The organism is Arenibacter echinorum (assembly GCF_003259375.1).
Lineage (GTDB): Bacteria > Bacteroidota > Bacteroidia > Flavobacteriales > Flavobacteriaceae > Arenibacter > Arenibacter echinorum.
This window is the reverse complement of record NZ_QLLN01000010.1, coordinates 57,672-115,342: the sequence shown is the minus strand read 5'-3', so window position 1 is coordinate 115,342 and position 57,671 is coordinate 57,672. Positions and strand designations below refer to the sequence as shown.

Annotated in this window: 52 protein-coding genes and 5 tRNA genes (2 of these 57 cut by a window edge); 21 read left to right on the top strand and 36 right to left on the bottom strand. The window is 39.3% G+C overall.

All coding sequences use genetic code 11. The features are described from left to right. The 4 genes from LV92_RS20480 to LV92_RS20465 all read right to left on the bottom strand — a co-directional run. Positions 1-316: the 5' end (the start) of an immunoglobulin domain-containing protein gene (locus LV92_RS20480; RefSeq protein ID WP_146613563.1), read on the bottom strand. The gene continues 1,331 nt to the left of window position 1, outside the view; only the first 316 of its 1,647 coding nucleotides appear in the window; the start codon lies at positions 314-316; its stop codon lies off the left edge, out of view. A gap of 339 nt (positions 317-655) precedes the next feature. Next, a complete protein-coding gene (locus LV92_RS20475; protein WP_111625456.1) occupies positions 656-2,593 on the bottom strand; it encodes an OmpA family protein in 1,938 nt (645 codons plus the stop codon). Between the two features lie 10 nt (positions 2,594-2,603). Then, entirely contained in the window at positions 2,604-3,557 is a 954-nt protein-coding gene (locus LV92_RS20470; protein WP_111625455.1) for a PorP/SprF family type IX secretion system membrane protein, read from the bottom strand. A 15-nt stretch (positions 3,558-3,572) separates the two neighbouring features. Continuing rightward, positions 3,573-7,580, bottom strand: coding sequence for a T9SS type B sorting domain-containing protein (locus LV92_RS20465; protein ID WP_111625454.1), 4,008 nt, complete (start codon positions 7,578-7,580; stop codon positions 3,573-3,575). A gap of 614 nt (positions 7,581-8,194) precedes the next feature. Between LV92_RS20465 and LV92_RS20460 the strand changes: the two genes are divergently transcribed. Continuing rightward, the gene (locus LV92_RS20460; RefSeq protein ID WP_111625453.1) at positions 8,195-9,784 is read left to right on the top strand and encodes a peptide chain release factor 3; all 1,590 of its coding nucleotides are present in this window, start codon (positions 8,195-8,197) and stop codon (positions 9,782-9,784) included. 62 nt (positions 9,785-9,846) lie between these two features. Here LV92_RS20460 and LV92_RS20455 read toward each other — a convergent pair whose 3' ends face one another. The 25 genes from LV92_RS20455 to LV92_RS20335 all read right to left on the bottom strand — a co-directional run bounded on the left by LV92_RS20455 (position 9,847) and on the right by LV92_RS20335 (position 33,029). Next, positions 9,847-10,158 carry a DUF3467 domain-containing protein gene (locus LV92_RS20455; RefSeq protein ID WP_072863284.1) on the bottom strand — a complete coding sequence of 104 codons (312 nt, stop codon included), beginning with the start codon at positions 10,156-10,158 and terminating at the stop codon, positions 9,847-9,849. Positions 10,159-10,271: 113 nt separating this feature from the next. Then, positions 10,272-14,570: a DNA-directed RNA polymerase subunit beta' gene (rpoC, locus tag LV92_RS20450; protein ID WP_111625452.1), complete on the bottom strand. Its 4,299-nt coding sequence runs from the start codon at positions 14,568-14,570 to the stop codon at positions 10,272-10,274. A 62-nt stretch (positions 14,571-14,632) separates the two neighbouring features. Next, complete coding sequence (gene rpoB / locus LV92_RS20445) at positions 14,633-18,442, bottom strand: DNA-directed RNA polymerase subunit beta (RefSeq protein ID WP_111625451.1); 3,810 nt, start codon at positions 18,440-18,442, stop codon at positions 14,633-14,635. A gap of 136 nt (positions 18,443-18,578) precedes the next feature. Beyond that, positions 18,579-18,959, bottom strand: coding sequence for a 50S ribosomal protein L7/L12 (rplL, locus tag LV92_RS20440; RefSeq protein ID WP_111625450.1), 381 nt, complete (start codon positions 18,957-18,959; stop codon positions 18,579-18,581). Between the two features lie 53 nt (positions 18,960-19,012). Then, on the bottom strand, positions 19,013-19,528 hold the full coding sequence (rplJ, locus tag LV92_RS20435; RefSeq protein ID WP_111625449.1) for a 50S ribosomal protein L10: 516 nt from the start codon (positions 19,526-19,528) through the stop codon (positions 19,013-19,015). 22 nt (positions 19,529-19,550) lie between these two features. Further along, positions 19,551-20,240 carry a 50S ribosomal protein L1 gene (gene rplA / locus LV92_RS20430; protein ID WP_111625448.1) on the bottom strand — a complete coding sequence of 230 codons (690 nt, stop codon included), beginning with the start codon at positions 20,238-20,240 and terminating at the stop codon, positions 19,551-19,553. A 20-nt stretch (positions 20,241-20,260) separates the two neighbouring features. After that, complete coding sequence (gene rplK, locus LV92_RS20425) at positions 20,261-20,698, bottom strand: 50S ribosomal protein L11 (protein WP_031444830.1); 438 nt, start codon at positions 20,696-20,698, stop codon at positions 20,261-20,263. Between the two features lie 69 nt (positions 20,699-20,767). After that, a complete protein-coding gene (nusG, locus tag LV92_RS20420; protein ID WP_031444831.1) occupies positions 20,768-21,319 on the bottom strand; it encodes a transcription termination/antitermination protein NusG in 552 nt (183 codons plus the stop codon). Positions 21,320-21,329: 10 nt separating this feature from the next. Next, positions 21,330-21,518 carry a preprotein translocase subunit SecE gene (gene secE / locus LV92_RS20415; protein ID WP_111625447.1) on the bottom strand — a complete coding sequence of 63 codons (189 nt, stop codon included), beginning with the start codon at positions 21,516-21,518 and terminating at the stop codon, positions 21,330-21,332. Between the two features lie 94 nt (positions 21,519-21,612). Further along, positions 21,613-21,685: transfer RNA gene (locus tag LV92_RS20410), tRNA-Trp, on the bottom strand. Between the two features lie 117 nt (positions 21,686-21,802). Beyond that, entirely contained in the window at positions 21,803-22,990 is a 1,188-nt protein-coding gene (tuf, locus tag LV92_RS20405) for an elongation factor Tu (RefSeq protein WP_031444833.1), read from the bottom strand. Positions 22,991-23,044: 54 nt separating this feature from the next. Further along, positions 23,045-23,116 (bottom strand) — tRNA-Thr (locus LV92_RS20400). A 178-nt stretch (positions 23,117-23,294) separates the two neighbouring features. Next, positions 23,295-23,367 (bottom strand) — tRNA-Gly (locus LV92_RS20395). A 92-nt stretch (positions 23,368-23,459) separates the two neighbouring features. Further along, a tRNA-Tyr gene (locus LV92_RS20390) sits at positions 23,460-23,541 on the bottom strand. Between the two features lie 160 nt (positions 23,542-23,701). Beyond that, positions 23,702-23,775 (bottom strand) — tRNA-Thr (locus LV92_RS20385). 98 nt (positions 23,776-23,873) lie between these two features. Continuing rightward, positions 23,874-24,176 (bottom strand): ribosome hibernation-promoting factor, HPF/YfiA family, encoded by a 303-nt coding sequence (hpf, locus tag LV92_RS20380; RefSeq protein ID WP_031444834.1) that lies wholly within the window; start codon positions 24,174-24,176, stop codon positions 23,874-23,876. Between the two features lie 48 nt (positions 24,177-24,224). After that, complete coding sequence (locus LV92_RS20375) at positions 24,225-25,115, bottom strand: tyrosine-type recombinase/integrase (protein ID WP_111625446.1); 891 nt, start codon at positions 25,113-25,115, stop codon at positions 24,225-24,227. 100 nt (positions 25,116-25,215) lie between these two features. Further along, a complete protein-coding gene (rpsU, locus tag LV92_RS20370) occupies positions 25,216-25,410 on the bottom strand; it encodes a 30S ribosomal protein S21 (protein WP_031444836.1) in 195 nt (64 codons plus the stop codon). A 68-nt stretch (positions 25,411-25,478) separates the two neighbouring features. Further along, positions 25,479-26,618 (bottom strand): acyl-CoA dehydrogenase family protein, encoded by a 1,140-nt coding sequence (locus tag LV92_RS20365; protein WP_111625464.1) that lies wholly within the window; start codon positions 26,616-26,618, stop codon positions 25,479-25,481. A 39-nt stretch (positions 26,619-26,657) separates the two neighbouring features. Beyond that, positions 26,658-27,566, bottom strand: coding sequence for a ComEA family DNA-binding protein (locus tag LV92_RS20360; protein ID WP_111625445.1), 909 nt, complete (start codon positions 27,564-27,566; stop codon positions 26,658-26,660). A gap of 345 nt (positions 27,567-27,911) precedes the next feature. After that, positions 27,912-29,978, bottom strand: a complete 2,067-nt coding sequence (locus tag LV92_RS20355) for an amino acid carrier protein (protein WP_111625444.1) — start codon at positions 29,976-29,978, stop codon at positions 27,912-27,914. A 97-nt stretch (positions 29,979-30,075) separates the two neighbouring features. Further along, entirely contained in the window at positions 30,076-31,083 is a 1,008-nt protein-coding gene (locus LV92_RS20350; protein WP_111625443.1) for a potassium channel family protein, read from the bottom strand. Between the two features lie 2 nt (positions 31,084-31,085). Beyond that, complete coding sequence (locus tag LV92_RS20345) at positions 31,086-31,313, bottom strand: PspC domain-containing protein (protein ID WP_031444841.1); 228 nt, start codon at positions 31,311-31,313, stop codon at positions 31,086-31,088. A 9-nt stretch (positions 31,314-31,322) separates the two neighbouring features. Beyond that, positions 31,323-32,606, bottom strand: a complete 1,284-nt coding sequence (locus tag LV92_RS20340; RefSeq protein ID WP_111625442.1) for a DUF2851 family protein — start codon at positions 32,604-32,606, stop codon at positions 31,323-31,325. A gap of 111 nt (positions 32,607-32,717) precedes the next feature. Continuing rightward, positions 32,718-33,029, bottom strand: a complete 312-nt coding sequence (locus LV92_RS20335; protein WP_111625441.1) for a rhodanese-like domain-containing protein — start codon at positions 33,027-33,029, stop codon at positions 32,718-32,720. A gap of 214 nt (positions 33,030-33,243) precedes the next feature. Here LV92_RS20335 and LV92_RS20330 point away from each other — a divergent pair, with 214 nt between their 5' ends. From LV92_RS20330 to LV92_RS21845, 13 genes are all read left to right on the top strand, one after another. Next, positions 33,244-33,690: a MarR family winged helix-turn-helix transcriptional regulator gene (locus LV92_RS20330; protein WP_111625440.1), complete on the top strand. Its 447-nt coding sequence runs from the start codon at positions 33,244-33,246 to the stop codon at positions 33,688-33,690. A gap of 41 nt (positions 33,691-33,731) precedes the next feature. Next, the gene (locus LV92_RS20325; RefSeq protein ID WP_111625439.1) at positions 33,732-34,364 is read left to right on the top strand and encodes an NAD(P)H-dependent oxidoreductase; all 633 of its coding nucleotides are present in this window, start codon (positions 33,732-33,734) and stop codon (positions 34,362-34,364) included. A 38-nt stretch (positions 34,365-34,402) separates the two neighbouring features. Continuing rightward, positions 34,403-34,981: a YceI family protein gene (locus LV92_RS20320; RefSeq protein ID WP_111625438.1), complete on the top strand. Its 579-nt coding sequence runs from the start codon at positions 34,403-34,405 to the stop codon at positions 34,979-34,981. A gap of 280 nt (positions 34,982-35,261) precedes the next feature. After that, the gene (locus LV92_RS20315) at positions 35,262-36,659 is read left to right on the top strand and encodes an anthranilate synthase component I family protein (RefSeq protein WP_111625437.1); all 1,398 of its coding nucleotides are present in this window, start codon (positions 35,262-35,264) and stop codon (positions 36,657-36,659) included. Between the two features lie 84 nt (positions 36,660-36,743). Beyond that, positions 36,744-37,373 carry an anthranilate synthase component II gene (locus LV92_RS20310; RefSeq protein WP_394336287.1) on the top strand — a complete coding sequence of 210 codons (630 nt, stop codon included), beginning with the start codon at positions 36,744-36,746 and terminating at the stop codon, positions 37,371-37,373. 86 nt (positions 37,374-37,459) lie between these two features. Further along, a complete protein-coding gene (gene trpD, locus LV92_RS20305; protein ID WP_111625436.1) occupies positions 37,460-38,452 on the top strand; it encodes an anthranilate phosphoribosyltransferase in 993 nt (330 codons plus the stop codon). Between the two features lie 36 nt (positions 38,453-38,488). After that, positions 38,489-39,271 (top strand): indole-3-glycerol phosphate synthase TrpC, encoded by a 783-nt coding sequence (trpC, locus tag LV92_RS20300; RefSeq protein ID WP_111625435.1) that lies wholly within the window; start codon positions 38,489-38,491, stop codon positions 39,269-39,271. 10 nt (positions 39,272-39,281) lie between these two features. After that, positions 39,282-39,932 (top strand): phosphoribosylanthranilate isomerase, encoded by a 651-nt coding sequence (locus LV92_RS20295; protein ID WP_111625434.1) that lies wholly within the window; start codon positions 39,282-39,284, stop codon positions 39,930-39,932. A 56-nt stretch (positions 39,933-39,988) separates the two neighbouring features. Next, the gene (gene trpB / locus LV92_RS20290; protein ID WP_111625433.1) at positions 39,989-41,170 is read left to right on the top strand and encodes a tryptophan synthase subunit beta; all 1,182 of its coding nucleotides are present in this window, start codon (positions 39,989-39,991) and stop codon (positions 41,168-41,170) included. Between the two features lie 55 nt (positions 41,171-41,225). After that, positions 41,226-41,990, top strand: coding sequence for a tryptophan synthase subunit alpha (trpA, locus tag LV92_RS20285; RefSeq protein WP_111625432.1), 765 nt, complete (start codon positions 41,226-41,228; stop codon positions 41,988-41,990). A gap of 9 nt (positions 41,991-41,999) precedes the next feature. Next, entirely contained in the window at positions 42,000-42,215 is a 216-nt protein-coding gene (locus tag LV92_RS20280) for a hypothetical protein (protein WP_111625431.1), read from the top strand. A gap of 496 nt (positions 42,216-42,711) precedes the next feature. Continuing rightward, positions 42,712-43,113: a hypothetical protein gene (locus tag LV92_RS20275; protein ID WP_111625430.1), complete on the top strand. Its 402-nt coding sequence runs from the start codon at positions 42,712-42,714 to the stop codon at positions 43,111-43,113. Between the two features lie 95 nt (positions 43,114-43,208). Further along, a complete protein-coding gene (locus LV92_RS21845) occupies positions 43,209-43,352 on the top strand; it encodes a hypothetical protein (RefSeq protein WP_170126368.1) in 144 nt (47 codons plus the stop codon). Positions 43,353-43,396: 44 nt separating this feature from the next. Here the strand turns inward: LV92_RS21845 and LV92_RS20270 are convergent, their stop codons facing one another. Together LV92_RS20270 and LV92_RS20265 are read right to left on the bottom strand one after the other, a co-directional pair. After that, positions 43,397-44,104: a uracil-DNA glycosylase family protein gene (locus tag LV92_RS20270; RefSeq protein ID WP_111625462.1), complete on the bottom strand. Its 708-nt coding sequence runs from the start codon at positions 44,102-44,104 to the stop codon at positions 43,397-43,399. Between the two features lie 128 nt (positions 44,105-44,232). Continuing rightward, positions 44,233-47,685 (bottom strand): pyruvate carboxylase, encoded by a 3,453-nt coding sequence (locus LV92_RS20265; protein ID WP_111625429.1) that lies wholly within the window; start codon positions 47,683-47,685, stop codon positions 44,233-44,235. A gap of 207 nt (positions 47,686-47,892) precedes the next feature. Here LV92_RS20265 and LV92_RS20260 point away from each other — a divergent pair, with 207 nt between their 5' ends. Next, positions 47,893-48,021 carry a 30S ribosomal protein THX gene (locus LV92_RS20260; protein WP_111625428.1) on the top strand — a complete coding sequence of 43 codons (129 nt, stop codon included), beginning with the start codon at positions 47,893-47,895 and terminating at the stop codon, positions 48,019-48,021. Between the two features lie 19 nt (positions 48,022-48,040). Here LV92_RS20260 and LV92_RS20255 read toward each other — a convergent pair whose 3' ends face one another. The 4 genes from LV92_RS20255 to LV92_RS20240 form a co-directional block, all read right to left on the bottom strand. Next, on the bottom strand, positions 48,041-48,403 hold the full coding sequence (locus LV92_RS20255) for a hypothetical protein (RefSeq protein ID WP_111625427.1): 363 nt from the start codon (positions 48,401-48,403) through the stop codon (positions 48,041-48,043). Between the two features lie 60 nt (positions 48,404-48,463). After that, positions 48,464-49,225 carry a peroxide stress protein YaaA gene (yaaA, locus tag LV92_RS20250; protein WP_111625426.1) on the bottom strand — a complete coding sequence of 254 codons (762 nt, stop codon included), beginning with the start codon at positions 49,223-49,225 and terminating at the stop codon, positions 48,464-48,466. Positions 49,226-49,326: 101 nt separating this feature from the next. Beyond that, on the bottom strand, positions 49,327-50,358 hold the full coding sequence (locus tag LV92_RS20245; RefSeq protein ID WP_111625425.1) for an RluA family pseudouridine synthase: 1,032 nt from the start codon (positions 50,356-50,358) through the stop codon (positions 49,327-49,329). Positions 50,359-50,360: 2 nt separating this feature from the next. Next, positions 50,361-50,948, bottom strand: coding sequence for a PASTA domain-containing protein (locus LV92_RS20240; protein ID WP_111625424.1), 588 nt, complete (start codon positions 50,946-50,948; stop codon positions 50,361-50,363). 196 nt (positions 50,949-51,144) lie between these two features. Here LV92_RS20240 and LV92_RS20235 point away from each other — a divergent pair, with 196 nt between their 5' ends. The 5 genes from LV92_RS20235 to LV92_RS20215 all read left to right on the top strand — a co-directional run bounded on the left by LV92_RS20235 (position 51,145) and on the right by LV92_RS20215 (position 57,055). Next, positions 51,145-52,128 carry a D-alanine--D-alanine ligase gene (locus LV92_RS20235; RefSeq protein WP_111625423.1) on the top strand — a complete coding sequence of 328 codons (984 nt, stop codon included), beginning with the start codon at positions 51,145-51,147 and terminating at the stop codon, positions 52,126-52,128. A gap of 103 nt (positions 52,129-52,231) precedes the next feature. Continuing rightward, positions 52,232-52,693, top strand: a complete 462-nt coding sequence (gene coaD, locus LV92_RS20230) for a pantetheine-phosphate adenylyltransferase (protein WP_072863735.1) — start codon at positions 52,232-52,234, stop codon at positions 52,691-52,693. A 227-nt stretch (positions 52,694-52,920) separates the two neighbouring features. Next, positions 52,921-54,771: a PAS domain-containing sensor histidine kinase gene (locus LV92_RS20225; RefSeq protein ID WP_111625422.1), complete on the top strand. Its 1,851-nt coding sequence runs from the start codon at positions 52,921-52,923 to the stop codon at positions 54,769-54,771. Continuing rightward, positions 54,758-55,168 (top strand): response regulator transcription factor, encoded by a 411-nt coding sequence (locus LV92_RS20220; RefSeq protein ID WP_111625421.1) that lies wholly within the window; start codon positions 54,758-54,760, stop codon positions 55,166-55,168. Before LV92_RS20225 ends, LV92_RS20220 begins: the two co-directional genes overlap by 14 nt. Before the next feature lie 141 nt (positions 55,169-55,309). Then, positions 55,310-57,055: a M14 family metallopeptidase gene (locus LV92_RS20215; protein ID WP_111625420.1), complete on the top strand. Its 1,746-nt coding sequence runs from the start codon at positions 55,310-55,312 to the stop codon at positions 57,053-57,055. Between the two features lie 4 nt (positions 57,056-57,059). Here the strand turns inward: LV92_RS20215 and LV92_RS20210 are convergent, their stop codons facing one another. Next, the gene (locus LV92_RS20210) at positions 57,060-57,647 is read right to left on the bottom strand and encodes an NUDIX hydrolase (protein WP_111625461.1); all 588 of its coding nucleotides are present in this window, start codon (positions 57,645-57,647) and stop codon (positions 57,060-57,062) included. A gap of 7 nt (positions 57,648-57,654) precedes the next feature. Between LV92_RS20210 and pyrE the strand changes: the two genes are divergently transcribed. Next, positions 57,655-57,671, top strand: partial view of an orotate phosphoribosyltransferase gene (pyrE, locus tag LV92_RS20205; RefSeq protein WP_111625419.1) — the 5' portion only. Its footprint extends 625 nt past the window's final position; the window shows 17 of its 642 coding nt (coding positions 1-17); the start codon lies at positions 57,655-57,657; its stop codon lies beyond the right edge, outside the window.

Below are 57,671 nucleotides of genomic sequence, written 5' to 3'. Positions count from 1 at the left end.
TATTTGGTAGCGAAAGGGTGTCATCAGCACCGGATTCGTTTCCAATAATAAGCTTGTCTATGGTATAGGAAGTTATGTTTACATTTAGCGTTACAGTATTACCACTACCTATGGTTACCGTACCCACATTACTATTTTGACCTGGATATGATGTGGCATTTACCCATGCAATACCATTATAAATTTGCCATGTGCTTGCACTACCCCAATTTCCTGTAGCCTTCGACCTATAATCTCCAGTAACCTGAGCAAATACAGGGATACTAAAAACTACAAACAAAACTATTAAAACAGTTTGTTTTAATTTCTGACTCAAAAATTTGGATCCAAAAGACATCTATTATTCCCAATTACGACTGGCAAATATTTATATAAATAATGCAGCCAAGCCTTTATTTAACATTACCGAAACCATGGATTCCAGAATCAAGTGGTGAAAATATTAAAAAATAAAAGTGCACGGAACAATATGTTGTGAAGTACCAAAATACTGTGGTAAGGAGGTCCCTTAAGAGGATTTGCGGACCAAAGGATCAGCAAACATCAATAAAGTCAAAGGACTTATAATACTATTACCATGTATTAAACCTTGACAATTGTGCATAAAAAAGCAGCTGTGAAAACAGCTGCTTTTTATTTTATTTTGAGAGAAAATCTATTCCAAAATCAGGAATTCGGACCTTCTGTTCAGTTGATGTTCAGCTTTAGAGCATCTTACACCATTGACACACCTATTCACTAAACGGGTCTCTCCAAAGCCTTCACCCTGCAAACGTTCCTTAGCAATTCCTTTTGAAACCATATACGCTACGGTAGATTCAGCTCTTTTTTGTGATAACCAAAGATTATAGGCATCAACCCCTTGACTATCCGTATGGGAAGTAACCTTGAGTTTTAAACTAGGATACTTTTCCATGGCTGCAATTACCTTTTGAATTTCAATTTCAGCGTCCGGCCTAACATTATATCTATCAAAATCAAAATAAATGGTACTTAGCTGCAATAATTTGGCCAAATCGTCCCCATAGCCCGCTGTTACGGTATCTCTTTCCAAATAGAAATCTACGATCAATGGCTTGCTATCGGATATATTCAGGTACTCTTCGGAAGGTACATATCCTTGCATGGTAGCCCTGACAAAGTTACCTTTATTACAGTCTATGGTAATACTATAGTTACCATTTGAATCCGTAATTGCCGATGCCAATTCCTCATTGTTTTCATCTATAACCTTTACCGTTGCCCCAACCAAGACTTCATTGGATATTTTATCCCTTACGGTACCCGTAATTGGTTTTATACAATCGAATTCCAATTTTTTAGTCTCTACAAAACTATAGATATCGTCCTCACCCACTCCATTCTCCCGGTTCGAAGCAAAATAGCCGTTTCTGGTTTCTTCATTTATAATGAAGGTAAAATCATCCAACTCACTGTTTACGGGCTTTCCTACATTTAATACGGTCCCTATATACTGACTGTTGGAAATTTTCGTAGCAAATATGTCCAAGCCACCCAATCCGGGATGACCATCGGAAGAAAAATATAGTACATTTTCACTGGTAACATAAGGGAAGGTTTCCCTAGCTTCAGTATTGATAATATTTCCCAAATTTACTGGAGTCCCATAAGTACCATCACTATTAATGGCGACTTTAAAAATATCCGACTCCCCATAGGTACCTGGCATATCGGAGGCAAAATATAATATTTTTTCGTCTGGACTAAGGGTAGGGTGTGCTATGGAATAGGATTCACTATTAAATGGAAGCTCCTCAATCTGGGTCCATATTCCGTTTTCTTTAACTGCTTTGAAGATCTTTAGGCGTACAACTCCCTTCTCATCTTTTACTGTTTTGCCATCAAATAGATTATTTCTCGTAAAATAAAGGGTGTTACCATCCTTTGTAAAAACCGAAGTAGATTCGTGATATCTGGTATTTATATTGTCACCAAATTTAACCACCTTGTTTTCAGAGACACTATCTGCATTTACCTTGTACAGATCCAAGAAATCTTTGGAATTCCAAGTATGTCTATATCGAGCCAAATTACCGGTATCCCTATCTGAGGAGAATATCAGCCCTTGCCCATAAAAGGAAGGGGCAAAATCCGAATACCTGGAATTGAAGGCAAATTTGCCTATTTCATATCTCCCTGAATTTTTCTCAATTTCTGCCAAGTAGTCCCTTTCGGCCATATAAAGGTTGGCCCTAACATCTGCTGAAGTTATTTGGGAAAACTCTGCCATTACATCCTTGGACAAATCATATTCCCCCAATGATCTCAACGTCTGGGCATATCTAAAATAATACTCCGGTCCAATTCCCTCTTTGTATTCACTTAGGAGTCTTTTGTAAATTTCTGATGCCTCTTTGTATTCCGCATTAAAATAATAAGAATTTCCTAGTTTCATTAACAAATCCGCTGACGTATATCCCTTGTCCAATACACGTTTATAGATATCAATGGCCGGACTAAAGGAATAGTCACTATATTTTTCATCTGCCTTATTTATCAATCTATCCTGGGCAATGAGAACGTTACCAAGGACAGAAAATAATACTGTCAGCAAAAAAATTCTTTTTATCATTTTATTTTTTTTAAAAGAAACGCGGAGATACCATTCTTCGGAACGATTTAACCAGTTCAAATCTTAAAAACACTTCAAAGGACCCGTCATTAAATTGGGTGCCTCCCAACTCGGTAGTTTCCCTATCATAAGCCAGACCAATCATAAACTGATCGCTCAGCTGAAAGCCGAGAAGACCACTCAATGCCGCATCCCATCTATAGGCTGCACCAAAACTAAACTTGTCATTGAACAAGAAACTGGCGGATAAATCTATTTGCAAGGGTGCCCCGCCCACTACTTTGGTCAAAACGGCAGGTTTGAACTTAAAATTATTATTAAGATCAAAGACGTAACCAGTAATTAAATAAAAATTCATTCTTTCCTTGGAAAGGAACTGCACTGAATTGGCATCTCGTTGGGAATTATCAAAATATTCGGTTTCCACCATATTTGGGGCGGAAAGTCCGGCATAAAACTTATCTGTATGATAATACACACCTACTCCAAAATTAGGGGAAAACTTATTGTCGATGTTCTCGCCTTGAATATTTTCAGAATCAAAATTGTTCAATCCATTAAAATCCAGACTCAACATATTCCCCCCTACTTTCAATCCAAAGGATAATTTGGCATCCAAAGAAACATCAACGGTATATGACAATACGGCATCGAACTGGGTTTCCTGAACCACACCATCCCCAATATTATCATTGATTACGGAAATACCGTAACCCAATCTGCTATTCCTTATTGGCGAATGCAGGTTTAAAGTCTGTGTTTTTGGTGCTCCTTCCAGGCCAACCCACTGGGACCGGTAAAGCGCCGCTGCACTTAATTGCCCCCTAGAACCCGCATACGCCGGGTTTACACTCATGGTATTGTACATATACTGGGTATACTGTGCATCTTGCTGGGCGTAAAGACCTGCAAAAAGGGAAAACAACATTAAAACGGTAACGAGGAGACTCTTTTTATATATCATCTACTATAAAATATTTTATTTACTCACATAAATATAACCACTATCTGTAATATTCTGCTGTTTATTTTCATATTGAAAAATATAATAATAAACTCCTGCGGGCAAATAATTGTTTCCAGTCACAGTAGATCTTGCCTTGGATCTACCGTCAAATACATTATTTTGATTATTATACCCTTTTCCCTCATAAACAGAAACACCCCATCTATTGAAGATTTTCAAGGTATTGTTATTGGCGTTTCTAACCCCTCTAATAAATAGGAAGTCGTTTTTACCATCCGAATTAGGGGTCACGAGTTGATTTACTTCAATTTTTTCATCCTCATCCCCTTCTTCTACAGTCACCGTTACCGTGCCAGTATCACAGTTTTCAGCATTGGCAGCCTCACAGATCATATACTCTATTGTGTAAGTGCCATCGGCAGTACCCGGGGCCACACTTACACTTCCATCCTCATTGATCGTAAGAACAGCCGTTGGCGTAGAAGTAAGCACCACATCTGTAGCAGCTACCGGATCGCCATTAAGGGTATCGTTGTCCAGCACGTTGCTGTCCAGGATCAGTCCAGTGTTATCCGTATCTGTTATATAGGCATCGTCCACCGCAATAATTACATTGTCCATATCAGGACCTACCTGAACGGTTACCGTCCCAGTATCGCAATTGTCCGTATTGGCCACTTCACATATGGTATATTCTATGGTGTAGATGCCATCGGCAGTACCAGGGGCAATGCTAACGCTGCCATCCTCGTTTATGGTAAGTTCGTCCGTTGCCGTAGAGGTAAGCACTACCTCCTCAGCGGCTACCACCTCGCCGTTGATGGTATCGTTCCCCAGCACATTGCTATCGGGTATAACACCACTAACTCCGGTTTCCACGCCATAAGTGTCATCCACCGCATCGATCACATTGTCCATATCAGGACCTACCTGAACGGTTACCGTAGCTGTATCACAATTGTCCGTATTGGAAACTTCACAGATTGTATATGCTATAGTGTAAGTGCCATCGGCAGTACCGGGGGCCACGCTAACACTACCATCCTCGTTTATGGTAAGTTCGTCCGTTGCCGTAGAGGTAAGCACTACGTCCGCAGCGGCTACCACCTCCCCGTTTATGGTGTCATTGCCCAGCACGTTGCTATCGGGTATAACACCACTAACTCCAGTTTCCACGCCATAAGTGTCATCTACCGCATCGATCACATTGTCCATATCAGGGCCTACCTGAACGGTTACCGTAGCTGTATCACAATTTTCCGTATTGGCCACTTCACAGATAGTATATTCAATAGTGTAGGTGCCATCGGCAGTACCGGGAGCCACACTTACACTGCCATCCTCGTTTATAGTAAGTTCGTCCGTTGGCGTAGAGGTAAGCACTACGTCCGCAGCGGCTACCACCTCCCCGTTTATGGTGTCGTTGCCGAGCACGTTGCTGTCTGGTATTACTCCACTTACATCGGTATCCACGCTATAACTGTCGTCCACCGCATCGATTGTGTTATCCATATCAGGACCTACCTGAACAGTGACAGTACCCGTATCGCAATTGTCCGTATTCGCCACTTCACATATAGTATATTCAATAGTATAGATGCCATCGGCAGTGCCGGGGGCCACGCTAACACTGCCATCCTCGTTTATGGTAAGTTCGTCCGTTGGCGTAGAAGTAAGCACTACGTCCGCGGCGGCTACCACCTCCCCGTTTATGGTGTCGTTGCCGAGCACGTTGCTGTCTGGTACTACCCCATTTACATCGGTATCCACGCTATAACTGTCGTCTACAGCATCGATTGTGTTATCCATATCAGGACCTACCTGAACAGTGACAGTACCCGTATCGCAATTGTCCGTATTGGCCACTTCACATATAGTATATTCAATAGTATAGGTGCCATCGGCAGTACCGGGGGCCACACTAACACTGCCATCCTCGTTTATGGTAAGTGCATCCGTTGGCGTAGAGGTAAGCACTACGTCCGTGGCGGCCACTACCTCGCCGTTTATGGTGTCGTTGCCCAGCACGTTGCTGTCTGGTATTACTCCATTTACATCGGTATCCACGCTATAACTGTCGTCCACCGCATCGATTGTGTTGTCCATATCAGGACCTACCTCAATAGTTACCGTGGCCGATGCACAAACACTGGGATCAGGAATAACGTTACATACCTGATAAATTAAAGTAACGGTTGTGTTGGATTCGGATTCGACAGGAGTGTAGCTCATGAAGCCAGTTTCCTCATTAAAAGAAACAGTCCCTAAAGCGCTGCCTCCAATCATGGATAAAGCCGTAATACCCAAATTGTTAGGGTCATTATTAGGCAAGTAATCATCATTCTCCAAAATATTGATCGCCACTTCTGTCAGTGCAGGGGTAGAACCGGAGTCATCCCTCGCCGTTGCCACAAGAGGATCCGGATCAGTTCCATTTGGATTTCCGTCATTGTCACAATCTAGAACCTCCCATTCAACTGTAGGGGTTAACGTAACGCTTTCTGGATTATAATCGCATGGATCCAGTGGATCGGTCCCGTCTGTTTTCTCGTCCTCATTGGTTACCCCATCCCCGTCACAGTCCTCGTCGTTCCAAGTGTTGGAAGGAGCTACAGTCTGGTGGGCCAATACAAAATCGCAGGAATCCAACGGATCTGTACCGTCTTCTTTCTCGTCCTCATTGGTCACTCCATCCCCGTCACAATCAACAGTTAAATAGTCGCCACTCTGGGGCAAAGTTATATGTTCAGGGTTATAATCGCAGGGGTCCAATGGATCTGTACCATCGGTTTTCTCATCTTCATTGGTCACCCCGTCCCCATCGCAATCCTCATCGTTCCATGTGCTGGAAGGAGCTACGGTCTGGTGGGCCAAAACGAAATCGCAGGAATCCAACGGATCTGTACCGTCTTCTTTCTCGTCCTCGTTGGTCACTCCATCCCCGTCACAATCAGCTTCCAAATAGTCGCCGCTCTGGGTCAAGGTAATATGTTCAGGATTATAATCACAGGGATCCAAAGGATCCGTGCCATCCGTTTTCTCATCCTCGTTAGTTACACCATCACCATCACAATCGGCATTTTTCCATTCCGTTGATGGAGAACAGTTTTGGTGGGCCAAAATAAAATCGCAGGAGTCCAAAGGATCAGTACCGTCCTCCTTTTCCTTTTCATTGGTAACACCATCGCCGTCACAGTCCGCATTCTTCCAATCGGTGGATGGGCTACAGTTTTGGTGCGCCAAAATAAAATCACAGGGATTCAAAGGATCTGTACCGTCCTCTTTTTCCTTTTCATTCGTAACGCCATCTCCGTCACAGTCTGCAGTCTTCCATTCATTGGAAGGACTACAATTTTGATGTGCCAAGATAAAATCGCAGGGATCCAAGGGATCTGTACCATCTGCCTTTTCTTTTGTGTTCGTCACCCCGTCACCGTCACAGTCCGCATTCTTCCATGCAGTTGAAGGGCTACAGTTTTGGTGCCCTAAAACAAAATCACAGGAATCCAAAGGATCTGTACCATCGGTCTTTTCTTTAATATTCGTAACTCCATCCCCATCACAATCCGCATTCTTCCAAGCCGTTGTAGGCGCACAATTCTGGTGTGCCAAAACAAAATCGCAGGAATTGTTCGGATCCGTACCGTCCTCATTTTCTTTATCATTGGTCACTCCGTCCCCATCAGAATCTATTGATGTAGCCGAGGATGAAACTAATAACGTTAAGGGAATAGCACTAATCTGATCAGCAGAGCTTGAAGTAAATACTGCTGAATAATCTATAGCACTTCTATATAAATCAAGATTGCCTATAGAAAAAAGATCCCAAAATCTATTTGAAGAATTCTCCTTTATATCTGATTTACCGTTAACATTAACTTCATTTAATATTTTTTCCCCATGATAATACACATAGGTATTACTATAGGAGGATGAACTTCCAAAAACAAAAACAACAGCGATAAGTGAAAAATAACGAGCTAGAGTGCTCCTATGTTTCACAAAAGTAATATTCTCCATAAATGATAGTTTTATATCAACTGATCACCATGGCATATAGGTAAAAAATAAATGTAAGAAGTTGGGGCCAACTCCAATATTACATGCAAGATATATCTAAAAAATCAATACTCATAAGGTTTTCGAGCTATAAATTATATAAAATCTGCCAATAACCGTATTACTCGACAAAGTGTTAAATAATCACAAAAACGACCTTGAACATATGCAGTAAATCACGTAAAAATCGTTCGTAAAACAGCACTATATTGTAGGTCTTTTCCTAGACAAAAAGTAAACAAAGGACTTATTATAAAGCAATAACAAACTAATATTTCATCCATAATGACTAAAATTACCCTGCCTTAAAACCGGAAAAAAGTTTACTTGAATTTTGGATTATCCTAAAAAAACAAATAACAATTCCCCAACCACAAAAAGTATAAGACAACCAAGGCAAACGCCAACAAACCTCAAAAGAAAAATCCTAATAAGTCGGCCAGAACCTAAGAAATAATATAATACCCCCGTCTAATCCGGAATATCCACCAATTAATATTTCTTTACAGTATTTACCGGCATATGCTGGTTGAAAAAAAATAATTTGACTTATTTTTGCCGAAATCAAATAATCAATGAGTTTTAGGGAACAAATTGAAAGAAGAAGGACTTTCGGTATCATATCACATCCCGATGCGGGAAAAACAACACTAACAGAAAAACTACTGCTTTTCGGGGGCGCCATACAGGAAGCGGGAGCCGTGAAAAACAATAAGATAAAGAAAACTGCTACCAGTGACTTTATGGAAATTGAAAAACAGAGAGGTATTTCGGTAGCCACCTCTGTTCTTGCCTTTCTATACAAAGACAAAAAAATAAATATCCTGGATACCCCAGGGCACAAGGATTTTGCAGAAGATACCTTTAGAACACTTACTGCTGTTGATAGCGTAATTGTTGTTGTTGATGTTGCAAAAGGTGTGGAGGAGCAAACTGAGAAATTGGTAGAAGTTTGTAGAATGCGCAGCATCCCGATGATCGTATTCATCAACAAATTGGACCGGGAAGGGAAGGATGCATTTGATTTATTGGACGAAGTAGAACAAAAATTGGGCCTTTCCGTAACTCCTTTAAGTTTCCCTATTGGCATGGGTTATGATTTTAAGGGAATCTATAATATTTACGAAAAAAACATTAATCTTTTTAGCGGGGACAGTAAAAAGAATATTGAAGATACTATTGCTTTCGACGATATAAACAACCCACAGCTTGAAAAAATCATCGGCACAAAAGCAGCCACGGAACTTAGGGACAATTTAGAATTGGTGCACGGAGTATACCCCCCATTTGACAAGGAAAGCTATCTTAAGGGAACACAGCAGCCGGTATTTTTTGGTTCTGCCCTGAATAATTTTGGGGTGCGGGAACTGTTGGACTGCTTTATAGATATTGCTCCCTCGCCAAGGGCCAAAATGGCCGAAGAGCGCTTGGTCCAAGCCAATGAAAAGGAATTAACGGGTTTTGTATTTAAGATACACGCCAATATGGACCCCAAGCATAGGGATCGTCTAGCATTCATAAAAATAGTTTCCGGTACCTTTGAAAGAAACAAACCCTATTTGCACGTACGTCAAAACAAAAATTTAAAATTCTCCAGTCCCAATGCATTTTTCGCCGAGAAAAAAGAAATTGTGGATATTTCCTATCCAGGGGATATCGTTGGATTGCATGATACTGGTAATTTCAAAATTGGAGACACCTTAACAGAGGGTGAAATACTGCATTACAAAGGCATACCAAGTTTTTCTCCGGAACATTTTAGATATATTAACAATGCCGATCCCATGAAAGCCAAACAGCTTAACAAGGGGATTGATCAATTGATGGATGAAGGGGTTGCCCAGTTGTTCACCCTGGAAATGAACAACAGAAAAGTTATAGGGACTGTGGGCGCCCTACAGTTTGAAGTAATACAATACCGTTTAGAGCATGAATATGGTGCAAAATGTACTTATGAAAATTTCCCGGTTTACAAAGCATGCTGGGTAGATCCAAAAGACAAGAACAGCGAGGAGTTCAAGGAATTTAAGCGCGTAAAGCAGAAGTTTTTGGCCAAGGACAAGAGAAAACAACTAGTTTTTCTTGCAGATTCCCAATTTTCACTACAAATGACACAGCAAAAATATCCCAATGTAAAACTTCATTTTACTTCCGAATTCGACTAAATAAAAACTCGATTCCCATAAAACTAAAAAACCTTCTGTAAATACAGAAGGTTTTTTAGTTTTTAAGCTTCACCCGTAGGTCCAAAATTCAATGGGATTGGGGGCTGCTCGTAATCCTTTATGGTTCCATGGGCCTTTTCAAAGCGACTAACATTATCACCTAGTGCCTTTAAGAATTTCTTGGCATGTTGCGGGGTTAGTACAATTCTACTTTTAACTTTTGCTTTGGGAGCCCCGGGCATCATACTTATAAAATCTACTACAAACTCTGAAACAGAATGATTGATTATAGCTAAGTTGGAATATATTCCCTCAGCTGTTTTCTCATCCAATTCTATATTGATTTGTTTTTGGTTTTGATCTTTATCACTCATTACAAAAAATGATTATCTATTACTATATAACTAAACGGAAGTGAACAAAGAACAATTTATTTGTTGATTGTCCAAAAAAAAACCTCGGTGAATAACACCGAGGTTCTAATTATTTAGAATTTCAATTCCTCTTTTCGGGCCATGATTTCATCGTACTCCTCTTTGGAACCTACAATGATATTTTCATAATCCCTCATTCCAGTACCTGCTGGTATTTTATGTCCAACAATTACGTTTTCTTTCAATCCTTCCAGAGTATCTATCTTACCGCTTACAGCAGCCTCGTTAAGTACTTTGGTCGTTTCTTGGAAAGAAGCGGCCGAGATAAATGATTTCGTCTGTAAGGAAGCACGTGTAATTCCTTGAAGGATAGGTGTAGCAGTTGCTGCTACAGCATCCCTTGCAGTAACCAAATTCTTATCATTACGTTTAAGAATTGAGTTTTCATCCCTTAATTCACGGGCACTTACAATCTGACCCGGTTTTAAGTTTTCGGAATCACCAGCTTCTTCTACTACTTTCTGTCCAAAAATCTCATCGTTCTCTTGGATGAAATCATCCTTGTGAACCAATTGATTTTCTAAGAAGATAGTATCTCCCGGATCCTCTATACGCACTTTACGCATCATTTGACGTACTACTACCTCAAAGTGTTTATCATTGATCTTCACCCCTTGCAAACGATATACTTCCTGAACTTCGTTCACCAAGTATTGTTGTACAGCTGAAGGTCCTTTGATTGCCAAGATATCCTCAGGAGTGATCGACCCATCGGACAATGGCATCCCGGCACGTACGTAATCATTTTCTTGAACAAGAATTTGATTCGACAATTTCACCAAGTATTTCTTAACCTCACCCAATTTGGATTCGATAATTATCTCACGGTTACCTCTCTTTATCTTACCAAAGGAAACAACACCATCAATCTCGGAAACAACAGCAGGGTTAGATGGGTTACGAGCTTCGAACAATTCGGTAACTCTTGGAAGACCACCAGTAATATCCCCAGCCTTGGCTGATTTACGCGGTATCTTGACCAAAATTTTACCTTCATTGATCTTGTCTCCATCATCTACCATAATGTGCGATCCAACCGGAAGGTTATAAGAACGCAACACTTCATCCTTATTGTTCTTGATCAATAGGGTAGGAATCAATTTCTTGTTCCTAGATTCCGAAATTACTTTCTCTTGGAATCCTGTTTGTTCATCAATCTCTACTTGATAAGTGATACCTTGTTCTATATTCTCGTATGCGATCTGTCCAGGGAATTCTGAAACAATAACTCCGTTGTAAGGATCCCAAGAACAAATAACTTGGCCTTTCTCGATTTTTTCACCATTCTTAATGAACAATTGTGAACCGTAAGGAATGTTATTGGTACTTAGCGTTATTCCAGATTTTGCATCTACAACCTTGATCTCTGATGTCCTAGAAATTACTATTTCAGATTTTTTACCTTCTCCGTCTTGACTAGTAACTGTCCTTAAATCTTCAATTTCAGCAACTCCACCAAATCTGGCCTCCAATTTATTTTCTTCGGAGATGTTACCTGCAATACCTCCCACGTGGAAAGTACGCAATGTTAACTGAGTTCCTGGTTCACCAATAGACTGTGCAGCTACTACACCAACAGCTTCACCTCTCTGTACCATTTTATTGGTAGACAGGTTTCTTCCATAACATTTGCCACAGATACCTTTCTGAGCCTCACATGTCAAGGCCGAACGCACCTCTACTTTTTCAACTGGGGATGCCTCTATATTCTTAACATCGGCTTCCATAATTTCTTGACCTGCCCTTAAAAGCAATTCTTCAGAAATAGGATTATAAACATCATGTAAGGAAACCCTTCCAAGGATACGCTCCCCTAAAGTTTCAACAATCTCTTCATTTTTCTTAAGAGCCTCAACTTGAACCCCTCTTAGTGTTTCACAATCCTCAATATTGATAATTACATCTTGTGAAACATCCACCAAACGACGTGTTAGATAACCCGCATCCGCCGTTTTTAACGCCGTATCCGCAAGACCCTTACGTGCACCGTGAGTAGATATAAAGTATTCAAGAATGGATAGACCCTCTTTAAAGTTGGATAAAATGGGGTTTTCAATAATTTCCCCACCTCCAGCAGTAGATTTCTTTGGTTTAGCCATTAATCCACGCATACCGGTTAACTGGCGAATCTGCTCCTTGGAGCCCCTTGCACCAGAATCCAACATCATATATACAGAGTTAAATCCTTGCTGATCCTCACGAATACGCTTCATTGCCAATTCTGTCAACATAGCATTGGTCGATGTCCAAACGTCAATTACCTGATTGTAACGTTCGTTATTGGTTATAAGACCCATGTTATAGTTGGCCATAATTCCATCTACCTGTGTATTGGCATCAGCAATCATTTCATGCTTCTCTGGCGGAATAATAATATCTCCCAAACTAAAGGACAATCCACCTTTAAAAGCGAATTCATAACCCATAGTTTTTATTTTATCCAAGAAATCGGCCGTTGTTGGAACATCGGTAACACTTAATATATTACCAATAATATCCCTAAGCGATTTTTTATTCAATACATCATTAATGTATCCTGCCTGTTCTGGGACTACCATGTTAAACAACACCCTACCAACTGTTGTTGGAATGATCTGATTAACCAATTCACCAGCCTCATTAAAATCTTTGGCACGTACCTTAATTCCGGCGTTAAGATCCAATCTCCCTTCATTAAAGGCGATAACCACCTCTTCATAAGAGTAGAATGTTAATCCTTCACCTTTTACTGCTACCTCCGGTGTAGATTTTCTTTCTTTGGTCATATAATATAGACCCAAAACCATATCCTGTGATGGTACGGTAATAGGCGAACCATTTGCAGGGTTCAAAATATTATGTGACGCCAACATTAACAATTGGCATTCTAAAATTGCTTCTGGTCCCAATGGTAAATGAACTGCCATTTGATCACCGTCAAAATCCGCGTTAAAAGCAGTACATACCAATGGATGCAAACGTATAGCCTTGCCCTCAATAAGTTTTGGCTGAAAGGCTTGAATACCCAATCTGTGCAATGTAGGAGCACGGTTCAACATTACAGGATGTCCTTTCAAAACATTTTCAAGAATATCCCAAACTACAGGTTCTTTTTTATCTATGATCTTCTTCGCAGATTTCACCGTTTTTACAATACCCCTTTCAATCAATTTACGGATTACAAAAGGTTTGTATAGTTCGGCGGCCATATCTTTAGGCAAACCACATTCGAACAACCTCATTTCAGGTCCAACGACGATTACCGAACGAGCGGAATAATCCACACGTTTACCTAAAAGGTTTTGACGGAATCGACCTTGCTTACCTTTCAATGAATCGGAAAGTGACTTCAACGGTCTATTGGATTCAGTTTTAACTGCAGATGCCTTACGTGTGTTATCAAATAAAGAATCTACTGCCTCCTGAAGCATACGCTTCTCATTTCTAAGAATTACCTCTGGAGCCTTAATTTCTACCAATCTCTTAAGACGGTTGTTTCTTATAATAACCCTTCTGTAAAGATCGTTCAAATCCGAAGTTGCAAAACGACCCCCATCCAATGGCACCAAAGGACGTAATTCCGGTGGAATAACAGGAATTACCTTCATGATCATCCAATCCGGTCTGTTCTCCCTATTTTCCTGGGATTCCCTTAAGGCTTCAACTACTTGAAGTCTTTTCAGGGCCTCAGTCTTACGTTGTTTGGAAGTTTCGGTATTGGCCTTATGTCTTAATTCATAAGACAATTGGCTCAAGTCTATTCTCGCCAAAAGATCAATAAGACATTCCGCACCCATTTTAGCGATAAACTTGTTTGGGTCAGAATCTTCCAAGTACTGATTCTCTTGTGGAATGGACTCCAATATATTCAAATACTCCTCTTCGCTCAAGAAATCCATTTTTTGGATTTCCTCACCGTCAGGTCCCTTGGCAATACCTGGCTGAATTACTACATAACGCTCGTAGTAAATAATCATATCCAATTTCTTGGAAGGCAAACCTAATAGGTAACCAATCTTATTGGGCAGGGAACGGAAATACCAGATATGGGCAACAGGAACTACCAAATTAATGTGTCCTACCCTATCTCTACGTACCTTTTTCTCTGTTACCTCTACCCCACAACGATCACAAACAATACCGCGATAACGAATTCTTTTATATTTTCCACAGGCACATTCGTAATCCTTTACAGGACCAAAAATACGCTCACAGAATAGACCGTCCCGCTCAGGCTTGTGCGTTCTATAGTTAATAGTTTCAGGTTTTAAAACCTCACCTCTTGACTCTGCCAAAATAGCTTCTGGAGATGCCAAACCGATTGAAATTTTATCGAACCTTTTAATGGTATTATTATCTTTTAGTCTAGCCATAACTATATTCTGATACTAATTTAATTCTTGTTATTAGGAATAGTGTTCAAAACCAATCCTTGTTATTCTTCCAATCTAATATCCAAACCTAATCCCTTAAGTTCGTGCATTAATACGTTGAAAGATTCTGGCAAACCAGGTTCTGGCATGGTCTCTCCTTTTACGATCGCCTCGTACGTCTTGGCCCTACCTATAACGTCATCCGATTTGACGGTCAATATTTCACGAAGTGTTGCAGAGGCACCATATGCTTCAAGCGCCCAAACTTCCATCTCTCCAAAACGCTGTCCACCAAATTGTGCTTTACCACCCAATGGCTGCTGCGTAATAAGTGAGTATGGCCCAATTGAACGAGCATGCATCTTGTCATCTACCATATGTCCTAGTTTCAACATATAGATAACCCCAACTGTCGCTGGTTGATCAAAACGCTGACCCGTACCACCATCGTATAGATAAGTATGTCCAAATCTTGGAATTCCAGCTTCATCGGTATAGGCATTGATTTGATCTAAGGTAGCACCATCAAAAATTGGGGTCGCATATTTCTTCCCTAATTTTAAACCGGCCCATCCTAAAACAGTTTCATATATCTGCCCGATGTTCATACGCGAAGGTACCCCTAACGGATTCAATACGATGTCCACAGGTGTTCCGTCCTCTAGGAACGGCATATCCTCATGACGAACAATTCTGGAAACGATACCTTTATTTCCGTGACGACCCGCCATTTTATCACCAACCTTAAGTTTACGCTTTTTGGCGATATAAACTTTGGCCAATTTCATAATACCAGCTGGCAATTCGTCTCCTACAGAAATGGTGAACTTGTCCCTTCTAAGGTTACCTTGAAGGTCGTTCAATTTTATCTTATAGTTATGCAAAAGATCCGTTACCATGGTATTGCTTTCCTTGTCCGTAGTCCAACTTCCACCAACCAAATGGGCGAAATCATCAACCGCGTTCAACATCTTCATGGTATACTTCTTCCCTTTTGGAAGTACTTCCTCACCAAGGTCGTTCAATACCCCTTGCGAAGTTTTACCATTGACCAATGTAAATAGTTTCTCAACCAATACATCTTTCAATTGTTCAAATTTCACTTCGTATTCCAACTCCAATTTAGCAAGGTCTTCCTTATCTTCTGAACGCTTACGCTTATCTTTAACCGATCTAGAAAATAATTTCTTGTCTATAACAACCCCCCTAAGTGAAGGTGATGCTTTTAAGGATGCATCTTTTACATCACCTGCTTTGTCCCCAAAGATGGCTCTTAGTAATTTTTCCTCCGGTGTGGGATCCGACTCTCCTTTTGGAGTAATCTTACCTATTAAAATATCTCCAGGCTTAACTTCCGCTCCAATACGGATCATTCCGTATTCATCCAAATCCTTGGTAGCTTCTTCAGAAACGTTAGGAATATCATTGGTCAACTCTTCAGCTCCCAATTTGGTATCCCTTACCTCCAAAGCGTACTCATCAACGTGGATAGACGTAAAGATATCCTCACGTACTACTTTTTCAGAGATTACGATCGCATCCTCAAAGTTATAACCTTTCCATGGCATAAATGCCACTACCAAGTTTCTTCCCAAGGCCAATTCGCCACTTTCTGTTGCATAACCTTCACAAAGAACTTGTCCTTTTTTAACCTTGTAACCCTTTTTAACAATTGGTTTAAGGTTAATACTTGTTCCTTGGTTAGTTTTTCTAAACTTGACCAATTCATAAGTTTTGGAATCCTCTTCGAAGCTTACCAATCTTTGTTCTTCGGTACGGTCGTACTTAATAGTGATTTTTTGGGAATCAACATATTCTATAACTCCATCACCTTCTGCATTGATCAACACCCTCGAATCTGATGCAACTTGACGCTCCAAACCTGTACCTACGATAGGTGATTCCGGCTTTAACAATGGAACTGCCTGACGCATCATGTTAGATCCCATCAAGGCCCTGTTGGCATCATCATGTTCCAAAAATGGAATCAAAGATGCCGAAATAGACGCTATTTGGTTAGGCGCAACATCGGTATACTGGATTTCAGTAGGATCCACTACTGGGAAATCTCCTTCTTCCCTTGCTATTACCTTCTCTGCAGTAATTGTTCCTTTTTCATCCATAGGAATGTTTGCCTGGGCAATTTTCATTCCTTCTTCCTCTTCTGCACTTAAGTAAGTAAAGTCATTAATGTTTACTGTACCGTTATCCACCTTGCGATATGGTGTTTCCAAGAAGCCCATTGGGTTCACCTTGGCAAATACCGAAAGTGAAGATATCAATCCAATGTTTGGTCCTTCAGGAGTTTCAATAGGACAAAGTCTACCGTAGTGCGTATAGTGAACGTCACGTACCTCAAACCCTGCTCTTTCCCTTGAAAGTCCACCCGGCCCTAATGCCGATAATCTTCTTTTGTGCGTAATCTCGGCCAATGGATTGGTTTGATCCATAAACTGTGATAACTGGTTGGTACCAAAGAAAGAGTTGATTACCGAAGACAAGGTCTTGGCATTGATCAAATCGATCGGGGTAAACACCTCATTATCACGTACGTTCATACGCTCACGAATTGTTCTGGCCATACGTGCCAGACCAACACCAAATTGCTGGGACAATTGTTCACCTACAGTCCTTACCCTACGGTTGGAAAGGTGATCAATATCATCGATCTCAGCTTTTGAGTTAATCAACTCGATCAAATATTTTATAATGGTAATGATATCTTCCTTGGTCAAGACCTGCTTGTCCATTCCGATATCCAATCCCAATTTTTTGTTCATTCTATAACGTCCTACCTCACCTAGGTTATAACGTTGATCGGAGAAGAACAATTTATCTATAATACCACGTGCTGTTTCCTCATCTGGCGGTTCAGCATTACGCAATTGACGATAAATATGTTCAACTGCCTCTTTTTCAGAGTTTGTTGGATCCTTTTGAAGGGTGTTATGGATAATGGCATAATCGCTTTGTGCATTATTCTCTTTGTGCAAAAGAATAGTCTTCACATCGGCTTCCAATATCTCATTTATGTGATCTTTTTCCAAAATAGTATCACGGTCAAGGATAATCTCATTTCTCTCAATAGATACCACTTCGCCAGTATCCTCATCCACAAAATCCTCATGCCATGTATTCAATACTCTAGCCGCCAATTTACGGCCCAATACTTTTTTCAAGCCGGCATTGGAAACTTTAACCTCTTCCGAAAGGTCGAATATCTCCAAAATATCCTTATCCCTTTCAAAACCAATGGCTCTGAACAAGGTGGTAACCGGTAATTTTTTCTTTCTATCAATATAGGCGTACATAACACCATTGATATCTGTTGCAAATTCTATCCAGGAACCTTTAAAAGGAATAACCCTGGCAGAATACAATTTAGTTCCGTTAGCATGGAAGGATTGACCAAAGAAAACCCCAGGAGAACGGTGTAATTGGGAAACAACAACACGTTCAGCGCCATTGATAACAAAGGTACCGCTAGGGGTCATGTAAGGAATGGTTCCTAAGTACACGTCTTGTACAATGGTCTCGAAATCCTCATGCTCGGGATCCGTACAATATAATTTTAATCTTGCTTTTAATGGAACACTATAAGTAAGTCCACGCTCTATACATTCTTGAATGGAATATCTCGGTGGATCAATGAAATAATCTAAAAATTCTAATACGAACTGGTTCCTTGTGTCTGTAATTGGAAAGTTTTCCATGAAGGTATTGTACAACCCCTCATTGCCCCTTTCGTCAGATTTAGTTTCAAGTTGGAAAAAATCTTGAAATGATTTAATCTGAATGTCCAAGAAATCCGGATAATTCGGAGTGTTCTTAGCGGATGCGAAACTTATTCTTTCAGTCTGATTTGTGAACATCTATGGACAAAATTTTGATCGTGAATACTATAATTGGGTAGTGTATGCCACTATACACGGTATGTATAAAAAGGCTTAGGTCTAGCCACAAAAAGCGGAAAGACCTAAACCAAAATATTAATGGTTGTCGTTGCTATTATTTAAGCTCAACTTCCGCTCCTGCTTCTTCCAAAGATTTTTTAATTCCTTCAGCTTCGTCTTTAGAAACACCTTCCTTAACGGCTTTTGGTGCGCTATCAACGATGTCTTTAGCATCTTTCAATCCTAAACCAGTTAATTCCTTAACCAATTTAACTACTGCTAATTTAGAAGCACCAGCTGCTTTCAATATAACGTCGAATTCAGTTTGAGCTTCAGCAGCCTCACCACCTTCGGCAGCACCGCCACCAGCAGCAACAGCAACTGCAGCAGCTGCAGGCTCTATACCGTATTCATCTTTTAATATATTAGCCAACTCATTTACTTCCTTAACTGTAAGGTTAACCAATTGTTCTGCGAAATCTTTTAAATCTGCCATTTTTCTATCGTTTAATAAAATTTTAAAATATAATTGTTTTTAGTGCGTACGTATTATCTTTCTGATAATGTCTTAAGGATTCCAGCAAGTTTACCACCGCCAGATTTAAGTCCAGAAATAACATTTTTGGCTGGGGATTGTAACAATCCAATAATTTCTCCAACCATCTCTTCTTTAGACTTAATGCTTTCTAGAGCATCCAATTGATCATCACCAACATAAATTGCCTCGGCAATATATGCTCCCTTTAACAAAGGCTTGTTAGACTTTTTTCTAAAAGTCTTGATCAGCTTTGCAGGTGCATTTCCGGTTTCCGAAAACATCAAAGAGGTATTCCCCTTTAATATTGATGGAAGTTCACCGAAATCCTTATCCGAAGCCTCCATTGCTTTTGCAAGCAAGGTATTCTTAACTACAGCAAGTTTTATATCAGCCTTGTAACAAGCCCTTCTTAAAGCTGAAGTAGTTTCAGCATTTAATCCGGAAATATCGGCTAAATATATAGTGGAGCTATCCCCTAACTGCGCAGTTAAATCTTGTATAACATTTAATTTCTCTTCTCTTGTCATAATAAAAATTTTTAACTACCAGTTAAACTGCTTTTGGATCCAATGCAACACTAGGACTCATGGTACTGGACATATATATAGTTTTTACATATATTCCCTTGGCTGCAGTTGGCTTTAATTTTACCAATGTATCCAACAGTTCGTTGGCATTATCCGCAATCTTATCAGCTGAGAAAGAAACTTTCCCTATTGCAGCGTGCACAATTCCTGTTTTATCCACTTTAAAATCGATCTTACCGGCTTTTACCTCAGCTACTGCTTTGGCAACATCCATAGTAACCGTACCTGTTTTTGGGTTTGGCATAAGACCTCTTGGTCCCAAGACCCTACCTAAAGGACCTAGCTTACCCATAACACTTGGCATTGTGATGATTACATCAACATCGGTCCAACCGTTTTTAATTTTATCCAAATATTCGTCCAATCCTACGAAATCAGCACCAGCTTCTTTAGCCTCTGCTTCTTTGTCCGGTGTTACCAAAGCCAAAACCTTAACATCTTTACCGGTACCGTGGGGAAGTGTAACAACACCACGAACCATTTGATTGGCTTTTCTTGGATCAACGCCCAAACGTACCGCCAATTCAACAGATGCATCGAATTTCGTATTGGTTATTTCTTTTACTAAAGCAGATGCCTCTTCAACAGAATAGAGTTTGTTCTTATCTATTTTGCTGTGGGCTTCTTTTTGCTTCTTTGTTAATTTTGCCATTCTAAATTGCTTTTAAGATTTTAAAAAGGTCTATTGCCTGCGACTTTTAAACCCATAGATCTTGCTGTACCTGCAACCATACTCATTGCAGATTCTACCGTAAAGGCATTAAGATCTACCATTTTGTCTTCAGCGATCAACTTGATCTGGTCCCAAGATACACTTGCAACCTTGTTTCTGTTAGGCTCGCCAGATCCTTTTTTAATCTTAGCCGCTTCCATTAATTGAACTGCCGCCGGCGGTGTCTTTACAACGAAGTCGAACGACTTGTCTTTATAAACCGTGATCGCAACTGGCAATACTTTGCCTGGCTTGTCCTGCGTACGAGCATTGAATTGCTTACAGAACTCCATTATGTTGACCCCGGCAGCACCTAAAGCGGGTCCAACCGGTGGCGATGGATTCGCTGCACCTCCCCTAACTTGTAGTTTAACTACTTTACTTACTTCTTTTGCCATTGTTTAAAATTAAATTTAAAGAGTGTTAATTTGGAAGCAACACTTCTTTTATCTATGTAACAGTTCTTATTAAACTTTTTCTACTTGCATATAGCTGAGTTCCAATGGTGTTTTTCTTCCAAAAATTTTCACCATTACTTCCAGCTTACGCTTTTCTTCATTAATTTTTTCTACGGTTCCGTTAAAACCATTGAAAGGACCATCGATCACCTTTACAGTTTCACCAAACACAAATGGTATGGCCACACTATCGGTCTTAACAGCCAATTCATCCACTTTTCCTAGCATTCTATTAACTTCGGATTTTCTCAAAGGAACAGGATCCCCACCTTTGGTCTCACCCAGAAATCCAATAACATTGGTAATAGAACGGATAATATGAATCATTTCTCCTCCAAGGTTGGCTTTGATCATAATATAACCTGGAAAATAAACACGTTCCTTGTTTATCTTTTTTCCGTTCCTTATTTGCACCACTTTTTCAGTAGGAACAAGAACTTCTTCCAAATAGTCTTCAAAACCTAGCCTAGCAACTTCCGTCTCTATATAGCCCTTAATTTTGTTTTCCTGACCACTTACAGCTCTTACAACATACCATTTCTTATCCAATACTTCTGACATACAGTGCTTCTTAATTGATTATGTTATTGAAATACAGTTGTATCAATTCACTAAACAAACTATCAACACCCCAAGTCGCAAGCGCAAAAATTATAGAAAACACCGCCACGATCACCATCAAGTTGGAAGACTCCGCCCTTGTTGGTAAAGTAACGTTATTCCTAAGTTCGTCTATAGATTCTTTTATATATGTAATCATGCTGCGAAATATTTATTTTCTTAACTATAAAACAAGGCCTTAAAAAAAATACTGACGACATCATCCCAATCAGAAAAGAACCCATTGTGTTTTGCACGGGCGGAGAGGCTCGAACTCCCGACACCTGGTTTTGGAGACCAGTGCTCTACCAACTGAGCTACACCCGTATTTGTTGCTCTACCTCCCGATAACCATCGGGATGAGCTTCACCCGTTTATATTTACATTGAAAGGTATCCCGCTTTAGCAAGACACCCTCAATGTAAACAATACTATACTAAAATATTAATCTAATATCTTGGTAACCTGACCTGCACCAACTGTTCTACCACCTTCACGGATAGCAAAACGCAAACCTTCGCTAAGTGCAATTGGAGACAACAAGTCAACAATAATAGTAAGGTTATCTCCAGGCATAACCATCTCAACTCCACTTGGAAGATTGATAGTACCGGTAACATCTGTAGTTCTTACATAGAACTGAGGACGGTAGTTATTATGGAATGGAGTGTGACGTCCACCTTCTTCTTTTTTAAGGATATAAACCTCAGCTTCAAATTTAGCGTGTGGCTTAACAGAACCTGGCTTACAGATTACCATTCCTCTTTTTATTTGAGATTTTTCAATACCTCTCAAAAGGATACCAACGTTATCTCCAGCTTCACCTCTGTCCAATATCTTACGAAACATCTCAACCCCAGTAATGGTAGAGTTTAATTTCTCAGCACCCATACCGATGATCTCAACAGGATCTCCTGTATTTGCAACTCCAGTCTCGATACGACCTGTAGCAACAGTTCCACGACCTGTAATAGTAAATACATCTTCAACAGGCATTAAGAAAGGCTTATCAACATCCCTTGTTGGCAATTCGATCCAGCTATCAACAGCTTCCATCAATTCCATTACTGTATCAACCCATTTTTGCTCACCGTTAAGTGCACCTAAAGCCGATCCAGAAATAACAGGACCATTGTCACCATCATACTCGTAGAAAGAAAGTAATTCCCTTACCTCCATTTCAACCAATTCCAAAAGCTCCTCATCATCAACCATGTCAACTTTGTTCAAGAAAACAACGATTCTTGGAATACCAACCTGACGACCTAAAAGGATGTGCTCGCGAGTTTGTGGCATAGGACCATCAGTAGCAGCAACAACCAATATGGCACCGTCCATTTGGGCAGCACCAGTAACCATGTTCTTTACGTAATCCGCGTGACCTGGACAATCCACGTGAGCATAGTGACGGTTCGCGGTAGAATATTCTACGTGTGAAGTATTAATTGTAATACCTCTTTCCTTTTCCTCAGGAGCGTTATCGATAGAATCGAAACTTCTCATTTCAGAAAGTCCTGCGTTTGCCAATACCGTAGTAATCGCAGCAGTCAATGTAGTTTTACCGTGATCGACGTGTCCAATAGTACCTATATTTAAATGCGGTTTGGAACGATCAAATGTTGCCTTTGCCATGTTTGTTAATTTTAATTCTTAGTTTATATTAGTGTACAAATAATGCCTTAATTGAGCCAATGATGAGATTTGAACTCATGACCTCTTCCTTACCAAGGAAACGCTCTACCCCTGAGCTACACCGGCATCTTTAATTTTAACCATTGGGCCAGGCCCAATCTAAAACTATAACCCTATACCCAAAGTTTAAGAGCGTTGACGAAGTTTACCCTCGGCGTCGCTCAGGACAGAATAACAAAATCTTGTCCATTTAATTTTAATTGCGCAAAGCCCCATCAAAGGAGCTTTTGCTTTTAAAATTTAGAGCGGGAGACCGGGTTCGAACCGGCGACATTCAGCTTGGAAGGCTGACGCTCTACCAACTGAGCTACTCCCGCTTTTATAATTTTTAGGCAAACCTAAAAATTAATTTCATCATTTCAAAAAAAACTTTCTGTATTTTCATACAAAGACCAATTAAAGCCTTTTGTGGGGAGAGCAGGATTCGAACCTGCGAAGACGTAGTCAGCAGATTTACAGTCTGCCCTCGTTGGCCGCTTGAGTATCTCCCCAAACCATATTTTAAAGAACCTAAGAAAATATAAATTTTCCTTTTTTTGAGCCGATAGAGGGACTCCCCTCGACTACGCTCGGGATAAACTTCTCGCCCCGGACGCTTTTCAACCCTCTTTCAAAATTTCAAACAAAAATAACACTATTTCTGTTTTTTTGAGCCGATAGAGGGACTCGAACCCACGACCTGCTGATTACAAATCAGCTGCTCTAGCCAGCTGAGCTACATCGGCTTTTGTTACTTTTTTCTTCAAAAAAAAGTCCGCTATTTCTAACGGACTGCAAATGTAGATATTTATTTATTTAATCAAAACATTTTTTGATAATTTTTTTACGCATTTAATCTTATTTTTTCTTTTCGCTTAACCAACTTCCTTTCCAAGGAACTACATGCTGTGTCCACAGCCTCTTCAAAGGACTTACATTGTTTTTTTACCACAAACTTATCTTTAGGAACCAACACCTTGATTTCCACAATTTTATTCTCCTTGGCACTTGTATTTTCAACCTTAAGATATACATCAGAACTAATTACCTTGTCATAAAACAGTTCCATTTTATTCAATCTTGCCTGAATAAAGTCAATAAGCTTTCCGTCTGCAGTGAAATTCACCGATTGTGCATTTACTTTCATAGAATGAAGTTTTAAAAGAGTTAAACATTAAAATAGATTAAGACCGTACTATTTCTTACTTCTGGGATGAGCGGAGAAATGTACCTTCTTCAATTCCGCAATACTATTATGGGTATAAACCTGGGTTGATGCCAAACTGGAATGCCCCAATAATTCCTTTACAGAATTTAAATCAGCACCCTTATTCAGCAAATGCGTGGCAAAGGTATGTCTTAAAATATGCGGACTCTTTTTTACCTTGGACGACACTAAACTAAAATACTTATTTATAATTCTATAAACAAGCGTTTCGTACATTTTATTGCCTTTACCCGAGAGAAAAATATATGCGTCATCCTCTATTACTTTTAAGGCACTCCGTTCAAGATTATATTCCAAAAACAATTCCTTGGTAGCCTCCAAAAGAGGAATAATCCTTTCCTTATTGCGCTTCCCCAACACCTTTATTGTCATAGCCTGAAAATCCACATCCTTAACCTTTAGGCCAATCAGTTCCGCACGTCTTATGCCGGTGGTATAAAGCAATTCGATAATTAACTTGTCGCGCTTACCTTCAAAATTTTTCTCGAAAGGAATCTGGGAAAGAACATCCTCCATCTCCATTTCGGAAAATGGTATCTCTATTTTCTTTGAAGTTTTGAGCGCTTTATGTTTTGACAAGGGGTTAATGGTCAGAATTCCAACTCCCAAAAGAAACTTATAATAAGCCTTTAAGGATGCAATTTTACGATTCACGGACCTGTTGGAGACTCCTGATTCCACTAGGGAAACTATCCAACTCCTAATCAGGTTATAAGTTACCTGGGCAATATCCTCAAGGTTATACTCCTGCCCACAAAAATTTTTAAATTCAACTATATCGTTCTGATATGCTTTTGTGGTATGAGGAGAATAGTTCTTTTCCAACGATAAATATGCGATAAATGATTCTATGGACATATCCCAAAGTTACAAAAGATAACCCCCGATAAGAGTAGGATACAAAAAAAAAGTCCCACAATAAGTGGAACTTTTTAGACTATTATTAATTCAAGTGGATCTAGATTTCCTCCTTATCCCTTAGACCTTGAATATATTGAGCTTTCTGAATCTTCGCTCTGTTCTCTACAGATGGCTTTGTAAACTGCTGACGTTTTCTCAACTGTCGCATTGTACCTGTCTTGTCGAACTTACGCTTGAAACGCTTTAAAGCTCTATCGATGTTTTCTCCTTCTTTTATTGGTATTATTAACATGGGCAATAACCTCCTCTCTTTTGTGATTAAGGCTGCAAATATATACCTTAAAAATGAATTACAAATAATTATTTTAAAATTTTTCTGGCAATGACCACTTTCTGTATCTCGGTAGTACCTTCCCCAATAGTACACAACTTGGAGTCCCTATAGAATTTTTCTACTGGAAAATCCTTGGTAAACCCATATCCGCCGTGTATCTGCACTGCCTCATTGGCTACTTTTACACATACTTCCGAAGCATACATTTTGGCCATAGCCCCCAATTTGGTAACATTTCGCCCTTCATTTTTAAGGAAAGCCGCCTTGTGTAAAAGCAATTCCGAAGCCTCAATTTCGGTAGCCATGTCCGCAAGTTTAAAGGAAATACCTTGAAAATGGCTAATCGGCTTTCCAAACTGCACCCTTTCCTTTGAATATTTTAAGGCAGCTTCATAAGCCCCTTTGGAAATTCCCAAGGACAACGCTCCTATGGATATTCTTCCACCGTCCAAAATCTTCATGGACTGCACAAATCCTTCCCCTACTCCCCCTAATCTATTTGAGTCCGGAATTTTACAATTATCAAATACCAATTCTGCCGTTTCACTGGCCCTCATTCCTAGTTTGTTTTCTTTCTTTCCACTGCTAAAGCCTGGTGTTCCCTTTTCCACTACAAAGGCAGTCATACCATGACTATCCCCTTTCTCCCCTGTTCTTACCACCACCACGGCAATGTCCCCACTCTTACCATGGGTAATAAAATTCTTGGCTCCATTCAAAACCCAGGAGTTACCCTCCTTGACCGCTGTGGTACTCATACCTCCAGCATCGGACCCGGTATTGTGCTCCGTAAGGCCCCAAGCTCCGATCCATTCGGCGGTAGCCAATTTTGGAAGCCATTTTTTCTTTTGCACCTCATTCCCAAAACTAAGGATGTGATTGGTGCACAATGAATTATGTGCTGCCACCGATAATCCGATGGAAGGATCTACCTTGGAAATCTCTTCAATTATAGCCACATATTCATGATATCCCAGGCCGGAACCACCCAATTCTACAGGAACCAAAACCCCCATAAAACCCATTTCCCCAGCTTTCTTAAAAACCTCAACAGGAAAGGTCTGGGCCTCATCCCATTCCATTACATAGGGCCTAATATATTGTTCAGCAAACTCCTTGGCAGAGGCAGCCACCATTTGTTGAGTTTCAGAGTAATCAAAACTCATTGTAGAAGGGGTATCGATAACCATTATTAGCAATTTTTTTTATAATTGCAAATATAACTTAATTATATCTAATTTTTCCGAAGGGAAATCTTCGATTTCTATTAATTCATCAAATGAAGCTATACCACCGTTCGCTTCCCTGAGAGCTACAATACGTGCTGCCACTTCATATTTTATGTAAACCAGTTTTGAAATATCCCACGGAGATGCTTGGTTAATGTTTATTTTTGATATATCCGGGCTTTCCAAGATCCTATAGTCTTTGAGAACTCTTGCAACAACCTCAGGATCAAGACCATAAACGTGGCCTAGTTGCTCTTCAGACAAAAAACCTCCCAAGAGGTCCCTGAATTTTACAATGCGCTGGGACAGCTTCTCCCCTATTCCATTAACAGACCTTAATTCTTCTGCAGTAACTCTATTAATATCCTTGATCTTGACACTTTTAAAGGTATCCGGAACCGATTTGGATTCCACGCTATTAAAAGTACGTGACCCACCATATGCCGACTCAATACTTCCTCTACGGGTCCATTCGGGAAACTTAAAATATGATTGCAAACTTTCCAACAGGGAATCCGATATCAATGTTACCTTTTGAAATTCCTTGGCGGAATTAACAAATTGGTTCTTAGCCCGGAAGACATGCAAACGTTCTATTTCCTCTGTCGACATCCCCAAAATATAACCTTTGTAATCTGTTATAAAATTGGGATTAAATGGATAGACCGATATCGAATCCTTCTTTTGGTTACGACTTCTTAGTTCATCAATTTTGGCTTGGTATTCCTTATCGACCGTTAGGGAATTGGCCTTTTCCGATATAGGATAGGATTTAACAACAAAATATACCGTCTGGAAAATAACGATTAGAAACAATAAAAAGAAAATCCCACTTCGCTCCTGTTTATTGAACTTAAAGTGGGATTTAAACGATTTTCTGTTCACGGCTCAAACTTTATGTCTTAATGCACTTTTCCATTATTCATATAATGCTCCATGGAAGATTAATTCCCTACACCAAAAGCATCGCTTTAAAAGCGGCTAAATTCCAAATGTAACTCTTCCCAAATCTAGGTTAGTTTTAATCTAAATATAGTAAAAATGTAATAAACTTAAATGTTAGGCCCAACATCAGTAGTCTAACTATAGCCAAACTATTCCTCTTTAGTTTATATATAGGAAATAATACAAAATAAGACCGTACTCTCTTAGTTTTATCCAAAAGAAAATCCCACCTAATTCCATATAAGGAAATTAGGTGGGATTTATATTTATTGTCCTATTCTTTAATTATGCCTTTCCCTTTTTTTTGTAAAGCAAATTGGCCTTAAGTTTTACCAAATAGTCATCTAGATCTCTTTTCACCTCACCGGACATTAGATAAAGTCCAATAATATTGGGGAAGGACATGGCCAAAATCATCATATCCGAAAAATCCAAAACCGCTCCCAAACTCACCGATGCACCTACTACCACAAAAACTAGGAACAACATCTTATATACAAATTCGACTTTTTTACTTTTCCCAAAAAGATAGGTCCAAGCCCTCATCCCATAGTATGACCAGGAAATCATGGTTGAAAATGCGAACAGGAACACTGCCAAGGCCAAAACATATGGAAACCATGAAAGCACACTTCCAAAGGCATCCGATGTTAATTGGGCTCCTGCCATTCCCTCTACTTCGTGCATTCCTGTAAATATTAAAACCAAGGCGGTCAAAGTACATACCACGACCGTATCTATAAATGGCTCCATGAGGGCTACAAAACCTTCAGAAGGCGGATGATTTGTCTTCGCCGTACTATGTGCTATCGCAGCAGAACCAACTCCGGCTTCATTGGAGAACGCCGCCCTCTGAAAACCAACGATCAAAACTCCTATAACACCGCCTTTAAGTGCACTTGGGCTAAAAGCCCCATCCACTATGGCAGCAAATGCAGGGCCAATATTTTCAATATTCATGATGATTACCGTTAAGGCCGCCAGAATATAAATAGAAGCCATAATAGGTACTACCCTCCCGGTTACATTGGCTATACTATTGATTCCACCAATTATTACCACACCAACGAGAATTGCCGTAATTATTCCAAACCAAAATCCATTGCCCTGTAAGGCCGGGAACTGCCCGGAAAGCTGTTCAAAAGATTGATTGGCCTGAAACATATTTCCACCTCCAAAAGAAGCCCCCACAGCTAAAACGGCAAATAGACTGGCAAGCACCTTTCCCAAACCTTTTAAATTCCTTTTCTCCAGACCATAACGCAGATAGTTCATCGGACCCCCAAAAACACGGCCATCAGGAAGTATATTACGGTATTTGACCCCTAATGTACACTCAACAAATTTGGAAGACATTCCCAATAAACCACAAACAATCATCCAAAACGTTGCACCCGCACCTCCCAAGGAAACGGCCACCCCTACCCCTGCAATATTTCCAAGTCCAACTGTACCGGAAACGGCTGTTGCCAAGGCTTGAAAATGGGTAACTTGTCCTGGGGCATCCGGATCGTCATATTTACCTTTCGCCAAATCAATGGAATGTCTAAATCCCCTAAAATTGATAAAGCCCATTCTCAACGTAAAGAAAACAGCTCCGATTACCAACCAAATAACAATAAATGGTATTGCTTTTTGCTGAGGATCTCCATTGGGATGGGTTATAATAACCGGCTCATCATATTTAACCTCTGCCAAAAAATGGGCTCCTTGCTCTATTACGTGCTCCGAGTTCTCTGAATTATATATTACCCCACCTTCCTTGGCTAAATATTTTAAATGGCCGTTGACAGGCGATGTTATTGTTTCGGTGTTACCATTACTTTTAGAAATAATTGCAATATCATCCCCTTTTTTTACTTTTTGTCCTTCAGGCTTCAACCACTCCTTTAAAATAAACTTATCCTTTGTTTCGGGAGACCAGCCTGGAATTCCAATACGTTTCACATCCGCATAAACCACGGGATCATAAATACCAATGGCCGCAAAAGGATCCCAAAAAAGAACAGATCCCAAAGCACTTACGGCAGGTGTCATAACTCCATTAAAAAATTCGGTAATTGCCTCGGATGGTACTTTGTACTCCTTGGTAACCTGCAACCCTTTTGCATCGGTAATAGTAACTGTATAGGGTAGGCCTTCCACAAGATTAGTGGCTTGATTGGCGGTCAATGGGGTATTTTGATTACTCCATTTATACTGATAGGGTGGTGTACCTCCGTCAACCTCTAACTTTACAACACCATCATTGATGTTGTTCGAAGGATTGTAAACAGACCCCTTTACAACAAGTTCTTGGGAAAATATTACAAACGAAAACAGTAAAAAAATGGAAGATATATAATTCTTCATAAGTAGCTTGAAAAGTTTAATTTTGTTGGTTTAGCTTCTAATATCCCGGCAATATCCTAAAAATAATGCTTGGAATCAAATATAATTGTTTATATACTCAATCTATATGGAACATCTCATTTAATTTTTTTATTTGCTCTGGTCTTCCCAATACTATTACCTTTCCCTGCGGTTGTAATTTTAAATCGGCCTCGGGATTAATTATATAATTGCCATTTGGCTCAATATATCCAATTATAGTGCAGCCTGTCTTCCTTCTCAAATCCAGATCGCGCAAGGAATGATTGTCTACCTTTGTCATAAAACTTTCTATGGTTACCTCTTCCAAATTGGTAGTATTCTCTCCTTCGGTTGAAAGTTTGTCCATAAAGGTTATAAGGTCTGGTATGACCACCAAAGACGCCATGTGATCCCCTCCTATCTTATCGGGCATAATTACCTTGTCCGCCCCCGCTAGTCTTAACTTCTTTTGGGAAGTTGTTTGGGAGGCCCTACTGATAATAAACAGGTTTTTGTTCAATTGTCTGGCAGACAGCACCACAAATAGGTTGGCAGCATCATCGGGCATAGCGGTAATAAGGTATTGTGCTCTATCTATTCCGGCGTCTATCAGAGTATCATCTTCATTGGCGTCCCCTTCAACAAAAAGGATCTCATCTTCAAATTTCTCTATGACTTCCTTATTTTTTTCAATAACCACAAATGACCGGTTATAAGCCTTTAATCTTTCCGCAGCCTGATTTCCATTTCTGCCAAAACCGCAAATAATTACGTGATTGCTCAAACTATTGATTTTGTTTTTCACCTTTTTTTTCTTTAGAAGTTGAAGCGCATTTCGACTTAGGATATATTCGGTTATTACCGAAATTGCGAACGCAAATATAAATACACTTGTAACAATTAAAACGACTGTAAATATTTTTGCCTCGGCATCCAACGGACGTACCTCAGAAAAACCAACGGTGGTAACCGTAATAATGGTCATATAAAAGGCATCTATCCAAGTATAGTCTGATAAGAACCTATAACCAAATACTCCGAACAACAAGACCATGATCAATAAAGCCATTGCCAAATACATTCGGGAGCGAAAAAGTCTAATCATACTTAAAGATCAAAAACAGAGGTTCTTTTTGTATAAAGCAAATCCTTTATCCTTAGCCAAAAGGCCATAAACAAATAAAGGGCAAACCCAAAGCCCAAGGTAACGAAAGTAAGATATATAAAGGATGTACGAACTACTCTGGTACGTATACCCAAACGCTCGGCTATTCGTCTACAAACCTCAAATCCTCTTTTCTGAAAGTAATAAAGTACCGTATAGAAAATGTTCATGCCTTAAAATTAGGGTTTTCTATTCAATAATTGATGGCCCACAGCACATTGCAAACATTTATTTTTTGTACAGTATTCATTGTACAACTGTATTACGGCCTGACTTTCTTTGGCTGAAGGAAATTGCAATTTAAGTGACTTAAACTTAGAAATAACCGTATTGCTTTCTGATGTTATACCCGAAATAATATTTATTATCTCGTCTGGCACATCCCTTCCCATATGTTTTGCATAGCTCAATTTTATAGGAAGAACGGTATTGACAATTAATAGATCCACAAAGTTCCTGGTAAGTATCTTGATGTGATTTTTGGAGACTTTTCCAAAAGTATAATGGTTGTTCCAATATTCACTGGCAGATACTTTAAAAACCAAATAAAGTTCCTCAACACTTTTGGCATTGATAACCCTACTAAATAGGTTTTGGTGCAACACATACAAATTGGCTAATTGGGAAAGTCTGATGGTGGGGAAATTAGATGGGCGCAGTTTAAAGAATTCCGGTTTTTGATGTGGTGGTTCCAAGAAATGGAACTTGGCCTTTAGAAAAGCAAATTCCTTTTTTAAGCTATCATAATAATTATCGCCGATGTTATTATCATCCAAGAATCCGGCAAAGCCGTAGAGCAAACTTTCCATTTGAAGTGAATTGCCCTGTATTTTGCGCACCACTGGGAAAGGAAGCCGATTGGCAATTTCAAAAAAGGGCTCGCCATTTATTTTAAGTCCAAAATTTTTGGAAAGTAACACAAAAAACACGCGCTCCCAATCATTGTTGGAAGCTTTTAACAGTTGGGCCACCAAATCGGTTTTCCTCTCCAAACGCTCAAAATAGAGAACCTCCAACCAATTCTGTAAAACAAAATTAGAAGTGTCGGCAATCTCATTTTCACAATTTATAAATGAGCGCTCTTTGTGGTAGAACAATTTTTGATACTCCTGTAAAAGACTGGATGAAATATAGTCCCTAAGTACCAAAGTGGGAATAACCGTATTATCGCTCCTGAAGACGTCACAATCGTCCTCCCAAACCACATGAAGTATTACATTTTCGTAATTGGGATCTATTTCGTGATTGTGGGCGTACCAATCGGAAGATTTAATATGCATCTCCACCGTACCTGCCCACAACTGTTCATCTATTTGAATCTTGGCATTAAAGAAGTCGGGTCCGGACAAAAGATTATGTAATCCTACATCCAATATTTGAACAGCTTCATGTTTGGAGCTTTTCAAATTCTCCAATTGAAGTTTTTTATACTTCCAAATAAAATGCAAAAGATCTTCCCGCATAATCCAATGTTAAGAAAAAACCGATACTCCACAAGGTTAGATGAAAGTAAGTTACGTTCTGCCAAGAAGCCATAGATACCTTAATTATGACAAGGCCTGACCCCAAATATTTTATTCGGCTACTTCTCCTTCCCAGTTCATAAACCCGCCCAGCAAATTGTAAGCATTTTCAAAGCCTAACTTGTTCATTATGGCACATGCCTGACCACTGCGTTGGCCAGACCTACAATAGACGTAGTAGTTTTTGGTTTTATCCAACTTTTCCAGTTCGGTAACAAACTCTTGCCCTAAATAAATATCTATATTGGTCGCGTTTGGGATATACCCCTCCTCAACCTCTTCTGGAGTCCTAACATCCAACAAGAAAGCGTTCTCGTCGTTTTCAAATTGTTCACTCCACTCCTCTTGTGATAAATCTGCCATTTGTGTTATTCTTTAATCTTCAAAAATAATGTTTTTAAAAAAAATCATCCAACATTTAAAGCACAAATATATAAGGAAGCACTTTGCCAAAAATAAAGCAACCCTATTTTACTCATTTAAATATGCATATTACAATTTAACAAATTTTTATCACCAACCATGTTGGAGAACCTAATTAAATCCATACATTTGTATATACAATTGTTGTAACAACATGAATGTAGAAAAAATTATTAAAACAGACAAGCAAATCCCTATAGCAAGTAGGACCATTATACACTTAAGCCTTGTTGAAACAAAGATCAACGAGATAATGACAGCGGCACTAAAACCGCATGGGGTATCATTGCAGCAGTTTAATGTACTAAGGATTCTAAGGGGTCAAAAAGGAAAACCCGCCAATCTCTCTACCTTAAACGAAAGAATGGTCACAAAGATGAGCAATACTACTAGGTTGGTAGACAAATTGATCCTTAAGGGCTATGTAGAACGAATGGTCTGCCCAAGTAACCGCAGGAAAGTTGAAATAAATATAACTCTTGCAGGAGAAAGCGCCTTGTCCCTAATGGATCTGGCCATGAAAGAATCCGAGGTAAAATTGTTGGAAAATTTTTCTACCGACGATTTATCGTCCTTAAATGAATTACTGGATAAATTTTAAAAGCAATATAAACAGGTATAAATAATTATTAAATTCAAAACATGAATTCTTATATAGAAAATTTAAATTGGCGCTATGCCACCAAAAAGTTTGACGCTTCCAAAAAAGTGTCCCAAAAAGATCTAGAAAATTTATTGGAAGCTACCTCCTTGAGTGCATCCTCCTACGGATTGCAACCTTATGAAATATTGGTTGTAGAAGATGCTGTATTGAGAAGTAAATTACAACCAGCAGCCTGGGGACAATCCCAAATAACAGAAGCCTCCCACTTAATAGTTTTGGCCAACCAGTCCACTTTCGGGGAGGAATTGGTAGATAATTATTTAGACAATGTAAGTGAAACACGTGGTATTCCTTCCAATGATCTTGAAGGATACTCAGATTTTATGAAGTCCAAATTAATGCCGCTATCCGAATCGGCCAAGGCTACTTGGACTGCTAGACAAACCTATATAGCATTGGGCAATTTACTGTCCGCAGCTGCCGATTTAAAAATAGATACCTGTCCCATGGAAGGTTTTGATAGTGCCCAATTCAACGAAATGCTTGGACTATCCAAAAAAGGACTTAACGCTGCCGTACTTGTAGCAATAGGTTATAGGTCTGAGGAAGATAAAACACAACATTATAAAAAAGTACGTAAAACCAAAGAGAATTTAATTACATATATATAAACAGGAACATTAACAAACATTATCTTAAAATTGAAATTATGAAAAAAAGAGCATTAAGTTTAGTATTGGCCGTATTTACAGGTTTAACCGCCATGGCATCCACTCCAGTGGACAACGAAGTAAAACAAGTTAAAACAACAGAAAGTACAATTACTTGGAAAGGATACAAAGTTACAGGGTCCCATCATGGAACAATAGCCATAAAAGAAGGCTCTTTAATTTTTGACGGCGATAAACTAACTGGAGGAGAATTTGTGGTAGATATGCCTACTTTGGTTTCAAACGACTTGGAAGGTGAATCCAAAGGCAAATTGGAAAGACACTTAAAATCTGACGACTTTTTCGGAGTTGAGTCAAATCCTACCTCCAAATTGATTTTCACCAGCGTAAAAGCCACAGGGAAAAATTCCTACGAAGTAACTGGAAATCTTACTGTAAAGGGAAAATCCAACCCAATAACTTTTGACATCTCTATCTATGGAAACAAGGCTACGGCTACTATGAAGGTAGACCGATCTTTATATGACGTTAGGTTTGGATCAGGTAGTTTCTTCGACAATTTAGGGGACAAAACCATTTATGACGAATTTGATCTAGTAGTAGATCTAGTATTCTAAACGTATCCAAATAACTCTGTTCAAAACCTCACAATTGTGGGGTTTTTTATTTTTTACGTAACACAGGTTTGTAAATTTGAAATTCCTTCTTATATTTGGCCTTCAATGAAGAACATGGTATCAAATACTTGGTGGTGGAGCAACTTACGAAAAACATCGTGAGCAAAGCATCATTGTAGTATAACTATATAAAAGGCTTGTCATCACGACAAGCCTTTTTTTCGTTTAACATAGAAATCAAAGAACCCATTGGCAGAGAGTAGCAATTAAAAGAATTATCATGAAATACCAGTTAGTATCACATCACAAAAAAATACTTGCGGACACCATCACCCCTGTAAGTGTTTATTTAAAAATTAGAGATCGTTTCCCCAATAGCATACTTTTGGAAAGTAGTGACTACCATGCCAACGACAATAGTTTCTCCTATATATGCTGCAACCCTATCGCTTCCATAAAAGTAGAAAACGAGACGGTCACCAAACAATTCCCGGACGGAACCATCGAGGAAATAAACATTGACGAACAAACGGACATCCCCAGCATTTTAAACGATTTTAGCCAAAGATTTGAATCCCAGAACAACGACTTTAAGTTTATAAACAATGGTTTGTTCGGATATATGGCCTATGATGCAGTGCGGTATTTTGAAGATATAGACATTTCCAAAAAAAATAACAGTATCTCTATTCCGGACATCTATTATGCGGTTTATCAAAATATAGTCGCCATAAATCATTTTAAAAACGAAGCCTATATTTTTGCACACTGCTACGAATCCGAAAATAATATTGGGGAAATAGAACAAATTCTCAGTGCCAAAAACTTTGCGTCCTATAATTTTTCCAAAGAGGGAAATCCAATATCCAATCTAAAGGACGAGGAATATAAAGAGCATGTAGAACTGGCAAAAAAACATTGTAACAGAGGCGATGTTTTCCAATTGGTATTGTCCAGAAGGTTCTCTCAAGAATTTAAGGGCGACGAATTTAACGTGTATAGGGCGCTGCGATCCATAAATCCTTCTCCGTATTTGTTTTATTTTGATTATGGGGATTTCAAAATTTTTGGAAGTTCGCCCGAAGCCCAATTAATAGTAAAGGATGGTAAGGCGGAAATTCACCCCATTGCTGGAACCTTCAAAAGAACAGGGAATGATGAACAGGATGCGGAATTGGCAAAAAAATTGAAAATAGATGATAAGGAGAACAGTGAACACGTTATGTTGGTCGACCTTGCTAGAAACGACTTAAGTCGCAACGGCACCATGGTAAGAGTGGAAAATTACAGGGAAGTACAATTCTTTTCACACGTAATACATTTGGTCTCCAAAGTAACCGGATTAAAGAAAAAAGACATCCCAACTATGAAAGTTGTTGCCGATACCTTTCCTGCCGGAACATTAAGCGGGGCCCCCAAACACATGGCCATGCAACTTATTGAGAAATACGAAAAAACCAGTAGAGGCTATTACGGTGGGGCCATAGGGTTTATGGATTTCAACGGAAACTTTAACCATGCCATTATGATCAGAACTTTTTTAAGTAAAAATCATCAATTGCATTACCAGGCTGGAGCCGGTTTGGTGGCCGCTTCTAATCCCGAAAACGAACTTCAGGAAACTTACAACAAATTGGGAGCCCTGACCAAAGCCCTGGAAATAGCGGAAACCATATAATAATACCAATTAATTTGCCTCGTCTTTTGTTATCGGGGCATAAGGATAGAACAATATAAATGTTCAAAAGAGAACATCAAGAGTATGAAAGAGACTACAGATAAGAAAACAAACACCAAATCCATGGGCAAAGGACAAGGAAAGTCTATTTTGGTAATAGATAATTACGATAGTTTTACCTACAACCTTGTCCATTATTTGGAGGATCTGGATTGCACCGTAACCGTTAAAAGAAATGATCAAATAAGTTTGGAAGAAATAGAAGCTTATGACAAGATTGTTCTTTCACCAGGCCCGGGCATCCCTGACGAAGCAGGTCTTCTCAAAGAAATTATAGCCATGTACGCGCCTTCAAAAAGTATTTTTGGTGTATGCTTGGGGCAGCAGGCTATAGCTGAAGTTTTTGGAGGTTCGTTGGTAAACATAGACCAGGTCTATCACGGTATAGCCACCAAAATAGATATTGTTAAAGACGATATCCTTTTCAACGGATTGCCAAAAGAAATTGAGGTGGGCCGTTATCACTCTTGGGTAGTTGACCCTGCACTTCCAGAAGTCTTGGAAGCTACCTCTTTTGATAAAAATGGACAGGTTATGTCCTTGCGTCACAAAGTATTTGACGTAAGTGCAGTACAGTTTCATCCGGAATCGGTATTGACTCCTCATGGCAAGAAAATTTTGGAGAACTGGGTGTCCTCCCCTAACCGCTCATAAAGGGAGTAATAATTAAGAGCTTATAGACAAAGAATAATTATAACCAAAAAACCCTTGCACTGTAAGAGGTTTTGAGAGAGAGACTTATGAAAGATATTTTAAACATACTGATCAATAACGACGTACTTCCAAAAGAGGATGCAAAACAGGTTTTGGTCAATATTGCCAAAGGAGATTACAACACAAGTCAGATTGCCGCCTTTTTAACGGTATATATGATGCGTAGCGTTACAATAGAAGAATTGGAAGGCTTTAGGGACGCCCTGTTGGAGCTTTGTTTGGCGGTAGACCTATCACAATACAACCCCATAGATCTATGTGGTACTGGTGGTGACGGCAAGGACACTTTTAACATCTCTACTTTGGCCAGTTTTGTTACGGCTGGGGCCGATGTTAAGGTAACCAAACACGGCAACTATGGCGTATCCTCAAAGTGTGGTAGTAGCAATGTCATGGAATTCTTGGGCATTAAATTCAGTAATGAGGCAGGATTTCTTGAAAAATGTATAGACGAGGCAGGTATTTGTGTGCTTCATGCGCCGTTATTTCATCCAGCGATGAAAAATGTGGCTCCCATACGTAGGGAATTGGGCGTTAAAACTTTCTTTAATATGTTGGGCCCAATGGTGAACCCGGCCTTTCCCAAAAACCAAATGGTCGGAGTTTTTAATTTGGAATTGGCAAGAATGTACGGTTATCTATACCAAAAAACCGATAAGAACTTCACGGTATTACACGCCTTGGATGGTTACGACGAAATTTCATTGACAGGAAACACCAAAACCATTACCAACAAATCCGAGGGGATGTTGAAACCTTCAGATTTTGGAGTTGAAGCCATCTCTGCATCGGATATAGTGGGTGGAGATAGTATAGAGGAATCTGCACAGGTTTTTCTGAATGTTTTACAGGGAAAAGGTACTACCCCACAAAATAATGTGGTCTGTGCCAATGCTGGAATTGCAATAGCAACAGTTAAAGGGATTAGTCCAAGGGAAGGCTTTGAAGAAGCTAAGGAATCCCTACTGAGCGGAAGAGGGCTTGCGGCATTAAAAAAATTACAGGCCTTAAGTCAATAGATATAAACGGCTATACCTAGGCCAACTTTTAGTATCATGAATATACTGGACAAAATAGTTTTGGATAAAAGAAAGGAAGTGGATTTAATAAAATCCATTATCCCGGTTTCCCAATTGGAAGCCTCCGTATTATTTAACAGACCCACCGTTTCCTTGGCCAATGCCCTTAGAAATAGTAATAGTGGAATAATCGCGGAACACAAACGAAGGTCTCCGTCCAAGTCGGTCATCAATCAAAACAACAGTGTTGCCGATGTAGCTGTAGGTTATGAAAAAGCTGGCGCCTGCGGCATGTCGGTCCTAACGGATGGGAAATATTTTGGCGGATCATTGGACGACCTATTGTTGGCCAGGGCATCCGTTCAAATGCCGTTGCTTCGTAAGGAATTTATCATTGACGAATACCAATTATTGGAGGCCAAGGCCCATGGGGCAGATGTAATATTGTTGATTGCAGCCATATTGACCAGGGATGAAATTAAGGATTTATCCGAATTTGCAAAACAATTGCAGTTGGATGTATTGTTGGAGGTCCACAATGAAGAGGAATTACAGAAATCCATTATGCCCAGTTTGGACATGTTGGGAGTAAACAATAGAAATCTAAAGACTTTTGAAGTAAGCCTGGATACCAGTAAATCTTTATCCAAATTAATTCCGGACGATTTTGTGAAGGTTTCCGAGAGCGGTATAAGTTCTATAGAGGCTATACAAGAATTAAAACCTTACGGCTATCAAGGGTTCCTTATTGGGGAGAATTTTATGAAAACCGATAATCCCGGTCTAAGCGCACTGCAATTTATTAAATCGATTAAATAACAAAGCGGCCATGAAACTGAAAGTGTGCGGAATGAAATTGAATACCTCGGAAGTGGCCACCCTTGATCCGGATTATCTTGGTTTTATTTTTTGGGAGCCCTCCAAAAGGCTTTTTGATGGCAGTATTCCTGAATTACCGGAGTCCATTAAAAAAGTAGGTGTTTTTGTGGATGCCACCATAGAGGAAATTGTGGCAAAAGTAAACACATATGGTTTACGGGCAGTACAGTTACACGGAAAGGAAAGTCCGGAATTCTGCAGCGACCTAAAAAAATTAAAAAATGATCGTGCGAAAGCTTCAGAGGAAACCAGTCTGGAAATCATTAAAGTTTTCTCTATAAAAGATGATTTTGATTTTAGTGTTTTGGCTCCCTATGAAAATGTATGTGACTTTTTTCTTTTTGACACCAAGGGTAAATTACCTGGGGGCAATGGATTTACTTTCTGTTGGGAATTGCTAAAAAATTATCCCTCCTCCAAACCCTATTTTCTAAGTGGTGGCATTGGATTGGACGAGATTGAAAAAATAAGGGAATTTCAACGTAGACCGGAATCAAAATATTGCCATGCCATTGATGTCAATAGTAAATTTGAATCGGAACCGGGATTAAAGGATATTAAAAAACTGAAAAAATTTAAAGAAGTATTGAACATTGAGTAGCAACAATATTATACTCAATACCTTATACTCTGTACTAAATACTAGATTATAAAACCATGAATTACAACGTAGACGAAAAGGGATATTATGGAGAATTTGGAGGAGCTTTTATTCCTGAAATGCTCTATCCCAATGTTGAAAACCTTAGGCAGCAGTATCTAAAAATAATGGCAGAACCATCCTTTAAAAAGGAATTCAATCAATTATTGAAGGATTATGTTGGAAGGCCTTCGCCCTTATATTTTGCAAAACGTTTATCGGAGAAGTACAATACCAAGGTATATTTAAAGCGTGAAGATCTAAATCATACCGGTGCGCATAAGGTCAACAATACTGTTGGACAGATCTTAATGGCCAAACGCCTTGGCAAGACCAGGATCATTGCCGAAACGGGTGCCGGTCAACACGGGGTAGCCACTGCCACGGTATGTGCGCTTATGGGAATGGAGTGCATTGTGTACATGGGCGAAATAGATATTGCCAGACAGGCCCCCAACGTTGCCCGTATGAAAATGCTAGGAGCAGAGGTAAGACCTGCACTGTCCGGAAGTAGAACCCTAAAGGATGCTACCAATGAGGCCATTAGGGATTGGATCAATAATCCTGTGGACACCCATTATATTATTGGCTCGGCTATTGGCCCCCATCCCTACCCTGATATGGTAACCCGGTTTCAGTCCATAATTTCCGAAGAAATAAAATGGCAATTAAAAGAAAAAGAGGGCCGGGAAAATCCAGATTACGTTGTGGCCTGTATAGGTGGCGGTAGTAATGCTGCTGGTACCTTCTATCATTTTCTACACGAAAAGGAAGTGGGCATCATAGCCGTGGAAGCGGCAGGACTGGGCGTGGATAGCGGGGAAAGTGCTGCAACCTCCGTCCTAGGAAAAATAGGAATAATACATGGCTGCAAAACCTTATTGATGCAAACAGCCGATGGACAGATTACGGAACCCTATTCCATTTCCGCGGGACTTGATTATCCAGGGGTAGGCCCCATGCACGCGCATCTCTACAGAACAGGCAGGGCAGAATTTATTGCCGTTACTGACGATGAAGCTATGCAGGCGGGGATGGAATTATCCAAATTGGAAGGTATTATTCCAGCCATTGAGTCCTCTCATGCATTTGCCATTCTGGAAACCAGAAAATTCCGACCAGAGGATGTAGTAGTCTTTAATCTCTCAGGAAGAGGCGATAAGGATTTGGAAACCTATATAAAATATTTTAAGCTGTAAGCTTAAGCTACATATACATTTCCGCCATAGTGGGAATGCAAAAAATAATTTTAGAATGAACAGAATACATCAGAAATTACAAGAAGATAAAAAAGTATTGTCCATTTATTTTACCGCGGGCTATCCTTCTTTAAACGATACGGTAAAAATTATTCAAGATCTTGAAAGAAATGGTGTGGATATGATCGAGATTGGCTTGCCCTTCAGCGATCCATTGGCAGATGGCCCTACCATACAGGCCAGTTCTACCCAGGCATTGAAGAATGGAATGACCACATCACTGTTATTTAAGCAGTTAAAAGATATCCGGAAATCCGTTTCCATACCCTTGATCCTTATGGGATATTTCAATCCCGTTCTACAATATGGGGTGGAGGAATTTTGTAAAAAATGTCAGGAAACCGGAATAGACGGACTTATTTTACCCGATCTGCCATTGGACGTTTACCAAGAAAATTATGAAGCCATATTTAAAAAATATGGGCTTGTGAATGTTTTCTTGATAACCCCACAAACCAGTGATGCCCGTATCCATCAAATCGATACGGCCTCCGACGGATTTATATATATGGTAAGCTCCGCCAGTGTTACCGGTTCCCAAGATGGTTTTGGAAACAATCAAGAAGCCTACTTTGAGCGTATTGCGGATATGAAATTGAAGAACCCACAGGTGGTTGGCTTTGGGATAAGCAATTCAGAAACCTTTCTGCAAGCCACCAAACAGGCGAAGGGAGCTATTATTGGATCGGCCTTTATTAAATTTCTGACGCAAAACGGTGTAGACAAAATTGGGGATTTCGTCAAGGGAATTCGAAAATAAACAAGAGCAATGGAGATTATCAATAATTGGAAAATAGTTTTTATTTTATGTCTAACCCTTGGTCTGGCACCTTATTTTCCAGAACCCCACATCCTTGGTAAGATAAAATGGATATTGGGCGGTGCTAGCGGAATGGGGCCCATGGACTGGTTTGATGTTCTTTTACACGGATTCCCGTTTGTTCTGCTATTAAGGTTATTGGTCATTAAAGTCCTTAAAAAGTAAGCTTCTACTGAATATATATCACGTTTTTGAATTCCTACCTGCGGAGGAATTACATGTAAAAACTAAAAGTAGTTGGTGTTGAAAGAAATTGCAGAACTATAGCGCCCATTACTATAATATACCACACGCCTTGCTAATTCAGTACCAAAAAACAATAGATTCCTGCCTACGCAGGAATGACATGCCTACTGAACGCAACAGCAACAGGGTATAAATCCTCAGAAAAAGGTAATCAAACACTGAAAATCTAGTGTTGACCCATAAACCTAATGACCACTGCCTGTACAGAAATTACGCATTGGAAAGACGGGTCTAAAGCTGTTATTTTTTACTTTTTTGCCCCTCGAAATAATTAACTACCCGATAGATTGAATATCCAAATTATACATCTACCTTTAATATAGCAAACCATTAATTATCTGCTCCTTGAATACCTTAAAAAAGTAGTTGCCCCCTGAATAAGATGAATTTCTAAATTGTCATTAATAAAAATGTCATGAAATCAATTCGCTTACTTCTTGCATTACTACTTGTCAGCTCCGTTTTAGTGGGACAGACTAAAGAATTCTCCAAAGATTATTTTTTACAGAAAAGCAAAAAACAAAAAACTACCGCTTGGATATTACTTGCGGGTGGAACGGCCATGATCGTTGGTGGGGGAGCATTATTTGACAACAATTTTTATGGTGGATCAAACAGTGGCGCGGACATAGGCGGTTATATAGTGTTGGCAGGAATCCTAGCCAATGGGGCCAGCATTCCCTATTTTATCAGTGCCGGCAAAAATAAGAAGACAGCCATGTCCATTACTTTTGACTATCAACCTATATTTTTATCCGGAGACCTCTTGGTTGCGGCAAAAGCGAATCCAATGCTTACCTTAAAAATTAAACTTTGAGCCTTAACATTCCCTAACAAAGGTTTATAAAGGCTTTAACGGAATTTTTCAGGTCTTTTTATTAAGTTGGGAAGGAACCTTAAAACTTAAAAAGAATGGGAATTATAAATGATAAGAGAAAGTTTAAAAGAAAAGTGGAACAATCAAATCCCACCAATCCTACCGGGAATACCAATGTTGACACCAATAAATTTGACATTGAAAAAGACACTATAAAGGATCAACAAAACAAGCATTAATATAGGCTTAGTAATTCCACTAGACAGAACTTAGTGTAATACTTTTAGAAAAATTCTTTATACTGTAAAACCCTGAAATCGATCGTATTGAATTCAGGGTTTTTGTCTTTCATCTTTTTGTACTTCTCCAAGCTTCCAACTGCCCTGTTAGCGGCTCCGGAAGGTGCGGTCAGGGACACTGTTTTAATAATTCTCTCTTTGTTGACCACAGACTTTTCTAGAGTTTTGGACGAAGTTTCCATATCGGAAAACGGAAGAACAAATTGATGTACACGGGGTACCTCATTGGAAACCGGTTCCAGGCTTATTCCATGTTCTTTAAGATATTTTCTAAAAAAATACTCGGGACCATTTTTACTATTTCCCCCTGTAAACAATAAGGTATCCACTTTGGGATACCGTTGAAAATAACCCAGCATATCCCTCAATACAATGTTTTCCATCCCCAAGTCCGAAGCATCGATCTTGGAACGTTCTGCGCTTTGTACGATATCACATATTCCTATTTTTTGCTCCTTTAGAAAATCCATGCGCTGCCTAATGGCTTTTTCTGTAGTCTCAAAATCTAAATTGAGCCCAAAAATTCGATCTAAAATGAGCCACAATTGGCCATCCCGGCTGCCGTAACAAAAATTTACATCCCCCTCCTTTAAATCACCAATGGTAAATCTAGGCGGTGGTAGGGTCCCAACGATCAGCTTGGTGGCATCCTGGAATAAAAAGGGTTCGTATGGATGGGTATGCAAGAACATATGGCAAGATTTCATTAATTTAAAGGGCTTTGTGCTTACAAAGGTATGCGCCAAAAATAAAAAGTTGCAGGGATAAGCCCAACTATTTAGGATTCCCTGCAACTTCAATATTTATTATGCTGTGCTATTTATTTTAATACCACAACCAAATCCTCGGAATTTACCAGGGAACCTCCATTTAGTTGTACTCTATCTACAATACCCTCTTCTGTGGCGGTAACGGTTGTTTCCATTTTCATGGCTTCTATAACAAATAAGGGCTGATTCTTTTTCACTTCTTGGTTTTTCTTCACCAAAACACTGGACAACAATCCTTGCAATGGGGCACCTATCTCCTTTGGATTAGAAGTATCCGCCTTAACATTTTCAACCTTGTCTACCTTAACGGATTTATCCTTTATGATTACGTTTCGCAATTGTCCGTTTACCTTAAAGTATATACTTACGTTACCAGCTTCATCCGGCTCGCCCTTGAGCATAAGGGAAACAAGTATGTTTTTACCCCTGTCCAACTCCACAATAATCTCTTCCCCAATTTCCATCCCATAAAAGAAATTCTTGGTCGGGATATTAACCACATTTCCATATTTTACATGGTGGTTATAAGCGTCCGTAAAAACCTTTGGATATAATTTATAGGAAAGGAAATCGGTTATAAGTAGCTCGCGTCCCATTCCTGAACTGAATTTTCTTTTGAAGGCATTAAATTCCTTATCAAAATCTATAGGTTCCAAATGTGCATTGGGCCTATCTGTAAAGGCTTTTTCATCCTTAAGAACAATTTTCTGTAGTTTAGCCGGAAAACCGCCAACGGGTTGTCCCAAATCCCCTTTAAAAAATCCTATTACAGATTGGGGAAAGGAAATGCTGTCCCCTCTTTCAAGAACATCCTCTACAGTAAGTCCGTTACTGATCATATATTGTGCCATGTCCCCTACTACTTTAGAGCTTGGGGTTACTTTTACAATATCGCCGAACAGTTTATTGACTTCACCGTACATCTTGGTAACCTCGGGAAATTTATCCTCCAAGCCCAAAGCTATGGCCTGCCCTTTTAGGTTGGAATACTGTCCGCCCGGTATTTCGTGACTGTACACCTCTCCAGTACCCGATTTTAATCCGGACTCAAAGGTGTAATAGTAATTACGGACCGTTTCCCAATAATTGGAATATTCCGCCAATTTTTCGGTATTCAAAATATTCTGGCGCTCGTTAAAACGCAACATCTCCACTACCGAATTAAAATTGGGTTGGGAAGTAAGCCCGGACAATCCGCCCAAGGCAACATCCACCACATCCACTCCGGCCTCTATAGCCTTGAGATACATGGCCGATTGGGTAGAAGAGGTATCGTGGGTATGTAAATGTATAGGAATATTGATTTCCGATTTTAAGGCGGAAATCAGTTCATAAGCAGCATAAGGTTTTAACAAACCTGCCATATCCTTAACTCCCAAAATATGTGCGCCCGCATTTTCAATGTCCTTGGCCAGTTGCACATAATATTTTAGGTCGTACTTTGTTTTGGCTGGATCCAAAATGTCCCCAGTATAACAAATGGAGCCTTCGGCCAGCCCACCTGTTTTAGTACGTACATATTCAATACAAGGAGCAAGGGATTTCATCCAGTTGAGCGAATCGAATATTCTAAATACATCTACCCCGGACTTATAGGATTCCTCTACAAACCGTTCTATCAAATTATCTGGATAAGCGGTATAACCAACCCCATTGGAGCCCCTTATCAGCATCTGTAATAAAACATTGGGCATCGCCTTGCGCAATAGTTCCAAGCGCTCCCAAGGGTTTTCCTGTAAAAATCGAAGGCAGACATCAAAGGTGGCCCCTCCCCAGACTTCCATACTAAAAATTTCAGGGTGGTTCTTGGCATAACCTTCGGCTACTTTCAACATATCTATTGTTCGCATACGAGTGGCCAACAAACTTTGATGGGCGTCGCGCATGGTAGTTTCTGTAAAATGAACCTTTTTTTCATTCTTAAGCCACTGTGCAAACTGTTCCGGACCCAATTCCGTTAGAAGGTCCTTTGTACCCTTTGGATAACCTTCAAACTTAGCGAAAGAAGGGACTTTTGGTTTGGAAAAAATATGATCCTTATCCAACTTCTTCACATCGGGATTCCCGTTAACAATGGTTTCCCCTAGAAACTCGACCAATTTATTGGCTCGGTTCCTCGGTTCCACAAACTTGAAGAGTTCCGGTTCGTTCTTGATAAAGTTTACAGTTACCTTACCTTCCCTAAATGTAGGATGCTTAAGGATGTTGTCAAGGAAGGCCATATTGGTCTTAACTCCACGGATGCGGAATTCCGCCAATGCCCGGCGCATTTTTCTACACGATCCGTCCAAAGTTCTACTAATAGCAGATACCTTGACCAGCATGGAGTCGAAAAATGGCGATATGGCCACCCCCTGATAAATACTACCGGCATCCAGCCTAATACCCAATCCGGAGGCACTTCTATAAGTAGTAACCACGCCATAATCAGGCTTGAAATCGTTTCCTGGATCCTCGGTAGTTATCCTACATTGAAGAGCATAGCCCGTAACTACCACAGAGGCCTGATCCTGTATCTTAATTTGTTTATCTGAAAGCTTATACCCTCCAGCTATAAACAGTTGGGCCTTGACCAGATCAATATTAGTGATCATTTCTGTCACTGTATGCTCAACCTGAATCCTAGGATTTACTTCTATAAAATAAATACTACCGTCATCATCTACCAAAAATTCTACCGTTCCAATATTGTTATAGTCTACGGCCCTGCATATGTCGATGGCATACTTGTATAGGCTATCCTTTGTTTCCTGTGGCAGGCCAATGGAAGGCGCAAACTCTATCACCTTCTGGTAGCGACGTTGTACCGAACAATCACGCTCAAACAAATGCACTATATTGCCATGGGTATCCGCAACGATCTGAATTTCTATATGCTTGGGGTTTTCCACAAATTTTTCCAGGAAAACTGTATCATCACCAAAAGCATTCAGGGATTCCCTTTTTGCCTCCGGAAATCCTTTTTTAAGTTCATCCTCTGTACGGATTACCCTCATTCCACGTCCGCCGCCACCTGATGCAGCTTTGAGCATTAAGGGATAACCTATTTCCTTAGCTTCGGAAAGAGCGATATCTATATCGGTCAAATCCCTATCACTACTTCGTATGATAGGTATATTATTGGCTACAGCAACATCCTTGGCAGTTATCTTATCTCCTAAAGCCTTTAGGACTGATACCTTTGGGCCAACGAAAATAATACCGTTGTCCTCGCATTTTTGGGCAAATTTGGCATTTTCTGACAGGAATCCATATCCTGGGTGTATGGCGTCTACATTATTGTCCTTAGCAACCTTGATAAGGGCGTCCATATCCAAATAGGGCTTTAGAGGCTCATTGTCCTCCCCTATCTGATAACTTTCATCGGCCTTATAACGGTGCAGGGAATAGCGGTCCTCGTATGTATATACCCCTACCGTCTTAATTCCTATTTCTACACATGCCCTAAAAATGCGAATGGCAATCTCACCCCTATTTGCTACTAAAACCTTTTTTATTTTCAACCTATTACGTTTTTAGAATTACTCAATTTAACATAATTTTATAATTCTACAAACTTAGCATATTAGGGCTAGGTCGCCAATATCATAAAAGTATATCTTTTAAGAAATTTGTTACAAATCAAAATTATGCTTCAAAAGTGTTTCTGTTTGAAACTTGCTTATAAGGTATTAATATTTTAACTTTAAAAAAGACAAAATATAGATAAAATGGGAAAAGGTGATAAAAAATCGAAAAGAGGAAAAATCATTAACGGTACCTACGGAACAAGGCGTAAACGCAAAATAAAAAAAAGACCTACGGTAGAAGAAAAAATAAGTCCGGGCAAGAAAAAATAAGGCGAAATTTTATTAAGGACTAATCCACAACAAAATTCAAGACAACATCCCCCTCTTCGGAGATACTTAAGACATAGGTGTAAAATCCATTTTCCAACGGTGTTTCACCTACAAAATCTATAGGCTGAAGAACGTAATTTTCCTCACCTACCATAATATTTATATAGGCATAAGAATAAGCCGTTTCGTATTCCAGATAGCCGGAATATTCTTCAGGTTCAATATTTTCATGAATCATTTCATCGTCACCCACCTGCACGGTATCAAAAGTAACAGTGCTTTCATTTTTAATCCTGATGTTCACGCCTTCCAAATTGTCATCCCTATCCGAACAACCAATAAACACAGTAGCAATTAAAAATAATAAAGCGAATCGTTTCATATCAATCTCAATTAAGTAGTAGTACTTATTTGAAAATAACGCTTTTTTTCCGGAAATATTCTATCGGATATACACTGGTTGATTTTCCTTAAGGGTATGTTCCTTACTGTACAGATAGCCATCCCTGTCAAACCCCTTAACATCCTCCAAGGTTTTGGCATTGGTGTCCAAAATATAACGTACCATGGTTCCCCTAGCTTTTTTGGCGAAAAAACTAATTATCTTTAAATTATCATTCTTCCAATCCTTGAATATTGGCGTAATTACGGGTACTTTAAGACGCTTTTCGTCTACTGCACTAAAATATTCGTTACTGGCCAGGTTAAGAAAAAGTTCCTTATCCTGCAATTCCGAATTTAGATAGTCCGTGATCTGCTTTTTCCAAAACTCGTATAAATTCTTTTTGCGTCCCATCTTTAATTGTGCACCCATTTCCAAGCGATAGGGCTGCATTAGATCCAAAGGTTTCAAAACACCGTATAAACCCGATAATATCCTTAGTTTCTCCTGAAGACTTTCCAGTTTATCCGGTGCCAAGGTATAGGCGTCCAGTCCTTGGTAAACATCCCCGTTAAAAGCATAGATCGCAGGCCTGGCATTTGTTTCTGTAAAGGGAACCGTAAACTCCTGGTTCCTTTCCCAATTCAGTTCTGCAAGATTGGCCGAAATACCCATTAACTCGGATAAGGCCTTGGGCTTTTTCTTGGCCAAAACCTTGTTAAGCTGTTCGGCCTCCTTTAAAAAATAGGGCTGCGAAAATTCTTTGGCAGGCAATTTACTTTCAAAATCCAAAGATTTTGCAGGTGATATTACTATTTTCATACTTGTTCGGATCTTTTTAAGAATTAGACCAAAAATAATGGCTGAACATTAAATTACCTAAGTCTTTAAAATCTTGTTATCAATAATGGTATAAAGGAAACCTATTCCGCTTGACTATGCTTGGCGTATTGCCGCCATTTTTCAATGCAATTGGCCATGTCTTCTGGAATTTCGGAGTCGAACCTCATAAATTTACCGGAAACGGGATGCACAAACCCCAAGGTCTTTGCATGTAGTGCCTGTCTTGGTAAAATTTTAAAGGCGTTATCCACAAATTGCTTGTATTTTGTAAAAGTGGTCCCCTTTAAAACTCTTTCCCCACCATACCGCTCATCGTTGAACAGGGTATGGCCAATATGCCTTAGGTGCACCCTGATCTGATGAGTTCTTCCCGTTTCCAGGGTACAGGAAAGTAGTGTTACATATCCAAGGCGTTCCAGAACCTTGTAGTGGGTAACCGCTTCTTTGCCCTGCTCTCCTTCTGGAAAAACATGCATCTGCAATCTGTTTTTAGGATTGCGGCCAATATGTCCCTCTATTGTTCCTTCATCCTCTTCCACATTCCCCCAGACCAATGCAATATATTCGCGTTCACTGGATTTTTCAAAAAACTGCTTGGCCAGATGCGTCATTGCAGCTTCCGTTTTTGCCACGACCAAGAGGCCCGAGGTATCCTTATCTATTCTATGCACCAGTCCGGGACGTTCATCACTGTTCTTTGGCAAATTCTCGAAATGATAGATCAGGGCATTGATCAAGGTACCTGAATAATTCCCATGCCCGGGATGGACCACCATCCCAGCTGGTTTATTCACGATCAAAAGAACATCATCCTCATAGACAATATCTAAAGGTATATTTTCTGGAGTAAGTAAATTTTCATGGGGTGGATGTGCAAACATGACCCGGATATGGTCACCTGCCTTTACCTTGTAATTTTGTTTTACCGTTGCCCCGTTTACCCAGACATTTCCATCCCTTGCGGCCTGCTGGATTTTATTTCGTGTTGCGTTTTCAATGAAATTCATTAAAAACTTGTCAATCCTTAATGGATCCTGACCTTTGGAAGCCTTAAAACTATGATGCTCAAAAAGTTCCTCCTCATTTAATTCAAACTCATCCTGTACTTCCATAATTATTCGGACTCTGCCTTTACTTCTGCTCTTGCGGTAATATTACCGTTGCCGCATATCAACTCTATTTTTGAGGTTTTTGGCAGCTTGTCACCTGGGACAATATATTTTCCTTTATACTTAATATTATAGACCATATCCTTTCCCAATTCATCCACATAGGTAACCCTTTCCACTTCCAAGCCAACGGCCTTGAGCATAGAGCTCGCATTTCTTTGGGTTACCTGAATAATATTGGGAATGGTGACTTTTTTATATCCGGATGGATTAACGGTAATGTAAATTTTCCTGTTCTCCTTAACCTTGCTTCCGGCGCGCGGAGTTTGGTCTATAATGGAAAACCGAGGATAGGTTGGATTATAGTTGGCCGAATCCAATACCTCATATCTCAATTGTGATTCATCAATTAGCGATCTCATTTCCGTTACCGATAATTTGGATAGATCGGGGACCTCCACAAACTTACCGTGATTGGTAGTAGCCTTTAAATACTGCATAGCCCCAACAACCAACAACACAGAAACCACCAATGCCAACACCAACTGAATCAAAAAAGATTTACTCGTTAAAAAATTAAAAAAATTTCGCATAGTATATTTTCTTGTGCCACAAAGATAGAAAACCGGACGCTTTTTCTTTACTTTGACTGCATGTTATTTGAATATTGATTTTATGCATCATATAGCTTTAAAATAAGCCTGATTAATTATGGCTATTTTAGAGCTCATTTGCAGGCAATAACTCTCTATGACTTGGTATTACCAATTTTAAAATTATTTCTATCGAATGAAAAAAAATATTGCGATTATAATGGGCGGCTACTCCAGCGAGTATAAGATTTCCTTAATTAGTGGAGGTGTGGTATACGATTATTTGGATAAGGAAAAATTCAAAGCCTATAGAATACATATTTTTAAGGACAAATGGGTCTATGTAGACGGTGAACAAAAGGAATACCCTGTAAACAGACATGATTTTACCGTTAATCTAGCCTCCGAAATTATAAAATTCGATTGCGTATTTAATGCAATTCACGGTTCACCTGGGGAAGATGGCCTAATGCAGGCCTACTTTGAACTGCTTGGAATTCCGCAAACGGCCTGTGATTACTACCAAGCCTCCTTGACATTTAACAAACGTGATCTACTAAGTGTTTTGAAACCATATGGTATTAAATCGGCACCTTCATATTATATTAATTTTGGAGATCCTATTGACGAAGATGGGATAATAGCAAAAGTAGGATTGCCTTGTTTTGTAAAGGCCAATAAGGCCGGTAGTAGTTTTGGCATTTCCAAGGTCTACAAAAAGGAAGAATTAAACAAGGCCATTGAAAATGCCTTTAAAGAGGATAATGAAATACTTATAGAATCCTTTTTAAACGGAACCGAGGTTTCGGTCGGGGTTATCAAATACAAAGGGGAGACCAAAGTGTTGCCGATCACTGAAATTGTATCGGAAAACGATTTTTTTGACTATGAAGCCAAATACGAAGGCAAATCCCAAGAAATAACACCGGCAAGAATAACCAAGGAACAAGAGAAAAAGGTAGTGCAAATAGCACAAAAAGCCTATGAAGTCCTAAAAATGAAAGGGTTTTCAAGAAGTGAATTCATTTTTGTGAATGATGAGCCTTTTATGTTGGAAATGAATACCACGCCTGGCCTTACAACAGAAAGCATATTGCCACAACAGGCCAAAATAGCAGGTATTTCCCTTTCTGAACTCTTTGAAAGTGCCATTTGGGAAGCCTTGGGAGAAAATAAGTAATTTTAAACCATACCCGCTTACCATAGAATGGGTATTTTAGTGAACCATTTATTTCCGGCCCTATTTTTAGCCACCGGGAAATGACAACTTTAATTTTGCAATAATGAAAAAAAGACGTGCCATTTTTCCGGGTTCTTTTGATCCATTGACCTTAGGGCATTATGATATTATAAAAAGGGGAATAACCCTTTTTGATGAACTAATCATTGCTATAGGGGTGAATACTGATAAAAAATACATGTTCACTCTGGAGGAGCGCAAAAGATTTATTTCCGAAGCCTTTAAGGATGAACCACAAATAACCGTTCTAACCTATCAGGGGCTAACGGTTGACTTTTGCAAAAAAGTTAATGCAGGCTTTATACTAAGAGGCCTTAGAAATCCCGGGGATTTCGAATTTGAAAAGGCAATAGCCCATACCAATCGTAAGCTTTCCGAAATAGAAACCGTTTTCTTGCTGACCTCCTCGGGCAAATCCTACATTAGTTCTTCCATTGTTAGGGATGTAATTAGAAACGGTGGTGACTATTCTGGCTTGGTTCCAGATTCGGTCAGGACAAAATAAAATAAACCCATGTATTAATCCTTCAAGGAACCCAATGCATATAAGGCGTAGTCATATGACTATTACCGTAAGAAGACTACATTTTCCAGATTCCCACGGAGCTGAAAACAATGGAAAATGGCTATAAATTTCTTCATATTACCGTTACACAACTAATTTCGTCCAATTCACAACAATCTATTCGCTGTATTAAATAATCGGACTACTATTGTAGGAAAATGCGACAGATGATTATGAATACCCCCATCGTAACAAACCAATTCCTGATAAAACAGTTGCCAAAACCAACTGCCTTTATTAATAAGGAGTTTAAGGTTGTACTCGCGTCGGATAAATGGGCCGAAGAATTTGGATTCCAAGGCAAGGACTATATTGGAAAATCCATTTATGAACTGTTCGGAAATACGAGCAAGAAATGGTCCAATAATTTGTTGGCATGTTTTGATGGGAAATTTCCAGAGTCGGAAATAGAGATCTATCAGGATAATAGCACTAAAGAAAAGTGGTTCGAATGGACAAATATTCCTTGGTATGATGAACAGGAAAACATTATTGGGGCAATTGTACAAACTGAAGATGTTACGGATAGAATTAAAAACGAATTAAGAATAGAGAAACTGGAATTCCTACAAAAGGAAACCGGGGAGCATGGTAAAATCGGTAATTGGGAATACCAAAAATCAAAAGATAGGTTTACATGCTGTGAAATGATAAGACGTATTTTCGAAGTCGATGAAGATTTTGAAATCAACATAGACAACTCTGTAAATTTTTATAAGACCGGTTATAGCAGGAACACTATTTCCATGGCAATTTATTCCGCCAATCAGAAAAAAACGCCTTGGAACGAAAAATTGCAGATCATTACCGCCAAGGGCAATGAAAAGTGGGTAAATGTTTCCGGAAAGCCATTGTACAAAAATGGCGAATACGTGGGGCTCATAGGAATTGTCCAAGATATTACGGATTTTGTACAGAAAGAACAAAAGACCAAAGACAATGAGCATTTATTAAAAACACTGATAAACAACCTGCCATTACAGATTTATATTAAGGATACCCAATCCAAAAAATTGTTGGCAAATAAATCTGAACTGCAATTTCTAGGAATCGAAAATGAGAGCGATATTATAGGTAAGGATGATTTTGATTTGTACGACAGGGCCACGGCCCAAAAATTCAGGGAAGAGGACATTGAAGTCATGATTTCCCAAATTCCTATGTTGAACAAGGAATTAACACGTAACACCCCTGATGGTTCCACTATAACCTTTCTAACTTCCAAAATTCCATTAATAGGAGAAAATGGCGAAGTTACAGGACTTGTAGGAATCAGCATGGATATTTCGGAACAAAAACAAAAACAAAAAGAACTAAAAAACCTAATATCCGTAACCTCCTCCCAAAATAAAAAGCTAATTAATTTTGCCCATATTGTTTCGCACAATTTAAGGTCCCATTCTGCCAATTTTGCCATGCTATTGGATTTCTTGGGCCACGAAGAAGATGAAAAAGAAAGACATAAAATTATGGAGATGCTTACGGACTCCTCCAAACACCTAATGGAAACTCTTCATAATTTAAATGATATTGTCGCCATTAACACCGAGTCCAACATAATTAAGAAAGAAGTCAACTTCAATAAAAAGTTAAACACAGTACTTAAACAAGTCAATAATCAGCTAAACAAGGCCAAAGCCACTGTAATCAGCGAAGTATCAGATGATGTTAACATAAACGTAGTACCCTCCTACTTGAAAAACATATTGACCAATATTATTACCAATGCCCTGAAATATAAAAAACCAGATGTTGACCCCATAATAAAGTTAAGCGTTAATTATGTTCAAAATTATACGGTTATAAGTATTGAAGACAACGGTGTTGGGTTGGATTTAAAAAAATATGGGTCCAAGTTGTTTGGAATGTACAAAACCTTCCATGGCAATTCGGACGCAAAAGGTCTAGGTCTGTACATTACCAAAAATCAAATTGAAGCCATGCACGGTAAAATAAGTGCCACGAGCCAAATAGGTATTGGAAGCACGTTTAATTTATATTTTAATGACAAAAATTAATTCAATTTTCATTGTCGATGATGACACCATAACAATCTACGGAATTAAAAAAATATTAACTTCTGTTGCCACCTGCAAGGAGATTTTTGAATTCAAAAATGGACAAATGGCAATTGACCGTATAAAGAAAATGATTATCGAAAAATCGGAACTACCAGATTTAATTTTTTTGGATATCAACATGCCAATAATGGATGGCTGGGAATTTTTGGAAGAGTTCATAAAATTACCCATAAACAAAAAGATCAACATAAATATTGTCACCTCCTCCATTGACCAATTTGACATGGACAAAGCCGAAAATTTCAGGTCCTTGACACACCACACTGTTATTTACAATAGCAAACCTATTAAGAGGTCTGAAATAGAAAAAATTACCGCTTCCATTTCCGTTTAATACCTAAGTTTTAGCTAACTTTGAATTCTTGAAGATTATTTTGGACCTCTTTTGCTAAAGAGCATTATCCATCAATTACCTAATTTTCAAATTGAACTTCAAAGTCTTTTTTTTTGAGCTTTAAACAAATTATAACGTAGCATGAAACTTCTGGTAAGACTATTTTTACTGCTTTGTCTTATTTCTTGCGAGACCAAAAAAGAAAGAAAAATTGAAAACATTAAAACTGTTTTTGAGCGTAGTAACGGAGAGGAAACCGCAACTTATCTGCAAATCATAGACTTCTATATTCAACTCGCCAAGGAGTTTCCCGAAATAAACATACAGATCATTGGCAATACCGATAGTGGTAACCCCCTACATGTGGTAACTTACAACCCGGATGCCGATTTTAATTTTCAAAAAATAGGCCGCGATAAGAGTATCCTATTTATAAACAATGGCATACATCCGGGAGAAAGTGATGGCATAGATGCAACAATGCTATTATTTAGGGATTTGGCACTAAAAAAGATGGATGCCCCTGAGAATACTGTGGTGGTTACCATTCCGGTCTACAATGTTGGTGGAGCTTTAAATAGAAACTCTACATCCAGGGTGAATCAAAATGGCCCTAAATCCTATGGCTATAGGGGCAATGCAAAAAATTATGACCTTAATCGCGATTTTATAAAAGTAGATACCAAAAACGCACACACTTTTGCCAAAATTTTTCACTTAATAAAACCCGATATCTTTATTGATAACCATGTTAGCAATGGGGCGGACTATCAATACACCCTTACCCACCTATTTACCCAACATAATAAATTGGGAGGTGAATTGGGCAATTACCTTCATGAAGAGATGGTTCCCACTCTTGAAAACTTGCTTAAGGAAGTAGATTGGGACATTACGCCCTATGTAAATGTTTTTAACCAAGTACCCGAAAAAGGCTTTTCCCAATTTATGGATTATCCCAGATATTCTACCGGCTATACCACTCTTTGGAACACTTTGGGCCTAATGGTTGAAACACATATGCTTAAACCATACAAACAAAGGGTAGAGGGCGTCTATGCCTTAATGACAAAAATCTTGGAAATTTCGGAGAAGGATTACAAGAAAATTAAAAATTTGAGGGAGAATGCTTTTGAGGTATATCTAGAGAAACAAAACTACCCCTTGCAATGGGCCATCGATACCACCAAAAGTACTACCCTGGAATTCAAGGGTTATGAAGCCGATGAGTTTAACAGCGAAATAACCGGCTTCCCCAGGCTCAAATATGATAAAAACAGACCTTTTATAAAAGAAGTTGAGTACCAAAACTTTTATCATCCAACCCATGAGGTGGAGATTCCCAAGGCATATATTATAAAGAAAGGATGGGACAAAATAATAGAACTATTAACGGTAAACCAAATAAGCTTTAAGACCTTAAAGAAGGATACCTCTTTAGAGGTTGAGTCATATAAAATAGATAGTTATAGTACTGCTGAAAATTCATTTGAGGGGCACTACCCACATTACAATACCAAAGTGCTGCGCAGCAATCAAAAAGTTAATTTTACGGCCGGGGACATCTTGGTCCCAACCAATCAGAAAGGCTTGCGCTATTTATTGGAGACCTTGGAACCAGAGGCAACGGACTCTTTTTTCAACTGGAATTTCTTTGATGCTATTTTACAACAAAAGGAAGGTTTTTCTCCTTATGTCTTCGAAGATCTTGCCTTGGAAATCCTACAAGGGAACCAAGAAATGAAAACCCAATTTAATCTAAAAAAGGAAATCGACAGTACTTTTGCCGGCGACTGGTATGCTCAACTTGATTGGATATACAAACGGTCCAAATACTATGAACCGGAACATATGCAATATCCCATTTATCGAATGCTAAAGGATTAATCCTTTAATCTTCAAATAGAATCCTGATGTTGGCATAAGAATTTTCCAATGCTTTTTTGATTTTATCAGGACCTTTCCATTTTACTTTTTCTATTCCCTCAGCGGCTTCGCCCACCAAAATTCCTTTATAGTTGGTCTTCATGGCAAACCAATGTACTTCCTTTAATTTATAGGCCCCGTTCCTCTTAAAAAGGTGATAAGTGGTCCTTAGAAAATTCTCAATTTTCAAGCCCTTTACCCCTGTCTCCTCTTCCACTTCGCGCAATGCACATTCTTCAATGCTCTCCCCCTTATCCAATTTCCCTTTTGGAAGGTCCCATTTATCGTTACGGTAAATAAATAACACTTTCCCTTCCTTGTTGGTTACCACCCCTCCAGCAGCCACGACCAAAGGTATTTTTTTAGAAAATTTCTTTAATATCTCCTCATTATTGGGGTGATAAATAAAAGCTTCATTAAGTTTTTTGCTAGCCAAGGAGTCTATTGCCTCATTAATAGCAGACCCGTTCAACAAAAAATATTTATTATTTGCCGTATCTGATAATTTATTTGTTAAAATCAGAGGTGACTCATTAACAAAAACTTTATACATTTGCGTCATGGTTTTAGACAAAGA

Coding starts and splice junctions, on each gene's coding strand:
- LV92_RS20220 (WP_111625421.1), top strand. CDS start 54,758: ATGACAAAAATTAATTCAATTTTCATTGTCGATGATGACACCATAACA.
- LV92_RS20375 (WP_111625446.1), bottom strand. CDS start 25,115: ATGTCCATAGAATCATTTATCGCATATTTATCGTTGGAAAAGAACTAT.
- trpD (WP_111625436.1), top strand. CDS start 37,460: ATGAAAGATATTTTAAACATACTGATCAATAACGACGTACTTCCAAAA.
- rpoB (WP_111625451.1), bottom strand. CDS start 18,442: ATGTTCACAAATCAGACTGAAAGAATAAGTTTCGCATCCGCTAAGAAC.
- LV92_RS20365 (WP_111625464.1), bottom strand. CDS start 26,618: ATGAGTTTTGATTACTCTGAAACTCAACAAATGGTGGCTGCCTCTGCC.
- LV92_RS20260 (WP_111625428.1), top strand. CDS start 47,893: ATGGGAAAAGGTGATAAAAAATCGAAAAGAGGAAAAATCATTAACGGT.
- yaaA (WP_111625426.1), bottom strand. CDS start 49,225: ATGAAAATAGTAATATCACCTGCAAAATCTTTGGATTTTGAAAGTAAA.
- LV92_RS20215 (WP_111625420.1), top strand. CDS start 55,310: ATGAAACTTCTGGTAAGACTATTTTTACTGCTTTGTCTTATTTCTTGC.
- LV92_RS20275 (WP_111625430.1), top strand. CDS start 42,712: ATGAAATCAATTCGCTTACTTCTTGCATTACTACTTGTCAGCTCCGTT.
- LV92_RS20320 (WP_111625438.1), top strand. CDS start 34,403: ATGAAAAAAAGAGCATTAAGTTTAGTATTGGCCGTATTTACAGGTTTA.
- LV92_RS20475 (WP_111625456.1), bottom strand. CDS start 2,593: ATGATAAAAAGAATTTTTTTGCTGACAGTATTATTTTCTGTCCTTGGT.
- rplJ (WP_111625449.1), bottom strand. CDS start 19,528: ATGACAAGAGAAGAGAAATTAAATGTTATACAAGATTTAACTGCGCAG.
- LV92_RS20315 (WP_111625437.1), top strand. CDS start 35,262: ATGAAATACCAGTTAGTATCACATCACAAAAAAATACTTGCGGACACC.
- LV92_RS20235 (WP_111625423.1), top strand. CDS start 51,145: ATGAAAAAAAATATTGCGATTATAATGGGCGGCTACTCCAGCGAGTAT.
- rplL (WP_111625450.1), bottom strand. CDS start 18,959: ATGGCAGATTTAAAAGATTTCGCAGAACAATTGGTTAACCTTACAGTT.
- LV92_RS20465 (WP_111625454.1), bottom strand. CDS start 7,580: ATGGAGAATATTACTTTTGTGAAACATAGGAGCACTCTAGCTCGTTAT.
- LV92_RS20460 (WP_111625453.1), top strand. CDS start 8,195: ATGAGTTTTAGGGAACAAATTGAAAGAAGAAGGACTTTCGGTATCATA.
- LV92_RS20335 (WP_111625441.1), bottom strand. CDS start 33,029: ATGGCAGATTTATCACAAGAGGAGTGGAGTGAACAATTTGAAAACGAC.
- rpoC (WP_111625452.1), bottom strand. CDS start 14,570: ATGGCTAGACTAAAAGATAATAATACCATTAAAAGGTTCGATAAAATT.
- LV92_RS20325 (WP_111625439.1), top strand. CDS start 33,732: ATGAATTCTTATATAGAAAATTTAAATTGGCGCTATGCCACCAAAAAG.
- LV92_RS20470 (WP_111625455.1), bottom strand. CDS start 3,557: ATGATATATAAAAAGAGTCTCCTCGTTACCGTTTTAATGTTGTTTTCC.
- LV92_RS20225 (WP_111625422.1), top strand. CDS start 52,921: ATGATTATGAATACCCCCATCGTAACAAACCAATTCCTGATAAAACAG.
- LV92_RS20255 (WP_111625427.1), bottom strand. CDS start 48,403: ATGAAACGATTCGCTTTATTATTTTTAATTGCTACTGTGTTTATTGGT.
- trpC (WP_111625435.1), top strand. CDS start 38,489: ATGAATATACTGGACAAAATAGTTTTGGATAAAAGAAAGGAAGTGGAT.
- trpA (WP_111625432.1), top strand. CDS start 41,226: ATGAACAGAATACATCAGAAATTACAAGAAGATAAAAAAGTATTGTCC.
- trpB (WP_111625433.1), top strand. CDS start 39,989: ATGAATTACAACGTAGACGAAAAGGGATATTATGGAGAATTTGGAGGA.
- LV92_RS20280 (WP_111625431.1), top strand. CDS start 42,000: ATGGAGATTATCAATAATTGGAAAATAGTTTTTATTTTATGTCTAACC.
- LV92_RS20355 (WP_111625444.1), bottom strand. CDS start 29,978: ATGAAGAATTATATATCTTCCATTTTTTTACTGTTTTCGTTTGTAATA.
- LV92_RS20310 (WP_394336287.1), top strand. CDS start 36,744: ATGAAAGAGACTACAGATAAGAAAACAAACACCAAATCCATGGGCAAA.
- LV92_RS20295 (WP_111625434.1), top strand. CDS start 39,282: ATGAAACTGAAAGTGTGCGGAATGAAATTGAATACCTCGGAAGTGGCC.
- LV92_RS20270 (WP_111625462.1), bottom strand. CDS start 44,104: ATGTTCTTGCATACCCATCCATACGAACCCTTTTTATTCCAGGATGCC.
- rplA (WP_111625448.1), bottom strand. CDS start 20,240: ATGGCAAAATTAACAAAGAAGCAAAAAGAAGCCCACAGCAAAATAGAT.
- LV92_RS20330 (WP_111625440.1), top strand. CDS start 33,244: ATGAATGTAGAAAAAATTATTAAAACAGACAAGCAAATCCCTATAGCA.
- LV92_RS20245 (WP_111625425.1), bottom strand. CDS start 50,358: ATGGAAGTACAGGATGAGTTTGAATTAAATGAGGAGGAACTTTTTGAG.
- LV92_RS20240 (WP_111625424.1), bottom strand. CDS start 50,948: ATGCGAAATTTTTTTAATTTTTTAACGAGTAAATCTTTTTTGATTCAG.
- LV92_RS20345 (WP_031444841.1), bottom strand. CDS start 31,313: ATGAACATTTTCTATACGGTACTTTATTACTTTCAGAAAAGAGGATTT.
- LV92_RS20350 (WP_111625443.1), bottom strand. CDS start 31,083: ATGATTAGACTTTTTCGCTCCCGAATGTATTTGGCAATGGCTTTATTG.
- nusG (WP_031444831.1), bottom strand. CDS start 21,319: ATGTCAGAAGTATTGGATAAGAAATGGTATGTTGTAAGAGCTGTAAGT.
- rpsU (WP_031444836.1), bottom strand. CDS start 25,410: ATGTTAATAATACCAATAAAAGAAGGAGAAAACATCGATAGAGCTTTA.
- secE (WP_111625447.1), bottom strand. CDS start 21,518: ATGATTACATATATAAAAGAATCTATAGACGAACTTAGGAATAACGTT.
- rplK (WP_031444830.1), bottom strand. CDS start 20,698: ATGGCAAAAGAAGTAAGTAAAGTAGTTAAACTACAAGTTAGGGGAGGT.
- LV92_RS20455 (WP_072863284.1), bottom strand. CDS start 10,158: ATGAGTGATAAAGATCAAAACCAAAAACAAATCAATATAGAATTGGAT.
- LV92_RS21845 (WP_170126368.1), top strand. CDS start 43,209: ATGGGAATTATAAATGATAAGAGAAAGTTTAAAAGAAAAGTGGAACAA.
- coaD (WP_072863735.1), top strand. CDS start 52,232: ATGAAAAAAAGACGTGCCATTTTTCCGGGTTCTTTTGATCCATTGACC.
- LV92_RS20210 (WP_111625461.1), bottom strand. CDS start 57,647: ATGTATAAAGTTTTTGTTAATGAGTCACCTCTGATTTTAACAAATAAA.
- tuf (WP_031444833.1), bottom strand. CDS start 22,990: ATGGCAAAGGCAACATTTGATCGTTCCAAACCGCATTTAAATATAGGT.
- hpf (WP_031444834.1), bottom strand. CDS start 24,176: ATGAAAGTAAATGCACAATCGGTGAATTTCACTGCAGACGGAAAGCTT.
- LV92_RS20340 (WP_111625442.1), bottom strand. CDS start 32,606: ATGCGGGAAGATCTTTTGCATTTTATTTGGAAGTATAAAAAACTTCAA.